This window comes from Alteromonas sp. KUL17 (genome assembly GCF_006538305.1).
Classification (GTDB): domain Bacteria; phylum Pseudomonadota; class Gammaproteobacteria; order Enterobacterales; family Alteromonadaceae; genus Alteromonas; species Alteromonas macleodii.
The window spans coordinates 230,686-288,356 of the sequence record NZ_BJKJ01000002.1; the positions used below are offsets into that span (position 1 = coordinate 230,686).

Annotated in this window: 51 protein-coding genes and 1 pseudogene (2 of these 52 only partly in view); 26 read left to right on the top strand and 26 right to left on the bottom strand. The window is 42.2% G+C overall.

The window, feature by feature from the left end; all coding sequences use genetic code 11:
- Both KUL49_RS02760 and KUL49_RS02765 read left to right on the top strand, forming a co-directional pair.
- On the top strand, positions 1-1,153 hold the 3' portion of the coding sequence (locus KUL49_RS02760) for a hypothetical protein (protein ID WP_131136234.1). Its footprint begins 845 nt before the window's first position; the window shows 1,153 of its 1,998 coding nt (coding positions 846-1,998); its start codon lies beyond the left edge, outside the window; its stop codon occupies positions 1,151-1,153.
- Positions 1,154-1,302: 149 nt separating this feature from the next.
- Positions 1,303-2,022 (top strand): WecB/TagA/CpsF family glycosyltransferase, encoded by a 720-nt coding sequence (locus tag KUL49_RS02765; protein ID WP_165477866.1) that lies wholly within the window; start codon positions 1,303-1,305, stop codon positions 2,020-2,022.
- 11 nt (positions 2,023-2,033) lie between these two features.
- On the opposite strand, the gene KUL49_RS02770 is transcribed toward KUL49_RS02765, so the two are convergent.
- The 10 genes from KUL49_RS02770 to KUL49_RS02815 form a co-directional block, all read right to left on the bottom strand.
- Entirely contained in the window at positions 2,034-3,209 is a 1,176-nt protein-coding gene (locus tag KUL49_RS02770; protein WP_131136236.1) for a glycosyltransferase family 2 protein, read from the bottom strand.
- Positions 3,210-4,421, bottom strand: a complete 1,212-nt coding sequence (locus tag KUL49_RS02775; protein ID WP_131136237.1) for a glycosyltransferase family 4 protein — start codon at positions 4,419-4,421, stop codon at positions 3,210-3,212.
- On the bottom strand, positions 4,418-5,263 hold the full coding sequence (locus tag KUL49_RS02780; protein WP_131136238.1) for a glycosyltransferase: 846 nt from the start codon (positions 5,261-5,263) through the stop codon (positions 4,418-4,420). The genes KUL49_RS02775 and KUL49_RS02780 overlap by 4 nt, the downstream gene beginning before the upstream one ends.
- A gap of 398 nt (positions 5,264-5,661) precedes the next feature.
- Positions 5,662-6,273: a hypothetical protein gene (locus KUL49_RS02785; protein WP_131136239.1), complete on the bottom strand. Its 612-nt coding sequence runs from the start codon at positions 6,271-6,273 to the stop codon at positions 5,662-5,664.
- Positions 6,274-6,415: 142 nt separating this feature from the next.
- A complete protein-coding gene (locus KUL49_RS02790; RefSeq protein ID WP_131136240.1) occupies positions 6,416-7,420 on the bottom strand; it encodes a polysaccharide pyruvyl transferase family protein in 1,005 nt (334 codons plus the stop codon).
- A gap of 112 nt (positions 7,421-7,532) precedes the next feature.
- The gene (locus tag KUL49_RS02795; protein ID WP_131136241.1) at positions 7,533-8,501 is read right to left on the bottom strand and encodes a glycosyltransferase; all 969 of its coding nucleotides are present in this window, start codon (positions 8,499-8,501) and stop codon (positions 7,533-7,535) included.
- Between the two features lie 72 nt (positions 8,502-8,573).
- The gene (locus KUL49_RS02800; protein WP_165477867.1) at positions 8,574-9,233 is read right to left on the bottom strand and encodes a polysaccharide biosynthesis C-terminal domain-containing protein; all 660 of its coding nucleotides are present in this window, start codon (positions 9,231-9,233) and stop codon (positions 8,574-8,576) included.
- A 53-nt stretch (positions 9,234-9,286) separates the two neighbouring features.
- Positions 9,287-9,949 (bottom strand): hypothetical protein, encoded by a 663-nt coding sequence (locus KUL49_RS02805; RefSeq protein WP_131136243.1) that lies wholly within the window; start codon positions 9,947-9,949, stop codon positions 9,287-9,289.
- Between the two features lie 278 nt (positions 9,950-10,227).
- Positions 10,228-11,148 (bottom strand): capsular polysaccharide synthesis protein, encoded by a 921-nt coding sequence (locus KUL49_RS02810; protein ID WP_131136244.1) that lies wholly within the window; start codon positions 11,146-11,148, stop codon positions 10,228-10,230.
- 88 nt (positions 11,149-11,236) lie between these two features.
- Positions 11,237-12,247 (bottom strand): O-antigen ligase, encoded by a 1,011-nt coding sequence (locus KUL49_RS02815; RefSeq protein ID WP_165477868.1) that lies wholly within the window; start codon positions 12,245-12,247, stop codon positions 11,237-11,239.
- A 588-nt stretch (positions 12,248-12,835) separates the two neighbouring features.
- On the opposite strand from KUL49_RS02815, the gene KUL49_RS02820 reads away from it, so the two are divergent.
- From KUL49_RS02820 to KUL49_RS02840, 5 genes are all read left to right on the top strand, one after another.
- Positions 12,836-13,447, top strand: coding sequence for a transglutaminase-like cysteine peptidase (locus KUL49_RS02820; RefSeq protein WP_373995650.1), 612 nt, complete (start codon positions 12,836-12,838; stop codon positions 13,445-13,447).
- A complete protein-coding gene (locus tag KUL49_RS02825) occupies positions 13,447-15,384 on the top strand; it encodes an EAL domain-containing protein (protein WP_131136247.1) in 1,938 nt (645 codons plus the stop codon). The genes KUL49_RS02820 and KUL49_RS02825 overlap by 1 nt, the downstream gene beginning before the upstream one ends.
- 132 nt (positions 15,385-15,516) lie before the next feature.
- Positions 15,517-16,086: a hypothetical protein gene (locus tag KUL49_RS02830; protein WP_131136248.1), complete on the top strand. Its 570-nt coding sequence runs from the start codon at positions 15,517-15,519 to the stop codon at positions 16,084-16,086.
- A 44-nt stretch (positions 16,087-16,130) separates the two neighbouring features.
- Complete coding sequence (locus tag KUL49_RS02835; protein WP_131136307.1) at positions 16,131-17,537, top strand: O-antigen ligase; 1,407 nt, start codon at positions 16,131-16,133, stop codon at positions 17,535-17,537.
- A gap of 33 nt (positions 17,538-17,570) precedes the next feature.
- Positions 17,571-17,981 (top strand): 3-phosphoshikimate 1-carboxyvinyltransferase, encoded by a 411-nt coding sequence (locus KUL49_RS02840; RefSeq protein WP_131136249.1) that lies wholly within the window; start codon positions 17,571-17,573, stop codon positions 17,979-17,981.
- An 11-nt stretch (positions 17,982-17,992) separates the two neighbouring features.
- Here the strand turns inward: KUL49_RS02840 and KUL49_RS02845 are convergent, their stop codons facing one another.
- From KUL49_RS02845 to KUL49_RS02865, 5 genes are all read right to left on the bottom strand, one after another.
- Positions 17,993-18,754, bottom strand: a complete 762-nt coding sequence (locus KUL49_RS02845) for a VpsP family polysaccharide biosynthesis protein (protein ID WP_131136250.1) — start codon at positions 18,752-18,754, stop codon at positions 17,993-17,995.
- Complete coding sequence (locus tag KUL49_RS02850) at positions 18,744-19,475, bottom strand: tyrosine-protein phosphatase (RefSeq protein WP_131136251.1); 732 nt, start codon at positions 19,473-19,475, stop codon at positions 18,744-18,746. The genes KUL49_RS02845 and KUL49_RS02850 overlap by 11 nt, the downstream gene beginning before the upstream one ends.
- 8 nt (positions 19,476-19,483) lie before the next feature.
- A complete protein-coding gene (locus tag KUL49_RS02855) occupies positions 19,484-21,676 on the bottom strand; it encodes a polysaccharide biosynthesis tyrosine autokinase (RefSeq protein ID WP_131136252.1) in 2,193 nt (730 codons plus the stop codon).
- 27 nt (positions 21,677-21,703) lie between these two features.
- Entirely contained in the window at positions 21,704-22,165 is a 462-nt protein-coding gene (locus KUL49_RS02860) for a polysaccharide biosynthesis/export family protein (RefSeq protein ID WP_131136253.1), read from the bottom strand.
- A gap of 83 nt (positions 22,166-22,248) precedes the next feature.
- Entirely contained in the window at positions 22,249-23,454 is a 1,206-nt protein-coding gene (locus KUL49_RS02865; RefSeq protein ID WP_131136254.1) for an outer membrane beta-barrel protein, read from the bottom strand.
- Positions 23,455-24,058: 604 nt separating this feature from the next.
- Between KUL49_RS02865 and KUL49_RS02870 the strand changes: the two genes are divergently transcribed.
- Entirely contained in the window at positions 24,059-25,513 is a 1,455-nt protein-coding gene (locus tag KUL49_RS02870; protein WP_131136255.1) for an undecaprenyl-phosphate glucose phosphotransferase, read from the top strand.
- Here the strand turns inward: KUL49_RS02870 and KUL49_RS20750 are convergent.
- Positions 25,494-25,640, bottom strand: coding sequence for a hypothetical protein (locus tag KUL49_RS20750; RefSeq protein ID WP_165477870.1), 147 nt, complete (start codon positions 25,638-25,640; stop codon positions 25,494-25,496). The genes KUL49_RS02870 and KUL49_RS20750 overlap by 20 nt on opposite strands.
- Before the next feature lie 280 nt (positions 25,641-25,920).
- Here KUL49_RS20750 and KUL49_RS02875 point away from each other — a divergent pair, with 280 nt between their 5' ends.
- Positions 25,921-26,292 carry a glutathione S-transferase N-terminal domain-containing protein gene (locus KUL49_RS02875; protein ID WP_131136256.1) on the top strand — a complete coding sequence of 124 codons (372 nt, stop codon included), beginning with the start codon at positions 25,921-25,923 and terminating at the stop codon, positions 26,290-26,292.
- 151 nt (positions 26,293-26,443) lie between these two features.
- Here KUL49_RS02875 and rplT read toward each other — a convergent pair whose 3' ends face one another.
- The 4 genes from rplT to thrS form a co-directional block, all read right to left on the bottom strand.
- Positions 26,444-26,800 (bottom strand): 50S ribosomal protein L20, encoded by a 357-nt coding sequence (rplT, locus tag KUL49_RS02880; RefSeq protein ID WP_012518092.1) that lies wholly within the window; start codon positions 26,798-26,800, stop codon positions 26,444-26,446.
- Positions 26,801-26,818: 18 nt separating this feature from the next.
- Complete coding sequence (gene rpmI / locus KUL49_RS02885) at positions 26,819-27,016, bottom strand: 50S ribosomal protein L35 (protein WP_012518091.1); 198 nt, start codon at positions 27,014-27,016, stop codon at positions 26,819-26,821.
- 118 nt (positions 27,017-27,134) lie between these two features.
- Entirely contained in the window at positions 27,135-27,674 is a 540-nt protein-coding gene (infC, locus tag KUL49_RS02890; protein ID WP_071814473.1) for a translation initiation factor IF-3, read from the bottom strand.
- Positions 27,675-27,785: 111 nt separating this feature from the next.
- On the bottom strand, positions 27,786-29,702 hold the full coding sequence (gene thrS, locus KUL49_RS02895) for a threonine--tRNA ligase (RefSeq protein ID WP_014976220.1): 1,917 nt from the start codon (positions 29,700-29,702) through the stop codon (positions 27,786-27,788).
- A 436-nt stretch (positions 29,703-30,138) separates the two neighbouring features.
- Between thrS and KUL49_RS02900 the strand changes: the two genes are divergently transcribed.
- The 3 genes from KUL49_RS02900 (at position 30,139) to KUL49_RS02910 (ending at position 33,075) form a co-directional block, all read left to right on the top strand.
- Entirely contained in the window at positions 30,139-31,023 is an 885-nt protein-coding gene (locus KUL49_RS02900) for a fructosamine kinase family protein (protein ID WP_131136257.1), read from the top strand.
- A gap of 124 nt (positions 31,024-31,147) precedes the next feature.
- On the top strand, positions 31,148-31,897 hold the full coding sequence (locus KUL49_RS02905) for a pteridine reductase (protein WP_131136258.1): 750 nt from the start codon (positions 31,148-31,150) through the stop codon (positions 31,895-31,897).
- A complete protein-coding gene (locus KUL49_RS02910) occupies positions 31,894-33,075 on the top strand; it encodes a DUF3080 family protein (protein ID WP_131136259.1) in 1,182 nt (393 codons plus the stop codon). Before KUL49_RS02905 ends, KUL49_RS02910 begins: the two co-directional genes overlap by 4 nt.
- A 153-nt stretch (positions 33,076-33,228) precedes the next feature.
- On the opposite strand, the gene KUL49_RS02915 is transcribed toward KUL49_RS02910, so the two are convergent.
- Together KUL49_RS02915 and KUL49_RS02920 are read right to left on the bottom strand one after the other, a co-directional pair.
- Positions 33,229-34,479 carry a mechanosensitive ion channel family protein gene (locus tag KUL49_RS02915; protein WP_131136260.1) on the bottom strand — a complete coding sequence of 417 codons (1,251 nt, stop codon included), beginning with the start codon at positions 34,477-34,479 and terminating at the stop codon, positions 33,229-33,231.
- A 47-nt stretch (positions 34,480-34,526) separates the two neighbouring features.
- On the bottom strand, positions 34,527-35,153 hold the full coding sequence (locus tag KUL49_RS02920; protein WP_014976215.1) for a CPBP family intramembrane glutamic endopeptidase: 627 nt from the start codon (positions 35,151-35,153) through the stop codon (positions 34,527-34,529).
- Positions 35,154-35,579: 426 nt separating this feature from the next.
- On the opposite strand from KUL49_RS02920, the gene KUL49_RS02925 reads away from it, so the two are divergent.
- From KUL49_RS02925 to KUL49_RS02980, 13 genes and pseudogenes are all read left to right on the top strand, one after another.
- Entirely contained in the window at positions 35,580-36,158 is a 579-nt protein-coding gene (locus KUL49_RS02925; protein WP_242633709.1) for a MurR/RpiR family transcriptional regulator, read from the top strand.
- Positions 36,159-36,286: 128 nt separating this feature from the next.
- Positions 36,287-36,412 (top strand): hypothetical protein, encoded by a 126-nt coding sequence (locus KUL49_RS21040; RefSeq protein ID WP_258312620.1) that lies wholly within the window; start codon positions 36,287-36,289, stop codon positions 36,410-36,412.
- 200 nt (positions 36,413-36,612) lie between these two features.
- A complete protein-coding gene (locus KUL49_RS02930) occupies positions 36,613-37,176 on the top strand; it encodes a DUF924 family protein (RefSeq protein WP_131136261.1) in 564 nt (187 codons plus the stop codon).
- 183 nt (positions 37,177-37,359) lie between these two features.
- Positions 37,360-38,634, top strand: coding sequence for an amidase (locus tag KUL49_RS02935; protein WP_131136262.1), 1,275 nt, complete (start codon positions 37,360-37,362; stop codon positions 38,632-38,634).
- Between the two features lie 160 nt (positions 38,635-38,794).
- Positions 38,795-40,371, top strand: a pseudogene (locus KUL49_RS02940) (gamma-glutamyltransferase family protein).
- 72 nt (positions 40,372-40,443) lie between these two features.
- Positions 40,444-41,262 (top strand): sulfite exporter TauE/SafE family protein, encoded by an 819-nt coding sequence (locus KUL49_RS02945; protein ID WP_014949089.1) that lies wholly within the window; start codon positions 40,444-40,446, stop codon positions 41,260-41,262.
- A 10-nt stretch (positions 41,263-41,272) separates the two neighbouring features.
- Complete coding sequence (locus tag KUL49_RS02950; RefSeq protein WP_131136263.1) at positions 41,273-42,541, top strand: alanine--glyoxylate aminotransferase family protein; 1,269 nt, start codon at positions 41,273-41,275, stop codon at positions 42,539-42,541.
- Positions 42,534-43,778, top strand: coding sequence for an allantoate amidohydrolase (locus tag KUL49_RS02955; protein ID WP_014978988.1), 1,245 nt, complete (start codon positions 42,534-42,536; stop codon positions 43,776-43,778). Before KUL49_RS02950 ends, KUL49_RS02955 begins: the two co-directional genes overlap by 8 nt.
- A gap of 36 nt (positions 43,779-43,814) precedes the next feature.
- Complete coding sequence (locus KUL49_RS02960) at positions 43,815-44,180, top strand: AraC family ligand binding domain-containing protein (protein WP_014976207.1); 366 nt, start codon at positions 43,815-43,817, stop codon at positions 44,178-44,180.
- A 216-nt stretch (positions 44,181-44,396) separates the two neighbouring features.
- On the top strand, positions 44,397-45,875 hold the full coding sequence (locus tag KUL49_RS02965; RefSeq protein ID WP_131136264.1) for an adenosine deaminase: 1,479 nt from the start codon (positions 44,397-44,399) through the stop codon (positions 45,873-45,875).
- A gap of 2 nt (positions 45,876-45,877) precedes the next feature.
- Positions 45,878-47,455: a uracil-xanthine permease family protein gene (locus KUL49_RS02970; protein ID WP_131136265.1), complete on the top strand. Its 1,578-nt coding sequence runs from the start codon at positions 45,878-45,880 to the stop codon at positions 47,453-47,455.
- Positions 47,456-47,696: 241 nt separating this feature from the next.
- Positions 47,697-50,084: a TonB-dependent siderophore receptor gene (locus KUL49_RS02975; protein ID WP_131136266.1), complete on the top strand. Its 2,388-nt coding sequence runs from the start codon at positions 47,697-47,699 to the stop codon at positions 50,082-50,084.
- Positions 50,085-50,215: 131 nt separating this feature from the next.
- Positions 50,216-51,352, top strand: a complete 1,137-nt coding sequence (locus KUL49_RS02980; protein WP_131136267.1) for a purine nucleoside permease — start codon at positions 50,216-50,218, stop codon at positions 51,350-51,352.
- 14 nt (positions 51,353-51,366) lie between these two features.
- Here the strand turns inward: KUL49_RS02980 and KUL49_RS02985 are convergent, their stop codons facing one another.
- From KUL49_RS02985 to KUL49_RS02995, 3 genes are all read right to left on the bottom strand, one after another.
- On the bottom strand, positions 51,367-53,370 hold the full coding sequence (locus tag KUL49_RS02985) for an ATP-binding protein (protein ID WP_039227188.1): 2,004 nt from the start codon (positions 53,368-53,370) through the stop codon (positions 51,367-51,369).
- Positions 53,371-53,529: 159 nt separating this feature from the next.
- Entirely contained in the window at positions 53,530-54,450 is a 921-nt protein-coding gene (locus tag KUL49_RS02990) for a diguanylate cyclase (RefSeq protein WP_131136268.1), read from the bottom strand.
- Positions 54,451-54,672: 222 nt separating this feature from the next.
- Complete coding sequence (locus tag KUL49_RS02995) at positions 54,673-56,778, bottom strand: EAL domain-containing protein (RefSeq protein ID WP_131136269.1); 2,106 nt, start codon at positions 56,776-56,778, stop codon at positions 54,673-54,675.
- 184 nt (positions 56,779-56,962) lie between these two features.
- Between KUL49_RS02995 and KUL49_RS03000 the strand changes: the two genes are divergently transcribed.
- Positions 56,963-57,325: an Hpt domain-containing protein gene (locus KUL49_RS03000; protein ID WP_014949078.1), complete on the top strand. Its 363-nt coding sequence runs from the start codon at positions 56,963-56,965 to the stop codon at positions 57,323-57,325.
- Positions 57,326-57,656: 331 nt separating this feature from the next.
- Here KUL49_RS03000 and KUL49_RS03005 read toward each other — a convergent pair whose 3' ends face one another.
- Positions 57,657-57,671 carry the end of an adenosine deaminase gene (locus KUL49_RS03005; protein ID WP_014976199.1) on the bottom strand. The gene runs 984 nt beyond the window's last position, so only the last 15 of its 999 coding nucleotides appear in the window; the start codon falls outside the window, past its right edge — the gene reads right to left on this strand; its stop codon occupies positions 57,657-57,659.

Here is a 57,671-nt window from a genome sequence, read left to right on the forward strand (position 1 = left end):
ATCACTTCCTTACAGACACTGGCGTAGATCTATGACAAAACCCATTGGTATGCCAAAAACTGTTACCGACAAAATTTGGTTCAGTGATTATTGGGGAATATATGCTTACGATGTGAATACTAATCAGTTTTATGAAAAATCTTACGATGCGAGTAATTTTGTTGGTACTGATATCCATATTACCAACGATAAGTTGTACATAACCGCAATGGACAATGGCTTGGTATCTATGCCATTAAATCAACTAAATAATTTTACGCCTGTTTTTCCACGTAAAGCGACTGACTGGCAGTTAGCCGGACACGCGTGGTCTGTTGATAGCAATCGAGAAATAGTTTTCGCAACGCTTTCACCTTGGAACGTACCAGAAGATTATGTTATTTCGATAAACAAAGCTGATAATTCTGTTAATACGAGTAAAGTTGACAACTCAACATCACGCAATAGCGTTGGAAGCTTCTGGGGTCAGAGTTATGCAAGAAAGCTTGTAGTTTCTGATGATATCTATGCCTATAAAGATGGTTCAACAGGCGGTTTATTCAAACTAACCTCAGCTAATAGCCCCAGTACCAACGGTACTGAAGGCAACGCTGGTCAACTTCTATACTCTACCGAGAAAAACCGTGTATATCGTGCGTTCACAAAGTTTAAAAATAGGCTAGTAAGCTATCACATAGATAATACAAAACGGCTACTTTTTCATGACTTGGTTTCAGGAGAAGTAATAAAAACCGTTGAAGCCCCAGACGGCTTGTGGGCATTTAGTTTAGAAGTTATCAACGACTCTTTATATCTGCTAGGTTCACGTGGGGGAGCGATTATTTATAAATTTGATGACAATGACGACACGTTCTATGAAATAGTAAAGGCACCATCGGCATCAGCATTTATGGTAATAAGAGAAGCGCCCGACCATTCGATAACACTAGCAGGGGCAATTGACTGGAGTAGAAAGCCAAACGGGAAAGTTTTACTACGACATGATAACGAAAATGAATGGATTGATATTACTTGTATAATGCCGAACCAAAGTGGGGCGGTCGATATTGAGTTCACAGAAGATGGTGAGTACGTGTACATTCTTCAGCAGGTTAGCTCAGTAATTAGAATAGAGGTTTCAAAGCTACAGAGTTATCAAGGGTGCGCGAACTAGCTTATTTTAAAAGTTGAGTTTTAATAGAAAAGTAGTCTTTGAGCTTAATGACGAAAAACACTTTCCACCACGTAAAGTAGTTCGATTATACTAAAAGATAATAGTAAGATATTCAGTACATGAATATCTGTGTAATGAGATGCTATCTAATGAAATGTATTGCCGAAAAAATTAGCCCTACACAAGCAGAAGAGCAAGCCTTAAAAGCAGTAGCTCTCGAACTAGAAAACGATAGTGTTAGCGTGATTTCGTTTATTAATGCCCACGCTTACACCATGGCAAATAGTGATAACAAGTTTAAAAACTGCTTGTTAGGTGCAAACCTTTTGTTTAGAGATGGTATTGGTGCAAAAATACTATTAAAAAAATACGGCAAGCCCGTTGGCTATAACGCTAACGGTACCGATTTAATACCGTTAATCTTAGACCGTTTCAAAGGGAAAACGGTATGTTTTATCGGAACAGAGTCTCCCTACATAGAGCAAGCTGCATCAATCTATAAATCAAACGGTCACAATGTTGAAGCTTTTATAGATGGCTTTCAAAGTAACGAAAGAATGTTTGAGTTTGTAGAGGCATATCAACCCGAAATATTAATACTGGGTATGGGTATGCCAAAACAAGAGTACTTTTCAGCTTTTCTACAACGCAACTATGAAAAGCCATTGGTTGTAGTGAACGGCGGCGCCATATTTGACTTCATCGCAAATCGTTTTACGCGTGCCCCCTCTATTTTTAGAAAACTTAATTTGGAATGGCTTTATCGTTTAATGAATGAGCCAATTAGACTATTTAATAGATATGCTATAGGTATACCGAAGTTTTTCTGGATATTACGAAAAAACATGAAACAAGAAAGATTAGGTTGATTTCAACCTAATCATTCATTGTCCCGCTTCGTTCTCACCCAGTTTTTTTCACGATTTGAAATAAAAGTGCGATAAACACTAAATTTGCTCAGAACAAAAGGTATCATGCCTTTTAATTGCGCTGGTGGTAATATTTTTTTTCCATATTTAAACCATACACAAACAATTGCTAAAGCAAAAAAAGAGATACACAGCCCTATGACTGCAGACCAATAAAAACCGTCGAAAATTGCAGCGATAAACGAGACAACTAATGTAAGAATTGTGAGTATTATCCACATAATAGTTGGGGGGATTGCAGCGTCTAATGCCTGAAAAAACAACCTGAAGTTTAACTGTTTCAAGCCTTGCAGCATCATACTTGGCATTTTCTTTACAACAGACAAATGGCCATGCTCCCAACGCTTTCGTTGGTTTTCGAGCCCTTCATTGTTCTCAGGAAATTCACTCGTCACTAAAGCACGGGGAACAAACGTCACTTTTTCCCCCCCTTGGACTATGTGCAAACCTAGTTCAAGGTCTTCAACAATACTAGAAGACGCTAAAGAGTATTTATTTAAGATTGACTTTGGAAAAGCCATACCAGAACCTTGAAGATGGCAGCTGATTCCTAGCCTTTTTTGGCCTAATGGTCTCACCCAATTCTTTATCAGCCAGGTAAACTCACTGATATTAAGCTTTATGTTGCCTTTATTCGGTGATCTCATTAAATAAAGGGCCTGCGCTACGCAATTTTTCATTTGTGACGCAGTTAGTAACGCGTATAAACTCCCTTCACCAAACAAGCAATCAGCATCCATTACAACAACGGTAGCAAACTCAACATCATTTTCGGTTAAGTAATCGACCCCGTATTGCAATGCATGCCCCTTACCCACTAATTCTAAATTAGTACGTTCGATGCAGATAGCTCCAGCATCTCGACTAACAGCAGCCGTACTGTCTGAACAATTATCTGCGACAACCAATATCAAGTCGCCCTCTTTAACCTCTTCTCTTGCAGACATTATTGTCTTTGCAATACCTAACTCCTCATTATGTGCCGGAATTAGGACCACGCATGGCAAAGTATTGTCACTGTTGTTTACTTCAACCGAGTTACTGTTTCGAAGACCTAAGAATAGCTGTAAAGAAAGAAAGGCTGATACAAAAGCCACGATAAAGAAAATAATATCTAGCAGAATCATTTATTCTTTTGCTCCAACCAGCACAGCTAACTTTTCAGCTTCTGTCGTTATATTATGCTCTTTCTTAACCGCTTCGAAAGCTCTTTTTCGAATCGCATCTAACTCAATTTGGTTCAATTTGGTAAATGCTACTAATGCTTCTTCGAGTGAATTAACGGAACCAGGAAACACCAAAAAGCCTGTAACCTTATCTACTACAAGCTCTGGTATACCTGCAATTGCAGTACTAATGACAGGCACACCTGTAGCCATAGCCTCCATAATAGCCACAGGTAAACCTTCGGCAAAACTAGGTAGCAGCATTGCGTCACTTTTACTAAGTAACTCTTTAATTTCGATGCTATCAACCCAACCCGTTATGGTTACATTACTCTGCAGATTGTGCTGCTTAATGAAAGACTCTATGGCTACTCGCATTTCGCCATCACCAGCTAAAGTAAGGTGTGCTTTAAAGCCAGCGTTAATAAAGCGAGAAAATGCCTCTAATAATAGTAATTGCCCTTTTTGCTCACATAAGCGACCAATACATAAAAAACGATATTCATCCCCTTCTCTTTTCGAGTTTAAAGTTTGCTCATTAAAGAAGTTATCCTCAAGACCGCAGTGAACAATCCCTACTTTTTGCCAGTCTTCATAATCAGCCCAGCGGAAAAGCTGCGATTTACAATAATTAGTTATCGCTATTACTCTGCTCGCGTATTTTATTTTTTGGTTTAGGTTTAGCGTTAAAGGTTTGTCAAACTCTTCAGGTCCATGAACGGTAAAGCTATAAGGTACGCCACTAATAATGCTTGTGTACATCGCTACTTCCGCCGGATTAGTACCAAAGTGCGCGTGTATGTGATCTACGTCACTTTCTTTGCAGACTTTCGCAACGTTGCAGCTTTCCACCAAATAAATTAGATGAATCAGCAAGCTCTGCTTCGATGCAGAATGCATTTTGAATAACACCTTTAAAGCTTTAAGAAAGCTCTTTGGATTTTCTCTAATTGCACTAAAAACGTGCTTTAATAATTCAAATTTGGGCTGTTTTAGCACGTAGTGCGTTTTTTCATATTCTGTGAAATCAACTTTGCTCATGTCGTTCGGATCATCAGAACGCATAGCAACCCTTAAAACTTCTATACCATTCTCTTCATGCGACAATATTTCTCGTCTAATAAAGGTATGGCTTACTTTAGGGTACTGATTAATAAGATAAAGAATCTTCATTTAAGTAAAGTCCTTTTAACGACTTGAGCGACCTTTCTAAAATGACCACCCATAAATATTTTAAAAAGTTCGGAAATCCTGATATCGATCTGAGGGTAACCACTATACATAGTAGCTAACAGATGCGACTCTTCTGAGCGAGTTAATGGCTGAAGCTTATTCATCAATCGATTAAATGCAAAACGAATCTTTTGAGCAGGTTTGCCGGTTATTCTCTCGCCTGCGTGGTTCTGGATTTGAATATAGGAACGAGAGTTTATATTCAAAATATCACCATATTGATTAGATAACCTTAGCCAAGTATCCCAATCTTGTAGTGCTGGCATCTGTTCATCGAAGCCACCTACCGCTTTCAAATAAGAAGTTTTAGTGAACACTTGGTTACCAACTACATTACCTTTTCTCAACTTTTGGTAAGTAGCTACTTTGGTATCATAACACGCTACTGGACCACTTTTTCTATGTTCTACAACACTATCAAACAGCGCAGAAAATACTTTCTTATTTACTGTATATTCTTGCCATTTTTTAATAAATGTTTCTATTCGCCATGGTTCAAAGTAATCATCGTCATCTAATCCAGATATGAATTCTCCTTTAGCGATTGAAATTGCTCTATTACGACCGTAACACGCTCCTTTTGACTTGCCGGTTGTATTGAGTATTGCGGTTAATATACCTTGCTGATGCATTTCCGTTAGGTATTCTTGACTGCCGTCTGTTGAGCCATCATCGGCAACGATAAGCTCGATTGGCGAATGGGTTTGATTCAAAACTGAATTAATCGCCCGCTCTAACAGCTTTCTGCGATTGTAGGTGGTGATATAAACAGTAACTAACAATCTAAATCCTTTTCAAATCAGTCTAACTAATAAATACTTTATTGGCACTATGGTAACAGAAAAACGTAATTAAATTACAAGATACTAGAGTGGTAATTTTAAGAAATCATCTACTGAGAACCGTAGCGTTGAATTACCCTTTCGCGTTTACTATGCGCCTTTTAATTTATGAAGCAATAATTAAACCATTAAGCAACCGATAGGAGTGGAAGTACGCTTGAGAGCAGTTTGATTTAATAATCATTTAGAGCTTATGCAATGTGTGCGCTTAGGTCTTTGATTACTTGAAGTTGTCATAAAGAAGTCCTCTTTATGTCAACGTATTTCAGGACGGGACAGTGGGCATAAAAAAGCCGCTATACTAGCGGCTCTAATTATTCTTCGAGAAAAAAGAATTGTTATTTGCGATTTCTCTTTGAAGCAAACATCAACGTTAATGACATTAGCATTAGTGTCAGAACGCCAGGACCGTTTACAGAAGCCACAAAATTAGAATCAGACGTTGCGATGCTATAAGATGACTGTGCATTTTCAACACCTTCATCTTTGTCATTGATGAACACAAGCTGACTGAATGTTCCTGTTAGAAACTTTCCGATTTCAACAGTAAAAGTCTCTATCGTGTTAGGAACTGAGTAAGTATTATAGTCTTGAACTCCGAAAGTCTGCGTACCAGCAAACTGGAAGTAACGATTTTCGCCATTTTGATAATCATCTACATTGTCAAAAATAACATCATTATCAAACCCAAAGCCGTGTAACTCACCTATTTGACTAGAAGAGAAAGTAACCTGAAGAATAGTATCTGCGGTTATGTTGTACACACCTTCAAATGCAACCCAGTTGTTACCAAACATTGATAATGTCTTGCCACCATTTTCGGCACCAACTGTACCAGAATCAAACTGGTTACCGTAATTTGCAAAAGTATCGCTAAAATCTAATTCTATAACCGCAGCATTTGCTGTAAGCGATAGAACGCTAAATATTGCTAAAACAAGCTTTTTCATTACTACAACCTTTACTAAACAAGCTAAAACTAACTAACTACTCGTACCATATACAAATAACATGCCAAACATTTAACCCAATAATTTCATATAGTTACAACATGAAAAACGTGAGTTGTAAATATTCCTGACACTAACAAGCTTATTTTTGAACTAATTCAGCGTAAGTCTTGGCAAATCTAAGTACGTCTTTATCGAATGAGGTTTTAACAGGGTCCTTTCCAACGTAGGAACCAGTAACAACATAGGTTTCGAAACCATAAGTCTGAGCAAACTGCGTTGTTTTATTGTTGTAAGCATAAATGATCTGCTTCTTTTCGAACAAAGCTGCCAAAACCATAGCATGAAATCTTGTAGATACTACAACATCAGCTTGGGCAATGGCTTTAACTATGTCTTCTCCCACATTCTTTATAATATTAACGCTTCCGTTTGTTTGCTTTATTAGAGATGCTATTTTATCTATCGGCTCTAAGTCGACTCGGTCTTCGAAGCTTAACAGGTTAACTGATTTACCCTGATCAATATATGACTGTGCTAATTGTGCGATTTCTCCAGCATAACTTTCTGCATCTATCAGGTTATTGTTGTCTTTACCGACCGAGGTTACAGAGATAGCAACAGAAGAGTCGCTTTCTTCCATAAAGCGCTCTTTATCAAACCCCATGACAATATCTGGCATTAGTTTCAAGTAACGAGTTCTTACCTTTTCTAGCATGTCAAATGAGACGTTATCTCTTACAAACCACTTATCAACCACGCTGCCAAGAGCGGATAATAAATCCAGGTATTCCTTTTCATCGTCATACGGCCCAAGGTTAGCACCTATTATAAAATTTCTTCCGCCCGTAATTTTGTTCCATTTAAACCATTCGATTTTTTGTCTAATAGCATCCTTTTGCTGCGGTGAAGCTCCCATCAGAACGCTACCGCCGATTACGGCAAAGTCGGCTTTGAGTTTCCACCTTAGCTTCATCAGACGCCCTGGTTTGATGAAGAATATTTCCTTATTGACAAAATTAGGCACCTCTCCGTGCCCTATGAAAAAATATCTTTTGTAATCCGTTTTATTGATAATCTCGGCAAACATCAGATCGTCGCCAAGGTTTTTGCAATTATATCCGTATATTATTAAGTCGTTTTTCATTTAAATTTTTCCGAGTTGACATTTTTCATATTTATAATGGTCACGTGCGTAATGAAGCATTTGCATTCGAAGGTATTCGCCTCAAATGCATAGCTTATATACACCATTACAGCTATGAGCGCTTAATTACGCCAAACGACGCAGTACGAATCACTTTTCTCGTAAAGGCTTTTAAAAATACCTTAAAACCGCGCAGGGTTTTTATTTTAAGAATTGCTTGAAAGTACTCCTTAAGGCCATTCTTAATAGATATTTCATACATTTGGTTGCAGAAACGAACTAAATACGTATCGTGTGATAGCATCATTTCGTACTCTACATCACCTCGATAATTGAAGCGTGTAAATGAGGAGGAGAGATCAATATTACTTTTAAGCGCGATATAATGACTCCAAAAATGAAGTTTCAAATCGCCTGATAAGTTGGCACCATGACTTCGTTTTACCGCCAAAGGGTCAGTAATAACGTACACACATCCATGCTGTGAATACCTCAGTATAAAATCAAAATCTTCTGAGTGATTGAGCCTATGATTGAAACCACCAATTTTCATAGCTAACTCTCGATTAAATATTACAGTCGATGCCGTACCCACAAAGTTTCGTCTGATAAACGCTAGCTGAAAATCTTCTTTTGAAAAGTTTGTTTGGGTGCACACATTGTAGTCTGTATACCCTGCTAAAGCTCTACATGTGTCATTTTCATCATCTAAATAATAATCTGTGAAAATAAATGCTTCATGATTTTTAAGTTCATCGTATAGGGCCAATTGCTTTTCTATTTTAGTAGGCTTCCAAATGTCATCTACATCTAAAAAAGCCACAAGGTCTCCTGAGCTTTTAAGAAGCCCCAAGTTCCTCGCAACAGAAACTCCAGAATTTTGCTGTCTAAAAGCTCTTATCGGAACTGATGATGATTTGCTAATTGAAATGGCAATATCAAAGCTTTTGTCTTTTGAACCATCATCAATAATTATTATCTCACTAACTTGGTGCGTTTGCTGAAGTATCGATTCAATCGCATCTTGAAGAAAACTTTCACCATTATAAACTGGGATTATGGCACTAACAGAGACGCTCATTAATATTCCACCCCTAAAAAAAACACTATTTTCATACCCAACTTAAAGCTCCGTAACCCAACTGGTTTAAGTTTAACTTTGTTGTTTAATAATTTTTGACTTTAAGTAAAGAGCTGCTGATATTGCGACAACAGCTTGCATGGTTGCGAAAGAAATGACTGTAAAGTTCTCATTTGTAAAACCTAAATTAGTTGCCCCCAAGTACAGGATGCCTAGTACAACTGTTAAAACAAGCATTGGAACAAATAGGTTAACACAATAGGTCAATAAGCTTATTTTCAAGACTCTACTGATAATTATGGGTTGAAGTACTCCCCTTGATAGACCCAAACTTATAGCCATCGAATAAGCTGCCCCCATGATCCCAAAAAGACTTACGAAAGGGTAAATGATAGAAAGCAGTGTTACTATCTCTAAAATACATAAAAGCATAATTGTTTTATTTTTATCTTTAGATATCAAAAATGATGTACAAGGGCCCTGAATCGTTGCGATACAAAAACCGACAGCTATCAGGTTAACAACTTCTGGAGTAAATTGCGGAACGTCGCCCAACCACAATGCTAAAAACCAGTCACCAATGAAAACAATGTTTAAAAAGATCAGGGCTGACAAAGTTGTCGCACAGTTAATGCTAATTAAAAACTTTTTATTAACAGAATCATTGTCGCCGATAGCGATACTGCTGAAATATGGTGTCAATATATAATTCAAAGAGACCGATATTTGCACGTAAATTTCCATCAACCGACCAGCTATTCTCAGTGGAACTATTGCTATTACACCTAAGATAAAACCACAGACGATAACCAATGCATTTTGTCGAACGTAATCGTTAACGCTAAGAAAAAAAGTTTGTAACCTCTCTCAGCAACATAATTAAATGATGATATTGAGCATGTACTGAGATCTAGATCTTCAAAAAAACCTGATTTTACGGATATCAAAAAGAGTAGCAGTAGCTCTAATAGCGAAGTCAATGCAAAAATATATGCGACGATAACGACTGAAGAATTGAATTGTAAAAAGCCAATTATCAATACACTTCGAAGGATGTTAATAAAAAGGCGTACGCTATTTAATCGGCCAACCTTAAAACTTCCAGTAAGGTAAGCATGAAATGCACCGGTTAGATAGAGAAAAAGAAAATTACAGCCCATGAGGAATAAAACTAGAGTAAACGCTTCTGTCCCTTGAAATTGAAGTGTTTCTTGACCACCTATTAGCGCCACTGCAATAAGCACAGCGAGAAAAGCTGCAAAAATGAGGGCCATAGCAACGATAGCTGTCGAGAAGTAAGAGACATTTTTGCTATCGCCCTTTTTCAATATAGGTACGAGTTTAGAAATTATAGAGCCGAGTCCAAACTCGAAAAGTTTAACATGAGCTAAAATAGCAAATAGAAGAGACCATGTTCCAAAATCAGCTTCACCAAAATGCAATAACATTTCGCGAAATACCACCAGGCCAAGTAGAATCTGCGCAACAATATTTACAATATTGTATAACGCGCCCGACACTAAGACTTTTAACATTCAAACCTACTCATTAATATTGATAATATATTAAGACTTATAATTTTTAAAAAAACAACCTGCATTTTTCATAGACCAAACTAAAAAAATTAATGCTTAAAGAACTTGGCGAGAAAAATGCCACCGTCATAAAAGACTCTGCTAATTTTGAACTATTAAAATTTGAAAAGACAGGAATTACCATTCTAAAATCAAATATAGAGTTTAAAGATCTTACTCGAGTAACTCTCATCGCCATCGGTACAAAAACTACACTTATCTCTCCAGTTAAGTTTAAAGAATTTGGTGTCTAAAGTTATTTTATCAAATTCTACTGAATCAAATTTTTTGTCAAAATTGTTCTGTAAAAAGTAAATATCAGGATTGTTTTGGGCTACAGAATCTATATCAATTGATACACTCGAAATATTCTCGTATGCGATATCAACTAGATAGTCCATTAAAAAATAGTCGACTAAACTATCATATTTACTGTAGTAACGTTTAAACGCATCTGACAAGAACATGAACAAAGGGTGTGCTTTTTCAGCTCCGATACAAGAGATTGACCACCTACCATTAGACACAAAACGAGTCTGTGCACCGTGTTTTAAGGTAAAGAAGCGTGAGTTCAACTCGGTTTCTAGGTCAGAAGTGATAAACATAGTAGCGTCTAACCATAAACCTCCATAGGTTTTAAGCAGTTCCACTCGCAATACATCAGAAAACTGCTGTATCGGTATAATACCTTCTTTAAATTTCTTTTCGATTACAGGGTGAATTTTCACGAAGTCTCTGTAGTTATTTTTATCCACAAAAATAACTTTTCTTTCACAACAATTCATTTCAATTGATTTTAGACAGTGTAAACAAACATCGGGTAAATTATCTTTACCGTCCCACCAAAAGTACCAAATAGCCGGACGTTCAACAATTTCATTTTGCTGCGAGTTACTATAGCTATCAAAATCGAAATCTAATGAAGAAATTAGTTTATTTTTAATCGCTGTGTGCTTTTTAACTTCCAATACCGATTGCGCATTAGAATTTTTACTTACTCTATTACTAATAAATTGCCAGAAAAACACCGGGAGCCCAAAATGCTGTATTCTCCTTAAGATATTCCTAATCACTTTTCATTATCCGTTTCACAAATAAACAAGACCAACTTGTTTAATTCTAACAGTTGTCATCTAAAAAAATTACAACTTATTTATCCAATCAATATGGACTAGTAATCTTTTTTTTGACGCGCTTCTCCAATATCGCACAAGTAGCACCCAAAAGTAGCCACAAATACCAACAGTAAGAAAGGTAAAATAAAATATTGTCCGAGTAACAAACAACCATATATGAAGCTATTAAAGCTAAAAGCACACTGTTTCCTTTGGGGTCTTTCGCAAAGCTTTTTAAATGCTTAAGCAAAATTCCAACTAATAGCACAAGGTAAAAAAAGAGCCCCACGAATCCCATATCAAATGCTATCTGAACATATGCATTATGCGCGTCAAAACCATGGCTTTCTTCCATCGTGAAGAAATCTAAAAAGTAGTAAGCGAACGTATTATAACCGTGTCCAAAGAAAATCTTATTCTGTATGAACTCCCAAGAAGAGAGCCATACCACCTTTCTCCATGCATAAGAGTTAAGCTTCTCGCCACCCGAATCAGTCAATTGAGAATCAGATGCAAGGTCAGCTATTCGGTCCTGAACGAATGGCAAAAACAATGCCAAAACACCAATACAACACATTAGAACAACGTATTTACGTTCGTACAGAACACCGTAGATAAAAAATATAGCGAAGAATGCAACCCAAGCGCTTCGTGTTTGAGTAGCTATCAGGCAAATTGCACTTAAAGGTATAAGTGCAATACATAACCGGATAAACCTTTTCGAGAAAAAGACCGTGTTTGACTTAATGCTATAGAATGACACAGCTGCAATAAGCACTAAGTAAAATGCATAAATATTTGGATGGCTAAAGGTACCGTGAAGCCTGAAACCATGCCTAGTTGTACTGGTTTCTGGGAAGATAAATTGAACAATGGATACCGCAAACGGTATGGAACTCGAGTAAATGATCAATTTTATTATCGATTCAAGATCTTCCCTGGACCGTACGAATGTGTAGGCTAAAGAAAAAATTCCAAAATAGGTAAGAACAGAAACGTACGAGCGAAATGAAGTTACTGGTGTAGGTGAAATAACAATAGAAATTAACCCTACCACGAGGAAACCAGCCCAAAGTTTTAAAACGCTTGCCGGTATAGAACCTCTGTTTTGCAGCAGTCCACCAAAAAAAATACAATTACCGCAAGATTAAGCAGCGCACCGAAGCTTATACCGCCAAAATCCGTCATTTTTAATATAGGGTCAAGTGATGCTCTTGTAAGCAATAGCAAGTAGATGACGGGTGAAAATATGTAAAGTGGGCTTTTACGAATGATCATTAGTGAGCACTGTTTTTAATAGTTCCATAGCAGCGTTGATTAACAACTCCATCTTAGCGGGTGCAAAATACAAGTTATGCGAGCGGGATGCAAAATTATTTAGCAAGTTTCGAGCCGTAAGCAAGTTCTAAGCAGTTGAAGTGCTTCATTGTGGCAGTTTTTGTGTATTTTCAATGCACTTCATTTTTATTATCAGTATTATTAACTACAAGTACGTAAAATATAATAAAGCTTTGCACACTATTGAGGCACTTTTATTAAAGCAAGTTTTTATCAGATAAACGCGTTTTCTCGTATAAAAGGGCTACATGTATCCCTCGCGTTTGTATGCGCGCTATTTGCCTTATATTTTTTGCTTGCACCAGTATTGGTTGCACAACAAAGCACAGTATTCACTGAAGAAGTTTATTCAAGGATAAGCTCTGCTTACGGTCCTGAAGCTAGCGAAGACGTCGCTAAATGGCGACAACTTCTAACTGAGTTACAAAGCGAAGATCTAGACGAAAAGCTTTACGAAATAAACCGTTTTTTCAATCGTTTTGATTTTGTCGATGACCTTGTTCACTGGCAACAAAAAGATTATTGGGCAACGCCAATTGAATTTATTTCCACGGGTGCGGGCGATTGTGAAGATTACACTATAGCCAAATACTTCTCTTTAATTGAACTTGGCGTTCCTGAACAACAGTTGCGATTAATGTATGTAACCGCCTTAGAATTACGCCAACCCCACATGGTTTTGGCGTATTATGAAACCCCAACCTCTATTCCACTTGTTTTGGATAATATAAATAGGCGTATATTGCCCGCTAATAAAAGAAGAGATTTGTCACCCATTTATAGCTTTAACGGTAACGGCTTGTGGGCTGCAAAAGCTATGGGAACGGGCCGTAAGCTGAGGGGAAGCGGCCCGATGAAGATGTGGGACGATATGGTAGAGCGGCTTGACCGCGTTATGTACGGAGATAAAGAAGAATAATGAGACTATCTACCCAACTAAGTACAAGCTTACTCGTTTTTTTGATAGTAGTTTTTGCTGGTTCTTTCATAATAAACGTTAAGTTAACCAGAGAATATGTAAACGAGCAGCTTGCCACCCACGCGCAAGATACCGCGACTTCGTTGGGGCTATCTATCACCCCATATTTAAGTGAAGACAACGGTATTGCGGTAGCCGAAACCATGGTAAACGCTATTTTCGATAGAGGGTTTTACCAATATATAACCATTACCGATATGGAAGGGAATTTACTGATTGAAAGGCGTAACCCTAACACTATTGATACGGTGCCAGACTGGTTTACTAATATTGTGGAAGTTACACCACCGGTAGAAAAAACCGAATTAAATAACGGTTGGACGATGGCGGGTGAGCTTGCGGTTCAAAGTCACCCAGGGCTTGCCAATGAAACTTTGTGGGAAAGCGTAAAGCAAAGTGCGTTTATGTTTTTTGCAGCCTTTGTTTTTGCCTATATTGCCCTTCTCTTTATCATCACTGCCATTACAAAACCGCTTCGTATTGTGGTAAATAAAATTGAAGATATACAAAACCAAAAGTTCTCTCACATTAACTACAAGCCTTTTACGAAAGAACTTTCCTTTATAACTCAGGCGGTAAACAGGCTTTCTTCGTCTGTTGAAGTAATGTTTAAAGAATTAACTCAAAAGGCCGAGCAGTTTAGAATTCAAGCTTTTGAAGACAGTCTTACCGGTGTGCAAAATAGAAACGCTTTCACCCGCCATATGAACGCGCTACTAAGTAAAACTGCCACCTCGGATGAAGGCTATGTAATTTTAGTACGTCTTGCACAACTAAACGCTATTAACATGACATTAGGCGCACAAGATGGCGATAAATATGTTACTGGTGTAGCTGACGAGCTTAAAAACTTCTCATCTAGCATTCAAGAAACATCTTTTTTGTTTAGGGTATCGGGCGCTGATTTTGTTTTGGTTACAGAGGCTATAACAAAGCAAGAATGTGAAGCGCACCTGCAGGTACTTAATACCACTTTGTCTCACTACAACCCGCTTAAAGATGGCAGTAAGGCAGTATGGATAGGTGCAGCGCAATTTAATGACCAGCAATCTTTTTCTGAAATTATGGAAAACGCTGATAGCGCGCTTATGGCCGCTACAAAGCAACCCAATGGCTGGCAATTTGCGTCTGAGCTTTCTCATATTCACAGCAATACGGCGTGGAAAGAGCGTTTAAACCAAATATTACGCCAGCAGTACGCCGATATACTAATTCAACCTGTAATGAACGTTGACAAAAACACGCCCGCTTATTTCGAGGCGTTTGCACGATTTAAAGATAAAGATACTGACAACCCGATACCAATGTCTCAATTAATTCCGGCGTCAGAGCGCTTGAACTTAATTCCTGAGGTAGATAAGTTGGTGGTAAGTTTAGTGCTTAATAAGCTAGCAAAAGACAAACGTAATGTTGCAATTAACATTGCGAACGCATCGCTAGCCAACGCTTCATTTAGACAGTGGTTATTAGGTGTACTGAACCAAAATGAAGCGCTGTGCACTTATTTGATCTTTGAATTAGAAGATTCTGCATTAATACACCATAAAAACGATGCGGTATCATTTTGCAAGTCGCTGGTTAATTTAGGCTGCAAGATTACCATTGAACATTTTGGAGACAATCTTGCATCATTAGTTGGGTTGAGGGCTATTCAGCCTCATTTTGTAAAAATTTCCGGCAAACTTACGAAAGATATTCACTCAGACAAAGACAGTCAGCTGTTTGTAAGTAGTTTATTGAGTATCGCTCGTGGGTTAAGTATTAACATCATTGCTGAACTTGTTGAGAATGAAGCGGAATGTGTCGCTTTGTCAAAGTTAGATGTTTCGTATCAACAAGGTTTTTATTTTGCGAAACCTTCGCTGTGGCAGTTTTGATACACGCGTAAAATGAGCATAAATGAATAGATGTACAACAAAAGCGAGATCTTGTACGTTCACTTGTTGTACAATATGGCCATATGGCGTTAGCAAGAAGCTAACCCGACGTCTTTAATCTAAGGATAAGTTATGCGTAGCAACGTTTTTTTATCTGTGCTTTTAAGCGCTTTAATCGCTTTTTCGACAGTTTCTTTTGCACAAGAAGGTAGTGTACCAGGCCTACAAGTTAGAAACCTTTTGATTACTGAAATTGAAGAAGGTGCCGCGGTTGAGCAAGCAGCAAGTGAAGTAAGCCAGACCGTGCTTGATGAAGCACTATTTTTTGATGTATCAGCTGTGGCCTATTTAGGCGAAAATCAGAATGCTTTCGAATCATTAGTGGGCCTTTTGAATGATAACGCCACCGGCTTTGAACTTGCTATAGCAGGTTTTACAGCACTGCCAGAACAAGCTTCGCAGGTTGTTACTATTGCTATTTTGATGTTTCCAGAAGATGCTAATGAGGTTTATAACATTGCCCTTCAGATGCAGGTTATCAGCGAAGAAGACGCGCTATTAGCGGTTATCAATGCGGGTGTAGACCCTAGCACTTTAACTGCCACTGCTGCAGGTGCGGCTGGAAATACGTTTTCTCCGCTAGGTGTAGGTACAGGTGCTGCTGGCGCTGGCGGCGGCGATACTACTATTTCAGCGAACTAAAGCACATTACATTTAAATTTTGCGCTAGTACGTTGTAAGTGCCTATTTTTAATACCCAGAAAACCGAAAAGTTTCTTTTCGGTTTTCTTTTGTTTACCTTGTTCTGGCTGCCTTTATCACTAGGTGCCAATCGCCCGTGGGCATGGGCACTAATGCAAATGTCGGTTTTCCTTCATGGCGGCATTTTATTACTTACTCACAAATCTTTACTTTCAAAGCTATACGAACAACACAAACTGCTGGTAATTGTTTGGTTAGTATTTTTAACCTGGCAGCTTATCAATATAGTTCCCCTGCCCTTTTCTTTGGTTGAAGCTCTGCGCCCCGAACGCGTTCATTTTCTACTTAATGAAAATGTCGAGGACATGGAGAGTATAAGTTCGCAATGGCTACCTCTTAGCTTCGATGTGGGCCAAAGCGACGTAATATTTTTTAAATCTCTCGCCTATTGTTTTTTATTTTTTATAACGCTGACGTTAGTTAATACAGGTAAGCGACTTAGATATATACTAATAGTGATAAGTGCTGCTGGCGTGTTTCAGGCTATATATGGCTCATTAGAAGTATTGTCTGGTCTGCAATATAGCTTGGTGTTTAAGTTACCTGTTTCGCATATCGCCACTGGAAGTTTTGTGTATAAGAACCACTACGCTAATTTTCTTTTGCTTTGTTTAAGTGCTGCCATTGGTTATATGATAGCTAGCTTGCGTGTCCGAAGTGGTTCTAGCCCTAGAGAGCGTTTACGTAGAATCGTGCGTTTTTGGCTAAGTAATAAAGTGCTGTTTCGTATTGGCATTATTATTATGGTTATTGCGTTAGTTATGTCTCGCTCTAGAATGGGTAATAGCGCCTTTTTCATAACTATGACTATTACCGCCACACTAGGCTTAATTTACTTTAAGCCGCGCCAAAAAAGCTATGTCGTGCTATTTATCAGTATGCTGATCATCGATATTCTTATTGTAAGTAGTTTATTTGGGCTTAAGCAGGTTCAGCAACGCATAGAGCAAACCAACTTAACCCAAGAAAGCCGCGATGAAGTTGTTACTGATGCCCTACCCCTTCTCTCTCAATATGGAGTTATAGGTACAGGTGGTGGCACCTTTTATACGGTATACCCTCAGGTTCAAAGTGAATCTATTCAGCACTTTTACGATCATGCTCACAACGAATACCTTCAGTTTGCTATTGAGTTTGGCATAGTAGGCGCAGCCGCTATAGCTTTGCTCGTTTTGCTGTGCGCTAAAAGCGCCTTAAGCGCAATGCGACACCGCAGACATCCACTGCCTAGGGGAACAGCCTTTGCCACTGTTATGGCGGTTATAGGGATGGCATTACACAGTACGGTAGACTTTCCTCTACAAGCGCCAGCAAATACCGCTATATTTAATATTCTGTTAGCGCTAGGTGCGTTAAGCCGCGATATACACATGGGAAAGCAAGATAAATAACCGACATTGGTTTTATAACACAAGGGGATTTGTGTGGTATTAAAGATAAAGCGACCGATAAAAGAAGAGCCTAACGTTCAACATATGCTGGAACGTATGCCTAAAAATGTTGCCGATTCGTTTACTGACGACCAATTGTTTCACTTGAACACAGCCCTAGCTGGTCGGCGATGGGGTAGCCACAAAATTGATGTAAGAGGCACTATAGGTTTACTACGAAGCCGATATTACTTCGTTTTATTGGCAGGCCGAGATAAGCGCGACCTATCGCGTACCGAGAGCCGCATAGGTAAGCTAGTGATGGCAGCGGTTATTGCTTTATTCTTATGCGTATCTTTAATGCTAGGCTTAGTGCTGCTGTATATTTTAAAGAGCTGGTTGGGTATAAACCTTTTTGAAGGGTTTTCGTTAGGCCTTTGGGATTGGTTAAAAGGGAATACTTAAAAGTTCAGATCCTAGTTTTGTGCACAGTTTAATAAGCCTGTACTTACAGCAAACGTAGATGGTCCAAGCCAACGGCACGCGGGTTCATTAAGATTATTTTCACCAATAAGCCTCAAAATTGATTTTCTACTCAATGGGTTCTTTATACCTAAGTCTAAGTGGTGTCTTAGTCGTTTCAAAATTTTAGCGTAATGCACTGACCTGTTAACATACATTGTGATACCGAATTCTGCTATAAACCTATGCACTATAGCGTCTTGTGGCCCAACACTAACCGCGGTATCTAAATATTGATAAAACTGACTATCTAGCTCGCCAAGCTTCCATTTTACAGATGCTAAGCCTATCCAGCCCCCACTCCAATTAGGCCTTAGTTTTAAGCTTTTTTTATAGCTTAGCATCGCTCTGTGCAGTTCATCAGGTTCTCTATTCGCTTTAGCTACAGTTTCTAAATCATTCTCTAAATTCGTACTGAAATGTAACCATTCGAAAAGCTGCCCTTGCAATTGATAATAAAGTGCATTGTTAGGTGCTTTATCAATCACTTCTCCCATCTTTGTAAGAGCTATTTCAACGTCTATTTTAGAAACTGAAGAAGGAGTACTACTCCAACTGTCCAAACTATTTTTAACGCCATAATAGGTATTGCTAACGAAAAACTGATTTGCACTTCCCAAAAAGCTAAATAAAGCTATGGAAGCAACTAGAAACGTAACCGCATGATGCCATTTAAGCTTTTCCTTCCAATGCGCGAACTTATTGTCAACTTGCATGCTTTCTCTCCAGTGCTATTATTACACTAGGAGTTTCTACAAAAGCTTTTTTTGCATACGTATAATCATAACTCGCGACTACTTCATAGGCAGCTTGCATATCATTGGGTCGTCTGACTAAATCGTGAGTGTCTGACGCTACTACATGAAATGCCCTTTCCTCTAATAACCTAAATGCAAACTCTTCTACTTTATCACCAAAGCGACCGACGAAAGCTCCCGCGGTTGCTTGAAACAAACACCCTTGCCTTTGTAGCCAATTAAATTTCTGATTTTCGGCAATTAATTCTCTATTACGTTCTGGGTGAGCAATCAGTGGTTGAATATTATTGCGCAATAGCCATTTTATAAGTACATCAAGACCTTGTGGAATATGGCTGTGTGGCATTTCAAGAAGGAGTACGTTTTTGCCGTCGTATTTACCTAGAAAAGGTAATTCACCATTTTTGTACCATATAGGTATAAGCTCGTTAACGCGAACTTCAGCTGCAAATGAAAGCGAAAGGGGAATTAACTCACGTTTAACGTGCTCTTTGAAAGAGTTGAAAGCGGCTTCTATTGAGCTTTGAGAATTATCAAAGTAGCCCCTATGTATGTGCGGGGTACATACCATATGGCTAATACCGCAGGTTACAGCCTGCTGAGCCATTTCAAGAGCAATGTCTAAAGTCCTGGCACCATCGTCGATGCCAGGAAGTATATGACTATGAAGATCTATCAATAATTTTCTTAGCTGCTTTTCTGACTGGTATATCCGTATTGGTCATAAAAGCCTGCGTACCTTTGTGCTACATCTGATTTGCGCAAGTTTACTTGATTCAGTACCACTCCATCAAGACGGTGGCCCACTTGCAGGAATCTAGATAAGCCATTATTGATTACCTTGTCACTTGTACTGTCAGCCCTAACAACGTAGATAACCGAGTCACAGGAGTTTGCTACGATCATAGAATCGCTCACTGCCTGCGTAGGTGCCGTATCTACAACCACATATTTATACTCAGACTTAAGCTTGGTAATAAGCTCTTCAAACCCTTTGTCTGCTAATAGCTCCTGCGGGTTTGAAGGTATAGTCCCAGCCGAGAGAATATCAATATTTGATTCTTCATCTCGAACCAAACACTCCTCAAAACTATGCGATTTCAATACTAGATTCGCTACACCAGGTTGATAGCTAGGAATATTAAATTGTTTACCTATACTCGGGCGACGTAAATCAGCATCAATTAAGATAGTCTTATCTAGCTGCCCCAAAGCAAAAGCTAAGTTAATAGATACTGTGGTCTTACCCTCTTTGGGAACACTTGACGTAACCAGAATTGCTTGGTTTTCTTTTTCAATGTTCAATAGAGAAAGGCTTGTTCGCAATGTTCTAACCGCTTCGGCAAATTGATGTTTTTTACCATCGAAAAACGTACGAATAGGTAAATCCGTCTTTTTCTTATGGGCAAGCCAAGGGATTAACCCAAGCATACGCTGCCCTATCTTCTTCTCTACATCGTCTACAGAGCGAATACCACTATTAAGCGTTTCCATAACAATGGCAAGCGCGATACCAAAACTTAAACTCAGCACAAAAGCAGCAGCAATAAATAGCTTTTTATTGGGTTTAGAAGGCGTATAGCTAGGTAGCGCAGTATCAAGTACGCGCGCATTGGCTGATTCTAAGCCACCAAGCTCATCAGTTTCTTTTAATCGAGTAAAAAATGAATCGTAAAGCTGCTGGTTAATATCTACTTCTCGCTCTAAAGCCTTACGTTTGTTATCCAGTTCGGCCAGTGACCTGAACGCTGCTTTAGACGTTTCGACTTCTCTTTGTAATTGAGCAACTTTTTGTTTCGATGATTCGTACTGGGTCGTGATACTGCTGATTAAATCTGTTATTTGGGTATTTAGCGTATCTCTAATTGCTGTCAATTCAGCATTGGCCGCAATCATTTTAGGATGCTTCGGGCCATAGACCTTACTTAGCTCACTTACTCTCGTCAGTGCTTTACCTTCGTCTCTTCTAACGTCCCTTACAGCAGGGTGATTCAAGACTTCAGGTATTCTGGCAACATCTTCAATCGCTTTACTATCTTTAATCTGGTTAAAAATAACACTGTTTAACTTAAGCTCTACTTCCGCTTCAGAAAGCTGGATATTGAGTCTTTCAAGTTCGTCGGACGCAAGCCCTACTACGCCATCGATATTAACAACTTGGTTAGTTTCATAGAACCTGACGAGATTGCGCTCTGCAACATCTAGCTTAGTTTTCAAACCGTCAATACTGTCAGTAAGAAATGATGTAGCCTTAGCTGTCATATCTAGCTTAGCTTGAAGGTAGTGTTCTATATAAACTTCGGCAATAGTGTTAGCAATAAGCGCAGATAAAGAAGGCTTTTCAGTAGTTACGGATATTCTTACTAACTGAGTACCTTTTAATAAAGACACGTCTGTAGCACTCATAAGTAGGTGAGTGGCTTTTCGCTTTAACTTAGCAACTTTTTGCTCTTCAGTTAGTTCCACTTTCTCTTTTTGAGGTAGAAATGGAAACATCTCGGCTAAGTCGGAAACGAAAGGTGTCTCATTTTCCTCGGGCATAAAATCAGCGTTGTCATACAGAGACAGACTTTCGACCGTTTTCTCAGCAATTTGACGCGACTTCAACACTTCAAACTGAGTTGCCATGTAGTCTTTGCTTTTAGTATCTATCCCATATACTTCTTCGATAGATACTACGTTGGCTTTTTCAGCTTCTATTAACAGGGTTGTAGAAGATGTATAAAGGGGCGTCATCTTCATAACTAGGATCGTGACTAATACTGTAAAAGCAATAGCCAACAGTAATATTCTTAAGCTGTACCGTTTAATAATCCCCAGATAGTGCCCTAAGTCAATGAGCTCGTTATTATCTGTATCTTCCGTAATTTTTACTGCCATTTAGTTAGCTCACAAAATAGTTATATTTTAAAAGAAGCGCTGGTTTACAGTTACGATATCACCTGGTTGGATCATATCTGTAACCGAGACACTAAATTCAAACTGTTGTCCATCGCTTTCGCGTACTATCGTTATTTTATCCCTATTAGCACGCTCTGTATAACCACCTGCCAGTGCAGCAGCTTTATTAACAGATAGGCCGGGCTGGTATGGATACCCGCCGGGGCGCTTTACTTCACCATCTATAAAGAATGGGCGATACTCAACTATTGAAACGGAAACGGATGGGTTTACTAAATAATCTCCTAAGAGGCCTTCGTAAATTAAGCTCTCCACTTCCGCAGCGGTCATACCTACAAGCTTTAATTCTCCAAGAAATGGGTAATTTATAGTGCCGACATCGGGCAAGCGAATTTCCATTGAAAGGTCATCCTGACCAAAAACGCTAATGTTTATTCGGTCGCCAGAACCAAGCTGGTATTGGCTCATGCTTAAATTCCCTTCTTGAGCCCAAGCAAAAACACTCCAAAATATGGCTAGAGTAAGGAAAGATATTTTTTTTATATTGCTTATCACAATGTAACCTCAGCTGACACACCGACCACACTTTGGTCGAAATTGATTGCTTCTCTATTACTGTCTCTGTCTTCAATTCTGTAAAACAGTGAAAAGCTTAACCACCTTCTAGCTTCATAATTCAAAGACGCCGCGTAAATAGACAATTTGTCATCTCGATTGGTAAAGTCTTCATCATCAACAATATATTCATTGTTTTCTCTTGCGTACCGCAAGCTACTACTTAAGCGTTCAAGCCATTGGTGTGTCCAAGATAATCTGTAGTTTCTACCGCGGATTAAACTACCCTCACCATTCGTTTCATTAGTATCTGCGGAGGTAGAGAAGTTTACGGTTGAGTATGTGAGTGGCTGCCATTCAATACCTACTTCCCAGTCAGTTCCATAAAAATTATCCCGGTTGCTTGCTGCAAATTCTTTTTCTTTATATCCAATTTTTGCATAGCCAGAAGTTGCAGCTGTGTTCTCCCACGCAATACCAACTAAAAGACGGTTCTCGTTACTTTCTAATGAGTTCTCAAGCAAATTATTGTCATAGCGTATAAATGAACGTGTGAAATCAAAAACTAGTTCGGTTGAAGGAGCAATCTGATAATTGAATTCTGCCCCAACTCTATTCGTTGCTCTGTCTCTAATGAGGTACGCAAATTCACCGCGATCGTAATCGAGAGTCGTTCTATCAGCCTTTACTACAACTTCACCGACAGAAGTCACGCTCCCATATATGTACTCAGCTCCATAGAACATACTTTTATAAGTATCAGGTGAAGTTAAGCCACTTCCCCCGCCTAATGAAAAGCCTGTACCTCGGTCCTCATGTCCATCTTCATACCGTAAAAGCGCGTTGATTGCGTGCCGACTGTTTAACTCGTAATCAGTTAATGCTTCGATGAAGTGATCCGTGTAGTCGTCAGCGCTACTTGAAAAGTAGGTACCGCGTTCTAATCGATAACCGAATTGTACAGGGTTTCCATCAACCTCTGTGGCAGCAATAATTTCAGGAGATAAAATTGAGCGCCAACTGTATATTTTCGCTTGCCCGTCGGCTGCACGAGCAACATTGTCTACGTAGCTCATAGAAGTGTTAAGAGAAGGTATAATGTCGAATCGTCCTGTTTCAATCCTTCCTTGCTCTTGAGCTGCTACACAACTGGCAACGCACATGGCCACCCCAGATAGCAATAGCTTATTCTGATTTTTCATTTCCTTTCCCTACTCTCATTTTGCTAGTCAAAATAGCTGAAATTGACTTAGATGTTTCTAAATATCGTTATAAGGGTCGGCAAGGACCTCGCAAAATACATCGTGAACGCAAGCGTACGGCCAAGAAAACCTTCTGAACTTTAAAAGGTATGCATATACGATATAAGAGATTAATTAAGCTTCAATACAGCAGAAGCTAAATTCATGCCATAAAGAACGAATACTTTAACAACAAATTATTTCAACTTTATTGACTCAAAGTTGAGTTTCAAGGTTGCGTTTTCCAGTACTCGATAGTTGCCACAATGATACCAATATTAAAAAAACCATAAAGCTTATTTTGTAATAAAATTACAATGGGGATACAATATCATTAGTATATTACGATTTGAGGGACGGAAGTCACATGCGGAGGGTATAGCCTCAAATCAGAAGCCAAGCGTTTTTTAAACCATACTTTTTCCTTTATGGGCACATTCTTTGCTTAAATTACTTTGCTAGGTGTTAATTTGCAACTTTTTAGATTCCGCCAGAAGTGCTTTTTTTTGGAGTTATAGCCAGTGAACCTAGTATCTTTCATCATATCGATTTAGAGACTCTTCCAATGGACAATCAAGTAGAATCTAATAAAGCTTTAAAGTCACACCCTGTTGATTCTAGCGCCAGTGACGGCCTTGTGGTACGAAATAAGAGCGGATTTTCAACGATTTATCGATTAATTGATTTGTCGTTGGTTACGCTACTATATTATTCTTGTGCTGCCTATTTTGAGTCTACTATAGACCCAACTAGCTTAATTCTCTTATTCGTAAACGTTATCTGTTTTCAAATATCCGCTGAAGGTGTTGAACTTTATCGTTCTTGGCGCGGTCATCGCACACCTGAAATGCTAAGAGCTGCTGCGATAACGTGGGCTCTGAGTATTCTAGGCACATTAACGATAGGGTACTTTTTTGTTCAGAATATTAATACCCCTCCTTTCATAGTCTTGGCATGGTTTGCGACATCGTTTGTAGGCCTGATTGCTTGGCGGTTCGTAATGCGTAAATTTCTATTCCATATAAGAAAAAGTGGGATGAACTCTAGGCGCTCGATTGTTATTGGTGCAACGCACCTTGGTGCAAATGTCGCTCTTCAGATACAGCAGAACGAACACCTTGGTATCCGCTTCAACGGTTTGTTCGATGATAGAGACGCGAGTCGTCTTCCTCACGAAATGCAAAATTCTGTATTGGGAAACATTGAACAGGCCATAGAAATGGCTAAACGAAATGAAGTTGATTATATATACATTGCACTGCCGATGAGCGCAGAGAATAGAATTCGCTCAATTTTAGAGCAATGCAGTGACACCACAGCAAACGTTTATGTCGTGCCAAACTTCTTCATGTATAACCTGTTGAATGCTCGTTGGCAAACTGTTGGCAACGTACAAGCACTCAGTGTTTACGATACGCCATTTCAAGGGGCCAATGATATATTAAAACGTTTTGAAGATATTGTTTTAAGCTTGTTGATATTGATGATGATATCTATGCCAATGCTTTGTATTGCAGCAGCAGTAAAGCTTACTTCAAAAGGACCCGTAATTTTCAAACAAAAGCGTTACGGATTAGATGGTAAACAAATTACGGTTTACAAATTCCGATCTATGACTACGCAAGATAATGGTGCAGTTGTAAAACAAGCTACTAAAAACGACGCGCGTTTAACAAAAATTGGTGGTTTCTTAAGAAGAACCTCTTTAGACGAACTTCCACAATTTATAAATGTTCTACAAGGCCGTATGTCTATCGTCGGACCACGCCCCCATGCAGTTGCCCACAATGAACAATATCGCAAGATAATCACAGGTTACATGTTACGCCACAAGGTTAAACCTGGCATTACGGGTTGGGCCCAAGTTAATGGTTTACGTGGCGAAACTGAAACAGTTAACAAGATGGTTCAGCGTGTAGAATACGACCTAGATTACATTCATAGGTGGTCAGTGTGGTTTGATATCAAAATTGTGTTTATGACTGTATTCAATGGCTTTATTAATAAGAACGCCTATTGATAACGTAAACTAACATTTCCCAAAAGCGGCTGTCTGCCGCTTTTTTTATGCCCGTAACTAACACTACACCGTCAAACCACTTAATTGCGGTTTGCAGCAGCGCCAGTGTCACTATCGATGACGACATACAGCTAGTTACCGGCCTGTCTTTAATGCAATTGAAACCACAGTAACTGTTTTTCCACCCGAGATAAGAAAACCTCTAAATGAGCCTGGAGGGCGTTGCTGTTTAGAAAAAGGCGCTATCGCTTAAATTAATCGTTAACTTATCCGTATCGGTCGTTGTGATTTACTTTATTGCTATGCCCTTGCACTTGCCGCTTAATCGCAATTTCTTCCATATAAGATCTTATATAGAATTTTTGCTATACTGCGCCGCTTTATATCTAACCTAAAAAGACACAAAATTGCGCTTATTTATTTCTCTAATTCGCAACGCACTTGGCGGTGTTATCGCCTTGCTTGATTTAATTACTCGTGGCAGAAAACTTAAGCGATTGCCACGAGAGCAACAGCAAGTCGAAAAAGCCGTACAAGAATTAACACTTTATCAATTTTTTGCTTGCCCTTTTTGTATTAAAGCACGCCGCGCTATATACAAAATGAATTTGCCTATTAGTAAACGCAACGTATCGAACGGGTTCCCGTATCGTGATGAATTGGCGCAAGGCGGTGGAAAAGTGCAAGCCCCTTGCCTACGCATACAAACCCCTGAAAAAGATATTTGGTTGTACGAGTCGCCGGAAATTAGTAAATATTTGCAGCAACGCTTTCAGTAAGTTGTTTATATTCGCCGACTGAAGGAATACAAGATTAGCGACAAGGTAAATTTGCTTTAAAGAGAGTGTTTTATCTAAACCCCAAAAACGAAAAAAGGCGAGCATCCTGCTCGCCTTTTTCCGAAAGAACTTAAACTTAATTAGTTAATAATTAAGCTAATGCGCCTTTAGCCGCTTCGACTAGTGCGCTGAAAGCTGCTTTGTCATGTACTGCGATGTCGGCAAGGATCTTACGATCGATTTCAACAGACGCTTTCTTCAAACCGTTAATGAAACGGCTGTATGACATACCATTTTGACGAGCAGCAGCGTTAATACGTGCAATCCATAGTTGACGGAATTGACGCTTGCGCTGACGACGGTCACGGTAAGCATATTGACCAGCTTTAGTTACAGCTTGTACCGCTACGCGATATACACGTGAACGTGCGCCGTAATAACCTTTTGCCTGCTTGAGGACTTTTTTGTGACGAGCACGTGCGATAGTGCCGCGTTTTACTCTAGCCATTAATCAGTCTCCTAAGTCTTATACGTAAGGCAACATGCGCTGAACCAATTTGGTATCAGAGTCATGAACCAGTTTTTTGCCACGAAGGTGACGTTTACGTTTAGAGCTCTTCTTAGTCAGAATGTGACGTAAGTGAGACTGTTTGCTTTTAAAGCGGCCAGAACCCGTTTTCTTAAAACGTTTGGCGGCACCGCTTACAGTTTTCATTTTAGGCATTGCTAAAACTCCGCATTGTTTAATATCGGCATTTTTCGTGTTGCAGTCACTTCATACCGGTTAATGTTTAGCAGCAAGGTGTTTAAGGGTGCAGATTCCTTAAAACTTTAGACCATTACTACTTCTTATTTGGGGCTAGCACCATGATCATCTGACGGCCTTCCACACGGCGTGGGAAAGACTCGCATGTAGCGATATCTTCTAAATCGGTTTTAACGCGGTTTAGTAGATCGATACCGATGTCTTGGTGCGCCATTTCACGACCGCGGAAGCGGATCGTAACTTTGGCTTTATCACCACCTTCAAGAAAGCGACGCAGGTTGCGCAGTTTGACCTGGTAATCGCCTTCATCAGTGCCAGGGCGAAATTTAATCTCCTTGACCTGAATTTGCTTCTGTTTTTTCTTCTGCTCTTTTTGAGCTTTACTTTTTTCGAAGAGGAATTTGCCATAGTCCATAACTTTACAGACTGGCGGCTCGGCATTCGGACTGATTTCTACTAGATCTAGGCCCGCTTCTTCTGCGTTACGAGTAGCTTCTGCTAGAGAAACCACACCAACCTGTTCACCGTCTTTGCCAATTAATCTTACTTCTCTGGCTTTAATCTCATCGTTAATGCGGGCTTTGTCGCCCTGAGCCTTGTTGTTAGCGCCTTTAATGTGCTATTCCTCCAAACATTTAATTCTTTTGTCTGCTTTTGGGAGGTCGGTTGACCCAAAGTAAAACCAAAAGCAGACACCTTAATTGTGCATTATACACAATTTACTCAACTACTTAATCGTCTTTTCAACAACTTCTTGTTGAGCCATGGCAATAAAGTCTTCCAGGCGCATTTTGCCTAGGTCGTCACCGCGACGAGAGCGTACTGCTACTTCGCCCGCTTCCATTTCTTTATCGCCCACAACTAGCATATACGGAATACGCTTCAAAGTGTGCTCGCGGATTTTAAAGCCGATCTTCTCATTTCGCAAGTCAGACTTTGCTCTAAAACCTAATTCTTGCAGTTTTTTTACACAATCTGAGGCATATTCAGCTTGTTTGTCGGTAATATTCATTACCACAACCTGCTGAGGTGCCAACCAGAGTGGGAAGAAACCTGCAAATTCTTCGGTCAAAATTCCAATGAAGCGTTCTAGTGAACCTAAAATAGCGCGGTGAATCATAACCGGCACTTTGCGTTCGCCATCTTCTGCTACATAAGTAGAGCCCAAGCGACCTGGCATTGAGAAATCTAGCTGTACGGTTCCGCACTGCCATGCACGGTCTAAGCAATCGTGCAGTGTAAACTCAATTTTCGGCCCGTAGAACGCACCTTCTCCAGGCTGATAATCGAACTCGATGTCATTGGCTTTAAGTGCATCTGCAAGCGCAGCTTCTGATTTGTCCCAAATCTCGTCAGCACCTACGCGCTTTTCTGGGCGAGTAGACAACTTAACTTTGATGTTTTCGAAACCAAACGCAGCGTATGTCTCGTACACCATCTTAATACAGCCACTCACCTCTTCTAAGATCTGTTCTTCAGTACAGAAAATGTGAGCATCGTCTTGCGTAAAGCCACGAACACGCATTAGACCGTGTAGTGCGCCCGATGGTTCGTTACGGTGACAGCAGCCAAACTCAGCCATACGAAGAGGCAGGTCGCGGTACGATTTCAAACCTTGGTTGAAAATCTGTACGTGGCCTGGGCAGTTCATTGGCTTAACGGCATATTCACGCTTTTCAGATTCAGTCGTAAACATGTTTTCAGCGTACTTGTCCCAGTGACCTGATTTTTCCCAAAGCGAGCGGTCCATCATTAATGGGCCTTTAACTTCGTCATAATCGTATTCACGAAGCTTCTTACGCACGTAGCTTTCTAGCTCGGTGTAAATTGACCAACCGTCGTTGTGCCAAAACACCATACCCGGCGCTTCTTCTTGCCAATGGAAAAGGTTAAGTGCTTTACCAATTTTACGGTGGTCGCGCTTTTCAGCTTCTTCTAAGCGCTGTAGGTAAGATTTAAGCTGCTTCTTATCTGCCCACGCAGTACCGTAAATACGCTGAAGCATTTTGTTGTCGCTATCGCCACGCCAGTAAGCACCTGCCACTTTCATCAGTTTGAAGTGATGGCAGAACTTCATGTTTGGCACGTGAGGGCCACGACACATATCTGTGTATTCTTCGTGGTGATACAGTGCTGGGCGGTCGTCCTTGCTGATGTTCTCATCAAGAATTTCCATTTTGTAGCTTTCACCGCGCGCTTCAAATGCATCGCGTGCTTCTTGCCAGCTCACTTTGTTCTTAACCACGTCGTAATTAGTTTTAGCCAGTTCAAGCATACGCTTTTCTAGTTTGGCTAAATCTTCCTGGGTTAGGCTTTCTTCCATATCAACATCGTAATAGAAACCGTTGTCGATAACTGGGCCGATAGCCATTTTGGTGTTAGGCCAAAGTTGTTTGATAGCGTGACCTAACAAGTGCGCGCAACTGTGACGAAGAATTTCTAAACCTTCATCGTCTTTTGCAGTAATAATTTGAAGTTGTGCGTCCGCGTCAATCATATCAACGGCGTCAACTAACTCACCGTTTACTTTTCCTGCAATGGTTGCTTTGGCTAAACCAGGGCCAATATCATTTGCAACATCTAGTACAGAAACAGCGTTATCGAAAGCGCGTTGGCTTCCATCAGGAAGGGTAATTACAGGCATTTTAATTCCTTTACAGTGGTGACGCCTACTCTGCGCCACATGCATATTTTTGAAAATTTAATCGTGCTTTATAGCACTCGAAACTTGCTTTATTTGAAGCAGCATAAAAATACAGCGCATTGGTACTGCAAAACTGCATACACGTCGAACTTACTGAGTTTTCTCAGTATTAAAGCAAGTTGTGGATTATAACCAGTGTAGGGGCAACTTCAATATCGAAAAGCCTTTATTGGCTAATTTGTGAAGGTTTGATTTCGTTTAGGAAGATTTTGAGTAGGAATTTATGCATTTCACCGTTTTTATCCCATACTTTAGTGTAAGGCGATAAAGGTTGCTGGATTGGCTCTTCGCTGGTGTTCTAGTGTGTCATAGGAAAGTAGTCACTCAACACTCCAATCGCCTTGAAAAAAGCATTAAAACAAGCAGAGCGTGCAATATGTGGCATTTTATCAGCGAGCATATTTCAGATGAAACCCAGCAGTTTTTTAGCTGCCAAAAAGCCGAACGAATAAGTGGCGGAGATACACACGAAAGTTACATCATAAAAGATACGACCCATCGCTACTTTGTTAAAACCCGCAAATATGATGATACTCAGCAATTATCTCATGAAGCCGAAGGACTAGCGGCCATCGCTAACACGCAAACCATTGCTACCCCGCGAGTCATTTGCCATGGAATTACAGCCAATGAAACGCCCAATATGGAATATTTGGTACTTTCTCACGTTCGATTTATTGAACCTACTGAAAATGACTATTTCATTTTAGGGCAGCAACTCGCTGCACTTCATGCGGTTAACGCCTACACCAGCTATGGATGGCCGCATGACAATTACATTGGTGCCAGTGTACAAACCAATGGAAGAATGGCGTCTTGGGCTGACTTTTTTGCAGAAAAACGGATTGGTAGCATGCTAGAACGCTTGGCATCAATTGGTACATGGAAAAGCGGAGATGGCAATATAGACGATATTGTTACTCGAGTAAGACATCTCTTGAGCTTACATCAACCCCACCCTTCACTACTTCATGGCGATTTGTGGGCGGGCAATGCAGGCTTTAATAAAAAAGGACCGGTGTTATTTGACCCCGCTGTGTATGTTGGCGATGCGGAAACCGACCTTGCCATGGCCGAATTGTTTGGTGGCTTTCCCCAATCATTCTTTGAGGGTTACCATCAACACACCCCAATTGAAAAAAATTACCGATTAAGAAAACCAATTTACCAGCTTTACCATATTTTAAATCACGGGTTATTATTCGGCGCGCATTACATTACGCAAGCCAAACAAATAATAGATGACATTTACAAGCGTTGATGTAACAAACAAATTCGCTTGCATTTGTTTGTTACATCAGCCGTTTTACCTGCGGATTAAGAAAGAAAGCACCGCAAACTGTAAATAGATATAAGTCGATTTAAAATAGAGAGTAGCTTTTATTATGACAAACTCAGGCCCTGTAGCACTCATTACCGGGGCAGCAAAGCGAATTGGCGCCGCCATGGCGTGTCAGCTTCATAGCGAAGGCTATCGCGTTATTATCCATTATGGGCATTCTAAAGACGAGGCACTTGCACTGGCTGAAAAGCTAAATAGTCAGCGGGAGGACTCTGCTACCTGTCTTCAAGCCAACCTTTGTAATTCAGACGAAGTAAGTGCACTTGGGCAGCGAGCATTAGGCATTTGGGGTCAGATAAACGTTTTAGTAAATAATGCTTCTAGTTTTTACCCCACTCCGGTGGGCGAAATTTCAGAAGACGACTGGGTATCTCTGATAGGCAGTAACGTGAAGGGGCCATTGTTTTTGTCACAAACATTGGCACCCGCATTAGCGGTAAGTAAAGGCTGCATTATCAATATGGTCGACATGCATATCGACCGCCCACTCCCCAAACACAGTGTTTACCTCATTGCTAAATCCGGTCTTGCCTCATTAACCCAATCGTTAGCTATAGACTTAGCCCCCAACGTTCGCGTAAATGGTATTGCGCCAGGGGCAATTTTGTGGCCAGAACGGGAAATGGACGAGGACGAAAAAGACAAACTGATATCGAGTATTCCACTGGGTGAACTAGGTACACCAAATGACATTGCTAAAACATTGTCGTTCTTGGCATCAGCCCCTTACATCACTGGACAAATCATTTATGTCGATGGCGGGCGCGGACTTCATACTGGTGCCTCCGCGTGAATATTTCCCTAGTAAAACCATGGCACCCAAAAGTTTCGCAACTAAGAAACGCTTGCCGCGCTGGTGTCATCAGCGTTTCCATGTTTGCTTTGCTAGGCTGTTTTGGCGGAAGTACCGTAAAGCAGAGCATTGACGATTACGCCGCACGACTCTCGCGTGTACTCGATACGCCCCTCCCCGATTCGTTTAACGATAAGATTACTACCCCGCTTCCCAAACTTGCAGACTCTGCCACGCTTAAACACGCTATTGAGGGCGTGAATATAAACCTGCGTGAGTTTTATGCGCTGCAAGATTGTGAGTTAGGCACAGTGGTTGCCGAACGCAATACGTCGCTAGGAAAAAGTCAGCTGCCATCACAGCGGCTTGTTTATGAGAGCAATCTGCTTAATGTACTCAAAAGCTGTGAAGCAGCGCTCGCGAAAGAAAACGAGTCTAACCAGAGAAACGCGGCACTGGCAGCAACCATCGCATCGTGGCGTGAACAAAAGACACAAGACTACAGTAAAACGTGGGCAAACCTAGTCCAAGGGAGCCAAGAGTTGCGTCTGGCGCTTAACACACCTGAACGTCTTTTCTCAGTTGAAAATAATAAAGACGCACTTTCTAGCGTAAACGCGCTTTATTACATCAACAGCTTAAGTAACAAAGAATTGCTCTTGAGCGATATGTATTCTTCCAATACAGCATCGAGCGATACAGAAACAGAGGCTACGAATGAAAATAATAGTGAGCGTATTATTGAGAGCAGCGAGCTTGAACAACAGTTAAAAATTATACGCTCAGCCAGGTTACCCGCTACACTTTGGCATACACAACAAACCTTAACGCAAAACCTCTCATTGCTTACGAACATGCTTGAAACCGAGCTTGATGCTGTAAGCTGCCCAGAAGGCCGCGCCAGCGACAAAGCAAAAATATTGCGTAATGTATTCTATCTTTTCTTTATTGAGGAAATACAACCTGTTGGAAGTTTGGTAAATCAATACCATTACAAACTAGCGCCATTATGGGAAGACTGGCTTGCGCAGCCGTCGCTGCACGAGGAATTCAAACGCTACATCAGGCAACAGTCACAAGACGGATTCAACCAATACAGCAGCGCCATGAAAGCGCATGTCAACTTATGGCAAGGATTCCTTGGTAGATGTAATCTATCGCCCGTCGCGCCAGTTTAATAGCGCGACGAGCAAATCCACCAGCCCAGCTTTTGCTTAACAACTCCTCACCTCTGGCTAGCTATGCTGCAGCACGTTCAATATGTTCGGTTCCCTTCTAGATTTGAAAAGAGGGCAAATGACACATTCCAATAATCCTTCACATAACAAATGTTAAAGAATATTTTCTCCTGCTTCCGGATCTCTCGAATTCCGAGCCTGCTCTCGTATCTCATGGGCTTCGGAAGACACATCATCATTAATTTTCGATTCCTGTGGGCGCGTATTTCCAGCCCCTTTAGCACTTGACCTTTCGTTTCGATTTTCTGTGGCTCCACTATTCTTTTCGCTATCCAAGCTTTTTACGTTCTTTTGGCCTGTTGTTATTTCACTTAACTCATTTGCTTCATTTTCAGAAGGGCGAGCGCTTGAAGCGTCTTTCTCGGAAGCCTGGTAAATATGCATACCCTCAGGGAAAATGCGCTCTCTCGCATCATCAGGCATACTGATATTCGCCTCTAAGAAGGCCTGAGTGATTTTACGCATCAGCACCGATGCCATTTTTAGTACACTCGTTTTCTCTACATCCACCCAAAAATAAACCTTGATGTTGTAGGTCGAGGGGCCTAGTTCGTCGATAAGAATTTGCGGTTCAGGGTCGATTAACACGTTGTCTTGTGCTGACGTAATTTCTTGCGCCATCTGCTGTGCGTGTTGTATATCAGCATCGTAACCCACACCAATAACAAACTGCCCACGCATTAGCGGGTTGGCCGTAAGGTTTTTGATTACCCCTTTGTAAATAGTCGCGTTAGGTATTTGAATATGGTTGCCGTCAAAATCCACCAGCGTGGTCGCACGTGCCGTTACTTTCTGAATGATGCCGGTGAAATCGTTGATTTGTACGATATCCCCTATTCTAAAAGGGCGTTGAATAGTAAGCAGTAGGCTTGAAATAAAGTTCTCGGCGATGTCGCGAAAGGCGAAACCAAGAATAAGCCCTACCACACCTGTACCACTCACCACCGCGATTGCAAAACCAGTGAGCCCAGCTAAGAACAAAAATAGATAAATACCGAGTAAAATTAAGACTAAACTGACACTTCTTTGAATGACTGAGCGCAGCAGTGGAGATGTGGTCGTACGGGTTAACGGTTTAACTAAAACCTTGGCAATATATGGCGCTAAAAGGATAAACGCCGCCATGATAACTAAGCCTAGCGCCAACCCCGGTAATCGATAAACAAAGTTCTCCCAAAGCTGAGAGAGTAGCGACTGTGCACTTGATAAACTGCTTATTGCGCCACCTTCGTCACTTTGTTGAAGCAAAGTTTGTATGAAAGGTTCGCTGTCGGTTTGTGGGAAAGAAAGCCCCGCTCGCTTATTTAAAATAGAGAGTTGTAATATTTGTTGCGCACTGAACATCACCTCACTCCTTGGCGTTCATGTGTTTCGATTTTTAATACAAATAACTACGACGCGATAACTAAATAAGATCCCAGCCCGATGGTAAATAAAAAACTGCCCCATATAGCGTGTTCTATAACCACCACGGGCGTCGAGTTAGTTTGCATATACCTATAACCGAAAATGCCACCGCCAATCCAAGAAATGACTACAGCAATCCAGTTACCGTACACTAAGTGGGCTAAACCAAATAAAAAAGTACTTAAGGCCCACCTTGCATATTTCGAAGGCAGTATTCGCTTGTAACGGTGGAAAAAGTACGTTCGAAAAATGATCTCTTGCGGGATGACCGACACTAACGGATAAATCAATAATGTAGCTACCCACATCCATGGCTGGTTCATAGGCCAATGTAGGAACAATTCCGGTTTAAAAAAGTAAACTACCAGCGCCAGTAAGCTCGCCCAAGGCAAAAATAACCTTAGCGTACTTTTTAAATGCGTTCGATAGTCTTCCCAATGCCACAATTTAATGCGTTTAAATTGCTTATCTGCTAACAAGATAGCTAAGCAACAAAGTCCCATAACACCTAAAATAGGCATGAGATAATTTGCAAAATGCTTTATCCAGTAGAGAACGGCAAAGGGAATCACCACAAAGAGCAAGATCAATTCAGACCACAGCTTTGCCACAACTCACCTCTTTCTCTCGATCATGCTAGGTTCGCTAATCGATTCCCCAAACGTCTTTACTAACTAGAATCGATGCTAAACCAACAAGATAATTACCAACCGATGACACTTTTGTGAATTTTTACGGTTTATGTCTATGAAAGTGTAGTGCCAATTTGCAAAGCATGAGTGATCAATTAAGTGCTACTTTAGCCTTATTCTTTAATGCGCATTCGTAACTCTTTATATAGATAAGATTTTTTAAGAGCAGTGGAAACTTGTAAGCGTTTTTTAGTAATGAGCAACAACGCTTATTATAGTGATCTACTTCAATAATCGGCTTCGAAAAACCTATTTTAAAGTACGTGAACGCGTTGAACTCTGGTAGTGTTTGTATATCGCACAAAAGTCGTGAAATAATTGCACAAGATGTATAAGGCGATACCAATGACAAAAAATAGCCCTAGCGACGTTTTACAGCAAATTGAAAACCACTATGCCTCTTTGTCCCCTTCGGGCAAGGCTATTGCGCATTATATTCAGCAGAATCCTATCGCAGTATTAAGTCAATCTACGTCTTTAATTGCAGAAAAAACGGGGACGTCAAAGGCCACAGTCAGTCGCTTCTTTCGCCAGCTGGGTTTTGACTCGCATCAGCAAGCTAAAGAGGCGCTTGTTCAACTACGTGAGCAAGGCGTGCCTGTTGTAAGCCCTTCAAGTGGCGTACTTCAGCATGAGAATGATAGTAAGAATTTGGCCAATACATTTGAAAGCACTTCCTCAGAGGCGTTGACAGATATTGCTAAATTGCTGGCATCAGCAGGCCAGGTCACCTTGATTGGTTTTAGAAACGCCTACCCCATTGCACTTCATTTTAGGCAGCAGCTCAAACAAATTCGTGCGTCGGTCCGTGTGCTTCCCCAGCCCGGTCAAACACTTAGTGAAGATATTATCGACCTAACCGAAAATGATCTTGTCGTACTTTTGGTTTTCGTCGTAGAACCCGACAATTCAAATTTGTTTTAAATAGCATTAAACACTGTAAAACCGTATTAATTACCGATCCAACGGGCCAAGGATATCGTCACGATGTCGACCACCTGCTCATTACCCACATTGGCAGTGACTCGCCTTTTGATAGTTACGCGGCTCCAATGAGTCTGGTTGCATCACTGTGTAACCTCACCTACGAATTATTAGGAAGCCAGGCCGCAGACCGCGTCGACGCTATTACTGACATCTACATTCAAATGGATGAGCTAGAAAGTCCAAAGCGTTAATCCTTCCCACAGAACACTTTTTAAGCAATACTATAAAGAGAGCAGATAGCAGAGAATTGTTATTTTGCAAGCGTAAAGGGAACTAAAGCGCTTAAAAATGGGTATAAGTATTAATTCACAACGCTTATTTTGGGTTTTAATGCATAAAAACGTACCTATTAATTTAATTTCACTGCTAAAAGCGTGTGGTTGGAGTTGATATGGATAAAACGCAAGTAGTCATGGAAGAAGCTAACGGTGTGCTAGACTTTTGGTTTGGAGAACTCTCCCCAGAGCAATGGTTTAAGGAAGATGCAGCACTAGATAAAACGATCACTTCGCGATTTTCAAAATTGCGTGCAGCAGCCATAAAGGGCGAGTTGTGGCCTTGGCGAGCGACGGCTACCGGTCGTCTTGCCGAAATAATTCTTCTCGATCAATTCTCGCGAAATATTCATCGCAATGACAAAGATGCATTCAGTGCAGACAGCATTGCTTTGGTTCTTGCGCAAGAAGCGGTCAGTGTTGAAGCCGATAAGGTACTTACACCGCAGCAGCGCGCGTTTCTGTATATGCCGTTTATGCATAGTGAATCACTCGCAATCCACGACGTCGCATTGGAACTATTTTCACAAGAAGGCCTTGAAAGAGAATTCACCTTTGAAAAGCGCCATCAACAGATAATTGAAATGTTTGGCCGCTACCCCCACCGCAACCGAGCTTTAGGGCGCGAGTCGACACCAGAAGAAATTGCATTCCTAAAGCAAAACCCTCAAGGCTTTTAGCAACTTATTTAGTGTTCTTTAACGATTTACTCAGCGCTTTACCAATTATGTAACTCACAGAAAATAATGTACGTACTAAAATGCCCAGTGAAGTAACGTTCGTTTCTCTTGACTTTTTAATGAAACAGTTGTTTCATTAATCTAAAGACGAATAAAGAAACAATAACGAATAAGTAACGCGCTGTGAGCTCTCCTTTTGTACTGAAGCCCTGTGATGTCAAGTTCACACAGGCAATTAAAAACCTAGAAATCGCATTCAGTCTTGACGGTAGTGTTAAAGATGACGCATTTTCGGCGTCAGGAAAAGCGCTGAATCAGGCAAAAAGTCAAAGTAAATTGCCGCTTAGCGGATTAGGTCTGGCAGTAAAAGATTTGTTTCACATTGAAGGATTGCCAACCGCAGCAGGAAATCCTGATTGGTTAGCCACACACGCGATTCCGAAAAACACAAATCGTTGCGTAGCAAAGATGCTTCAAGCGGGTGCCGCGTTCAAAGGCAAAACCATCACTGATGAACTTGCCTACAGTTTACACGGGCAGAATAAGCACCACGAAACACTGGTAAATCCAGTGGCACCAGCTCATATACCTGGTGGTTCTTCGTCAGGTTCAGCGGTGGCCGTTAGCGCGCACCTTGCCGACATAGGGCTTGGCACCGACACCGGCGGCTCTATTCGCGTACCGTCTAGCTATCAAGGGTTATGGGGGCTTCGCACCACGCACGGCGTTGTGGCCTGCGACAATATGGTGGCACTTGCCCCGTCGTTTGATACCGTGGGCTGGATGACACGCGACCTAAACACGCTGACTAAAGTTGCCAATGTCTGCATAGATAGCGCAACACAAAGTGAAATATCAGGTTCGCCTCGATTTGGCATAGCAGCGCATTTATTTGAGCAGGCCGCTCACAAATCGCTGTGCAAAACATGGCTTGCAGCGCTGGCTGATAACAACGACTGTATTGTATTGTCAGAGACACAGCTAGATTTAAAAACCTTACAAACTGCCGCTACCTTTCGTACCTTACAGGGCAATGAAATATGGCAGCAACACGGCGAATGGATTGAATACACTCAACCCGATATCGCCAAAGATATAATGTTGCGCTTGAATTGGTGTAAAACCATAACAACGCAAGAAGTAGAGCAAGCTAAAGCGCAACAATCTGTGGTAATCAATCATTTAAACACGCTGTTTGAAGAAATAGATGTATTGATTATTCCCACGACACCCGGTGTAGCACCTCGATGTGATGCCGATGAAACAACGCTGGCAAATGATAGAAACGCTCTGCTCGCACTCACGGCGATAGCTGGGCTTGCGGGATTACCCCAACTTCATTTGCCGTTGTTTACCCTACACAACGCCCCATGCGGATTATCGCTAGTGGGCAAAAAAGGCAACGATCTTGCACTTCTCGCGTTAGCAAAAAACGCTAACCACTCGCTAAACGTGTAAAGCGCGCCTGTTTTTTTAAGTTGCACTTAAAAAAAACATTAGCGCCCTATCGCATTCAAGTTGAAACTAGAAAGCGGAAGTAAGACCTAAGCGCCCGTCATTTTGCCTGATTTGGGCTTAACCTGACTGCGCGGTTGCCGAGTTTTTGAAGGAATTAAAAATGAGTGAAAAACCAAATATAGCGTTTACTGCCCCTCACTTTGCGGCATCGCAAGTGGGCTTAAACATATTAGAAAAAGGCGGCACCGCTATTGAAGCTATGGTAGCTGCTGCAGCATCTATCGCGGTTGAATACCCGCACATGAATGGCATGGGTGGTGATGGATTTTGGCTAATCAGTGAACCTGGTAAAAAGCCGATTGGTATTGATGCATCTGGCGTAGCAGCAAAGGGCGCGACACCTTCTTTCTACGAGGGTAGCGATGCCATACCGAGTCGAGGCGGAAAGTCAGCATTAACCATGGCAGGCGCAGTTGCTGGTTGGCAAGCCGCGCTTGAATTAAGTCACAAATGGCAAAGCGGTTTACCGTTAAGTACATTGTTCGATACGGCGATCAGTCAAGCTAACTGGGGGATTGAAGTTACCCAAAGCTTGGTGGATGCCAGCAACAAAACCTTTGACGAGCTAAGTGCGGATGAAAATTTCGCTCAGTTTTTGATTAAGGGGAAAGCCCTTAAAAAGGTAAAATTTTAAAGCTAACAAAGCTCTCTGAAACTTTGAAGCATTTAGCAGAAAAAGGGTTAGATGATTTTTATCACGGTGAGTTAGCTTCACAGCTGGCTGAAGACTTAGAAGCCGCCGGCTCCCCTATTCGTCTTGAAGATTTTAACAATTACAAAGCGACAATTGTTGAGCCATTGTCAGTGTCCACCAGCAAAGGCAAGCTTTATAACTTGCCGGCGCCCACACAAGGTGTGGCGTCGCTCATTATTTTAGCCTTGTACGACAAAGTTCAGCATTTAGGCAGCACCGATGCTGATATGGTGCATTTACTTATTGAATGCACGAAACAAGCTTTCATTGCGCGTAACGCGAACGTAACCGACCCATCTCGTACGCCTGTTAGTCTTCAAAGCCTGTTAAGTGACGATGTGCTTGATGAAATGGTGAAGAACATCTCATTAGATAAAGCACTTCCTTGGCCCCATGAAGCCAAGCACGGCGATACTATTTGGATGGGTTGCTGCGATTCTGAAGGCCGAATGGTGAGCTACATACAGTCACTTTACTGGGAGTTCGGCTCGGGCGTAGTGAGCCCGCAAACAGGCATTGTTTGGAACAACCGTGGCACTTCGTTTTCACTCGACCCAAACAGTAACCAATATTTGACCCCAGGCTTGAAACCATTTCACACACTTAACCCCGCTTTCGCTGAGCTTGTTGACGGTCGACGCATGAGCTACGGCACCATGGGTGGTGAAGGTCAGCCTCAAACCCAAGCGGCGCTGTTTGCTCGTCATGTGTACCACGGCCAACCTATCGCCAAAGCTATTTCCCTAGGCCGTTGGTTACTTGGTAGAACCTGGGGCGATCAGAGTCACAACTTAAAAGCAGAGCGTGACTTAGTTGAGTATGTGGGGGAAAGCTTACTGGCACGGGGCCACGATATGGTGACGGTAGATCCTTGCAACGAACTCATGGGTCATGCTGGTGCAATCATTCGCGACACAGAAGGTACGGTTAGCGGCGCAAGCGACCCAAGAAGTGACGGCAAAGCCTACTTTGGACATCGCTAGTTTATTCTTAGTGGCTAAGACGCAACACTGACAAATAGTTAAACCAACAAACGTTAAAGAGAAAGAAATCACATGCAGTTTTTAATGGATAACCTAACGGTTATATTATCGCTTGCGGGAACAGGCGTTTTCGCAGGCATATTAGCAGGTATGCTTGGCGTAGGTGGCGGTATTGTCATCGTGCCGGTACTGTTCTTCTTGTTCCAAGCCCTTGGTGTGTCCCCTGAGAGCGCTATGGTTATAGCCACGGCAACGTCTCTGGCAACCATCGTTCCTACTTCAGTAAGCTCTATTCGTGCTCATCACAGTAAAGGCAATGTAGACTTTGCATTGCTAAAAGCGTGGGCAGTATTCATTCTAATTGGCGTGCTTGCCGGAAGCTATGCGGTGACGGCTGTTAACCCGACGTTCCTTACCTTACTGTTTGGCATTATTGCAACCTTGTCTGCCATTAATATGCTCATTGGCAAGAAAGACGCGCTATTTAAAGGGCTACCGGGCCGCGCGGGTCAGTCGATTATGGCAACCTGCATTGGGCTATTCAGTTCTATGGTAGGCATTGGTGGCGGTACGTTAACCGTGCCGACTCTCACATTTTGTAACTACCCAGCACACAAAGCGGTGGGTACCGCTGCTGCAGTCGGTTTAATTATTTCGCTTCCAGCGGCGCTCACGCTGCTATTTGTTGGTACCACTCCTGTTGATGCGCCCTTCGCTACGTACGGATATGTAAACTTGCTGGGGTTTGTCTGCATTGTTCCGCTTACCGTGTTATTTGCGCCTGTCGGTGCAAGCATAGCCAATAAGCTAGACGCTGGCTTACTTAAGAAAATCTTCGCCGTTGTTCTCATCATCACTGGCTTGCGCATGCTAGCGCAAGTGCTTATCTAGGAGTGCCCACATGTCTAAAGAAGCTTCTAACAGAACGTTTGCTCCACTATCGCCGCCGCCTCGCTTGCTAATGGGCCCGGGCCCAATTAACTGCTATCCCCGTGTGTTAAGCGCCATGTCTACCCAGTTAGTAGGTCAATATGACCCTGTAATGACTGGCTACATGAACGAGGTGATGCAACTTTACCGCGATGTTTTCAATACGAAAAACCAGCAAACCTTCTTGGTTGACGGTACGTCGCGCGCTGGAATTGAAGCTGTATTGGTATCGGCAATTGAGCCAGGCGATAAAGTCCTCGTACCTATCTTCGGGCGTTTTGGGCATTTGCTTGCTGAAATTGCAGAGCGCGCCGACGCTGAAGTTCACACCATTGAAGTGCCGTGGGGCGAAGTGTTTACGCCTGAACAGATTGAAAAGGCGATAAAAGACGTAAAACCAAAACTGCTTGCCATTGTTCAAGGGGATACGTCCACCACCATGCTGCAACCGCTTGCAGAAATTGGCGCGATTTGTGAAGCAAACGATGTGTTGTTTTACTGCGATGCAACAGCGTCAGTAGGTGGGAACCCGCTAGACGTTGATGCATGGAAATTAGATGCGGTGTCAGTTGGCCTGCAAAAGTGCTTAGGAGGCCCATCAGGCAGTGCTCCTATTACACTAAGCGACAAGTTTGTTAAAAACGTGCGTACCCGTCACCACGTTGAAGCCGGCATTCGCGATGCTCACCATGAAGCCGCGCGTGGCCCTAAAATTCGTTCTAACTACTTCGACTTGCCCATGATCATGGATTATTGGGGCGAGGAGCGACTAAATCACCACACCGAAGCGGCCAGTATGCTCTATTGCGCCCGTGAATGCGCGCGCCTGCATTTAGAAGAAGGCCAGGAGAACGTGATTGCTCGTCACAAAGTAGCGGGCGACGCGATGCTAGCCGGTATTCAGGCCATGGGACTTGAGCCCTTCGGCGATCTGAAACACAAAATGTACAACGTTGTAGGTGTTCATATTCCCGAGAGTGTTCATGGCGAAGAGGTACGCGAAACCTTACTTCTGCGTTTTAACATTGAAATAGGCACTAGTTTTGGTCCGCTAAAAGGAAAAATTTGGCGCATTGGCACTATGGGCTATAACGCCAGAGAAGATGCCGTGTTACATACCCTCCAGTCCCTTGAAACTGTGCTTCGTATGCAAGGGTTTGCGCTACCTGCTGGTAAAGGTGTAGATGCTGCGCTTAGCGTTTATGCTAAGGCTAAAGCGGCGGGAGTCACCAATGGGTGAATTCGCAGAATTTGCTGAATTGGCTACGCAAGTCATGGCAAGGTGCGAAACATTAGGCACCTTAAGCCAGGACCCAGCCTGTTTAGACCGGCGCTATTTGACCGAACAACACAAGCTTGCAAATCAACTAGCCTCAGGGTGGATGATTGAAGCCGGAATGACCACCTGGCAAGACGCCGTTGGTAATATATGGGGGCGCTATACATCAAGCGTGCCCAACGCACCGCGATTAATTCTAGGTAGCCACCTCGACACTGTGCCTAACGGCGGAAAGTACGACGGCATGCTCGGCGTGGTCGCCGCTATTTCACTGGTCGCTATGTTTGACGGCACGCAAACCAAGTTCCCTTTTCATATCGATATTGTGGGTTTTTGTGATGAAGAAGGCACGCGATTTGGCACCACCCTTTTAGGAAGCCGCGCGCTCACCGGTAAGTGGCAAGAGCAATGGCGTCATTTAAAAGATGAAAATGGCGTGAACTTAGAGCAAGCCATGGCAAACTTCGGCCTTAATTTCGACGCAGTAAACAGTGCCGCTATTTCCCGTACCGACATTTTGGGCTACATAGAGCTTCACATTGAACAAGGCCCTGTTTTAGAGCAAGAAAATCTGCCTGTTGGCGTTGTCAGTGCTATTGCAGGTGCAAAACGTTTTAATTTTTCAGTAGAAGGCATGGCGGGTCACGCTGGCACTGTGCCGATGTCTATGCGACGAGATGCGCTGTGCGCAAGTGCAGAGATGCTATTGGCTGTCGAGAGCATTAGCTTGCAGCGTCCGGGCGTTGTGGCCACGGTAGGTAAAATTGAAAATGCGCCAAACGGCGTTAACGTCATTTCTGGTCGCACACGTTTTTCTCTCGATATCAGAAGCGAAGATGATGAATTGCGAGATTCTGTCTTGGCAGAAATATTGCAAAAGTTTGATGCCATTGCGCATGCAAGACAAATAACGCTAACACAGGAGCAAACCCACAGCGCGCCCGCGGTACATTGCGATAGCCAGCTGAAAGAAGCACTCGTTCGGGGGGTAGAAGAAAGCGGGATTAAGCCAAGAGTCCTTGCCTCGGGTGCAGGTCATGACGCTATGGCCATTGCAGATATTTGCCCTGTGGCCATGTTGTTCACACGTTGTAAGGGCGGAATAAGTCACCACCCTGCAGAATCTATTACCATTGATGACGTGGCCGCAAGTTTGTCAGTACTTTATAAAACCATTAGCAAGCTCAAGCATACGTAGTGGTCAAATCAGTAAAGTTTCAATGAAGGGTTAATAATGAAAATAACAAGGATTTACAACGATGAAGCAGGCAAAAGTCATTTTGGCGAAGTGGAGATTGCGCTAAAAGACGGCGGTCCCATCGGCATGCTTTCAGAAAAATTTGGAGCCGATAAGATCATTTTTCGCGAAACGCCTGCAGATTATGATTTTAAGTGGCATCCAGCGCCGGCGCGACAACTCCTTTTCATAATTAAAGGGCGTGCTGAATTTACGGTGTCTAACGGTGAACGCCACGTGTTTGGAGCAGGTGACGTACTATTGCTAGAAGACACAGAAGGCGAAGGCCATTGTTCCCGCGCAATGTACAATGAAGTACGCCACTCAATTTTTGTGACGTTAGATGAAGGCGTAGTCCTATAAAACGACCGTTCGCACTGCTCTGAAAAAATGCGCTAATTTAGCGCATTTTTTTGTTTAGGCACCAAAATGGGGCTTACGAATTGCCTAATTATTTGTTCCTGACCCAAATCTACATAAAAAACACTTTAAAACAACAACTTAAAAACACATCACCAAGCAGACCAACTGGTCAATATCTTGCAACCATAGAGCAACTATTGCTAAGAAAAATTGCTCATGTCATTTGTTGTACGAACCCTGTTCATTTTGTCTTTATCCTTTGTTGGTCTTTATTCCGCCGCAAGCCCCTTTCCTACTGAAGAAGACGCAAACAGTTGGTTTAAGCAATATACTCAGTCATTGACCGATTCACAGACCTATCAACTACTTAAACAGTTTCCAAAAGGCGGTGACTTGCACCATCACTTATCAGGCTCGGCGTACGGCAAATGGTGGTATGAGCTAGCAACTAATCAAGCACTAAACGGCGGCTATCAGTACTTCACTAAGATAAATCATAGCGAGTGTGACTCGGCGCCGTTGTTTCATACTATTTCTAACACTACCCACTCTAAACTAACGAAATGTAAGCAAAAGCAATATAAAGCGCTGAATGCCCTAAGTAACAAAGAACAAGAAGCGTTTATCCATAGTGTTGAACTTGATAAGCCAGAAGAAGGTCGAGAGGAGTTTTTTGAGTTTCACTGGCAGCGTTTAAGCGAGCTTACTCAAAACCCCTATATTACAGCGCAGGTTCTGCTTAGAAACATGCAGCTGTATCAACAAGAAAATGTGCGCTATTTAGAAACGCAAATGAACGTTAGGTTTATGAATCGCGCAGATGGGAACCGCTTTCCCCCTGCTGAAGCGCTCAAAGTTATTACAGACATGCTCGATAGCGAACCAGCGAAAGCTACTGGTGTCACCGTTCGTTTTCAATATGCCTTGGTTCGTTTTACTGACAACATTGAAGCTCAACTAGACTGGATCTTCAAATTCGTAGACGCCAATAGAAAATGGTATGTAGGGATAAATTTGGTTGGCAGGGAGGACGATCCCCGAGGTCAACCCACGCGCTTTTTAGCGCCCATAACGAGACTTAGAGCTCAATATCCAGCCATTCGCCTCTCCTTTCATGCAGGTGAATCTGAGCATGCAGATACCAATATTCGCGACACCTTATTGTTAGGCGCAGAGCGAATAGGCCATGGCATTAATCTGCTAAAAGATCCTTCAACGTATTTGCTCATGCGCCATAACCGCTATTTGATTGAAACCAATTTAATTTCAAACCTAAAGTTAGAATACATCGATGATTTGAGCGCTCATCCCTTTCCTCAACTTTTAAGAACCGGTGTACCCACTGCACTTTCAACCGACGACCGAGGGATGTGGGATGCCACACTCACAGATGAATATTACCTGGCGTTTACCCAGTTCAATCTAAGCTGGAGTGAGCTAGTTATATTAAGTCAATACAGTATCAAGTACAGCTTTTTACAAGACGAGAAAAAAGAGCAACTACTTACTGAGCTAAACCGAGATCTAACACAGTTTTTAGCCTTAATAGCGGAAAACGCTAACCAAATACCTTCTGCAAACAGCAAAGTACAACCTCTTAACAGCAACGTGGAACGCTACAGTGATTTCATCTGCGAGTTTGCCGCCTCGGTCTGCACCAATGAAGGAAATAACAAGGAAATAACAAGGAAATAACCATGTCTTCAAATCACAGCGAACTACTTTACGATTTACATGATAGTCCGGCATTTCTTCCTTCACTTACCGCGGCATTTCAGCATTTACTTGCAAGCTTTGTCGGTGTCATTACCCCGACTCTTATTGTTACATCAACACTGGGCCTTACTGAATACACGCCTTATCTTATCAGTATGGCCTTGTTTGTAAGCGGCTTAGGCACGGCAATTCAAACAAAGCGTATAGGCCCGGTAGGCAGTGGATTGGTAGCCATCCAAGGTACCAGTTTTGCGTTTATTAGCGCGTTGATACTGGCAGGAAATCAGGTCAAGGCGGATGGAGGAACACCCGAAGATGTCTTGTCTTTGTTGTTTGGATTAACTATGGCGGGTGCCATGGTCGAAGTGGTGTTTAGTCTATTTGTACATAAACTCAAACGTATCATTACACCATTAACTACAGGAATTGTGATAACCGCTATTGGGCTAAGCTTGATAAACGTAGGCATGACTGATCTTGCGGGCGGCTTTCACGCTGCTGACTTCGCCAGCACAGAAAACTTAGCCGTTGGACTTGGCGTGTTGCTCATCATTGTTTTCTTGAACGCCTCAACAAATCATTGGCTGCGTTTAAGCGCCATCTTTATTGGTATGGCAATTGGCGCAACCTATGTTGGCATTACAAAAGGATTAGATTTCAGCGGCCTTGCTACGCTTTCTGTAGTAGCGATCCCCACCCCTTTTGCCTTTGGCATTGCATTTGATATCACTCTCTTTTTACCTATCGCGCTCATCTATTTGTTTAGTGCAATAGAAACGGCCGGCGACTTAACCGCAAATAGCCTTTTCTGTAAGCAGCCTGTGAGCGGTCCGATTTATCTTGCAAGAGTGAAAGGCGGGATTTTGGGCGACGGCGTTAATTCGTTACTTGCTGGCATGTTCAACACCTTTCCAAATACTACATTTGGCCAGAATAACGGGGTTATCCAATTAACCGGCATCGCCAGCCGTAAGGTCGGCTTTTTTGTTGCAGCGCTATTCGTTGTTATTGGGTTCTTCCCCATTGTAGGTGGTGTGCTGCAGGCTATTCCCAAGCCAGTTCTTGGTGGTGCTACTCTGGTTATGTTTGCCATGGTGGCCGTGGGTGGCTTAAAGCTATTAGCCAGCTACGCACTTGATAGGCGCAGTAGTTTGGTGACAGCGTGTGCGCTAGGTATGGCGATTGGTGTAATGATGGTACCAGAAGCCCTTTCTGAATTGCCTTCATGGCTTGAAAATATCTTACTTTCCCCAGTAACCTCGGCCGGCCTTACCGCCGTCATCCTTGATTTAACCTTACCTGGAAAAAAGCCCCTTGCTTCCCCACACGCTAGTGCACAAAAAATTGAAAGCAGCACTAGCGTTGCTCTGGACAACCCTGCTTACGAGCCTATTCACAACCCAAAGCCAGAAGGTAACCGTAGGGCGCCGAAAGCACTCAATGAAAAAGCCGTTGTAAACCATGAGGTTGTTAAGCACTCAGCTCACTCGACACACATTTTAAGTATAGACGGACAACCGGGCGTAACCTCTGCTCTTTTTAGTGCAAAAGCTCGCTAAAAATCACCTTATAAGTGCATGCATTTATGCGATTGAGTTTATTTACATAAAAATAACAATATAAGAACAACATTATATATTTTTATCCCTATAATTCAGCAACTTAAGAGAAGGTTAAAAGTTGACCAACTGGACAAGTAGTTGGCACTCATCCTGCTAACTCTCTTGCCAATAACAAAACGCATATAAAAATGCGTGAAAAGAGCCCTAAAAAGGGGCAACTAAAAATAACGAGGAAACCATGAAAAACACTACATTCAATTTATCTCCTCTAGCAAAAGCTTTTGCAATGACTACTGCGGTCGCGCTATCGTCGCAAGCTTTTGCTCAAGAAGAGACAGAGGTAAAAGAAAAAGACGTTGAAAAAATCCAGGTAACAGGATCCCTTGGGAGCCTTCCTGGTCAAGACGTTGAGTCAGTTTTTGGCTTTGGCAAATCTATTCTCGAAACGCCTCGCTCAGCGTCCACGATTTCTCAAGAGCAAATGGAGCGCTTCAACGTTTCAGACATTGATGAACTCGTCGCGTTCGCACCAGGTACATTCACACAGTCGTTCTTCGGTGTTGCGGGCTCACTAGATGTGCGCGGCACACCTGGGGAAGTGTATTTTCGAGGTGTACGCCGTTTAGATAACCCCGGAAACTACCCTACACCCATTGGTGCGTCGAGCAGTGTTGATATTGTACGTGGCCCAGCTTCGCCAATTTACGGCCCAGCTAAAATCGGTGGCTACTTAAACTTTAACCCGAAATCAGCGAAAGTAGGCAGAGGACAGTATTTAGACAGCCCAACGGGACAGTTTTCTTACACCACTGGCTCTTGGGATAAGAATGTTCTCACTGCCGAAGTAGGAGGACCAGGCAAACTTGCAGGAAAGGAGCTTGGTTACTATATCTACGCTGAACAAGAAAACTCAGACTCTTATTACCGCAACAGCGAAACTGACCAAACTGTGCTCCAAGCCGCTTTCGATATGGACTTGACTGAAAACCTAAGTGTTGAGTTTGGCGGTATGTATCACAAGTACGATGGTAACCAAAATGCAGGATGGAACCGTGTTACGCAAGATTTGATCGACAACGGCACCTATATTACCGGAAACGCTAAGCCACTTGATGCGGACGGCGACGGAAGCATTAGTCATTTTGAATATTTTGCAGCAAACCTGTTTGTAGAAGTAGATCCACTGACTGAAGATGGTTCAAGTTTCAGCGATGATATGGCCTTGGTAGATGTAGCCACCGCACAACTTGGCCGCGATCAAACGCTCATTGCTGCCGATGACGTTTTGGAAAATGAAGTAACCACGCTTTATTTTGATATGATTTACTACGCGGATGAATGGGAAATCAAAAACCAGTTTTTCTATGAAAGTTATGAAAACTTGAACGAAAATGCTTACGGCTTCTCACAATTTCATGATGCTTATGTAATAGAAGATAAAGTTATTTTTGCAACTGAATACGAAAGCGACAGTCTATTCGCACAATTTCAGTTCTCCCCATCAATTCGATACACAGATTTTGAAAGCGGCGATGATTTCATAAACGAATTTTTTGACCGCCGTGACTTAACAGGTCCTTCAACGGCGTTAGATAGACGCCTTCTCGCAACTAGAGCTGGATTTGGTTACTCAAATTATGACGTGGGCAACTATCTGAACCTAGGTGTTGCAGCTATGACAGACCTAACTTGGGAAAATGGTTGGAATGTCGTACTAGGATTGCGTTATGACTCAGTAGACGTAGAGAGTACAACACCAGGTGGAATTACTCTATTTGGTGGCGACGAAGATGTAACAGCTGAGGACAAAGAAGATGGCATTTCATGGAATGCTAGCGTTTCATATAAGACAGACTTTGGCTTAATTCCTTATATTACTGTAGCAGAGCAAGCTACGATTGTTGCAGGTCAAGGAGCAAATATAGACGTTGAAAATATTCCTGGCGGATTCTTCGATACGTCGGAGCTTTTCGAGTACGGTGTCAAAGGCTCATTTTTGGATGACAGCTTATACGTTGCGTTATCTATTTACGAACAAGAACGTACTGACATCAACGCTCAATCAACTGTAACAAACAACACTACCCTGAATGAAGGCACAGAGTTTGAGCTTCGTTGGGTAGTAAATGAACAACTTGTATTAACAGCAGTTTACACCAACATTGAAGTTACTAATTTGACAGTACTTGACGGTGGTGGTTTCCAGTTTGGTTTCTTTGGTGCTGAAGACTTTGCAAATATCGACGATCCTTCAATCTTCTTTGGGGGCACGCCAAACGGTAATACGGCATATGGCAACCTTTCTGCCATCAAAGCGGGTATTCCAGAAAACACCTATGGCTTAACTGCAACTTATGACTTCTTAAACGGGTATGCTGCAAGTGTTAGTGTCGTGAATGCTGATGAAGTATCTTCTGGTTTCTCGGGTTCAGTGACTCTACCTTCGTACACGCTAGTGAATGCAGGTGTATCTTACCAAGCCGAAGATTGGAGTGTTAATCTAACCGTTAAAAACTTAACTGACGAAGATTATTTCCGCTCGAACTTCCCTGATCTATTTGGTAGTCAAATTGTATTACCTGAACTTCCGCGTCACTGGAATGCTAAATTTACTTACTCATTCTAAGTTCGCATAGTCTTTGAGCGTGGTCGTGCTTCATGTGTAGATTGAACGTTCGACACACGCTCTCAGGCCTGTAAGTTTTTTCGATAAGAAGCCCAGTTTGATAATGCTGGGCTCTTTTTTAGGAGTACTAAATGCATCTTTCTTTTTATCCACTGCTTAAACAAAAACGGTCTGCCTTTTTCAACGCTTTGCTTATTTTGGCTATGTTTTTGGGTTGCTGTAGCAATAGTTATTCTGGCAATCTAAAGGCCAATGACGCTAAGCCACCGATGAAAGTGAAGGTTGTTGTAGTAAGTATGTTCGAAATTGGCAACGACGAAGGCGACGCGCCTGGTGAATTTCAATTGTGGAAGGCTCGCCAGAAACTCACAACCCAATACCCTTTGCCTCATGGCTTTCACGATATTTACGCCAATCCTGATACAGGTGTAATCGGTATGGTTACGGGAATGGGCATTGCGCGCGCTTCAGCAGCAATAATGGCACTAGGTCTTGATCCTCGCTTTGATTTATCCCAAGCCTATTGGTTGGTTGCAGGGATCGCGGGAGTCGACCCAGCGGATAACACCATTGGAAGTGCAATTTGGACCGATTATGTAGTCGATGGCGACCTAGCACATCAAATTGACGCTAGAGAAATTCCGTCTCAGTGGAGTACGGGTTATTTCCCCCTCTTCACTCATGCGCCCTTTGAAAACGCTGACGCTGTAGACGTAAACAACAGCCCAAATGGCGAGGTGTACGCGCTGAACTTACCATTAGCAAAGTGGGCCTATTCGTTGACAAAAGACACCAAGCTTTTAAACAACGAAGCGATGGATGCATTGAGAGACAAGTACACCAACTCAGCTAATGCGAGGGCACTTCCAAATGTATCTATGGGTGCGCATTTATCTGCTTCTACTTTTTGGCATGGCGAAAAACTAAATGCGTGGGCAAACGATTGGGTGGCATACTGGACGCAGGGCAAAGGAAATTTTGTTACCTCGGGCATGGAAGACTCAGCAACACTTCAAAGCTTGAGTTACTTGGACAATGCAGGGTTAGTCAACAAAGACCGCTTGCTTATCCTTAGAACCGCAAGCAATTTTACCATGCAGCCACCATCGTTGAGCGCAGCGGAGAACTTAAAGTTAGAGAGTTCTGGCGATGGATATGCAGCAATGGGAGCTGCTATAGAAGCCGCCTATAATGTCGGCTCGCAGGTTACAGACTATATTGTAACGCATTGGGAAACCGTAAAAGATACGTCCCCTTCAGCGGAATAAACGCACTTTAACCTCTACGCTGTCACTGATTTAGCATTTAGTGCATGGCGCACCTGAAGGGTAACGTCATTTTGTACCACGGGCTTGGCAAGAAAATCGGCCATGCCCGCATTGCTACAATTAGTTTTATCTTCAGGTGTAGTATTTGCCGTTACAGCCACAATACGACCGTGTTTGGGCAATAAGTTTTCTTGGACAATAATCTTAGTCGCACTTACCCCATCGAGCACTGGCATAGCGCAATCCATAAAAATAATGTCGTATTTTTTAGCTCGGGCCATTTGAACGGCCACTTCGCCATTTTCGGCTTCATCTGGAAGGTAATTAAACTTCTCTAGCATGGATGCAAGCACGAAACGGTTTATATCGTTGTCATCAACAACCAAAACGTTAAGAGGAACGCTAAGCAGGTCTGAAGAGAGGACAACGTCACTCTGCTTTTCTTTATCTAAAACTGCCATTTCTACAGGTATAGCAATATCGAAACAGGAGCCTTTCCCTGCGCTTGAACGCACTTCAAGCTCGCCATCCATTTTGCCAACAAGTTGATTGACGATAGACAACCCCAAACCGTTTCCATTCAACTCTTCAGAGGCACTGGCGGTGTCGTTTTGAAATGGTCTAAAAATACGTGATAATATTTCATCACTCATGCCCACACCAGTGTCTTCAATTGACGCAAGTAAGATAGGCACATCGCCTTGGTGCTTTAACGTAACTTGCACCGAAATATACCCTTTCGGCGTAAATTTAACCGCGTTCGATAGTAAATTTGTAATGACTTGACTGATTCGGGCGGCATCTCCGTGAACATAAGTGTTTTCGTCAAAAGACAGCACCGCGTAAAGCCTTACGCCTTTCTCTGCACATTTTGTTTTAAATACATCTAGGATATCCTCAATTAACGAACGCGCACAAAAATCGCTATATTTTAGTGAGAATTCGCCGTTAATGATGGAGGTGTAATCCAAGACATCGTTTATAAGAGACAATAAGCGGTCTGCGCTATGAAGCGCCACATCCGCTTTGCGCATTCGCACATTTTCTTTATTTTCGAACTTGAGCGCCTGCAGCATGCCGGTAATGCCATTAAGCGGCGTCTTTAATTCGTGGCTTATACGGGATAACAACATGCCACGTTCTTTAGACGCAGCTTCGGCTTCTCTTCTTCTCTCATCCAATTCGAGTCTAAGTTGCACCGACTTGTTTACGTTTTGGCAAGTCCCAAACAAACGAATACACTTTCCGTGCTTCATCTCAGCCATGCCGTGGGTTTCTATCCAAACTGAATTACCTTTGGCGGAGACAAGTTCAAGCGTTGCACTCCACGGTTCACCCGTAGCGACCGTGTGGGAGACAATGCGGTTTATCTCATCTCTATCAAACCCCTCTTTGTAGAAGTTGATAGCTGTTTCTAATGTGGGTACAAAGTCTTCTGAGACTTCGTGAATAAGCCGAGTTTGTGAAGACCAGCTAAGTGCATTAGTGGTCAAATCAACTTCCCATGTGCCTATGTTCGCTACACTTTGTAACTTTTCGTACAACGTGTTTTGATTGGTCTCTGCTTTTTCGAGATGAAACTTATCCAACATCACGCTCAGGCAATCGTCTAACAGCGACAGCTTGTCGAGGTTTACCGACTGTTCCGGGCACGCATTAATAAAGACTAAGCAGACTTGGCTTCCATCTAGGGTATGAACACGGCCTCGAATGTATTTTTCGGCATTAAAATAAGTAGAAAACCATTGTTTAAATGCAGTAGAACACTTAGCGCTGTTTACAGGGAAACAGTTGTCTACAGGCACACAGGTAGAGAAAGAAGGGACCGACTTAAAGTTGGGTGCATACGCCGACGAAGCTTTAACCAATATATTAACTGTCTCTTCGTCCAGCTGTAAAAGTAAACCTTGAAACACGCCAAACGAATCGCAGCCTCGCTGTACCAAACTGGTTAGCGATGCCTTCAACTGGTGTTCCAGTTTCACATTCAAACTCGATTGTTCGTCAAAATAAACCATGGTTCGCTACCCAAGCGTAAAGACCACAAGATTCTTGCCGCCTTGCTCAATTCATGTACAGCGGCCCCGCATTTATAATGATAGCTTGGGATTTGAATACGGGATATTAAACAATAGGCTAGAAATTCTATTTTTATGATGGGAAATTGGGCTGTGGCCTCAGCCCTTGGCTTGGTTTCGCCCTAATTCTTTTGCTTCAAACAGTGAAATGTCAGCGTCTTCTATAAGCGCAGCCATATCGTCTTCAACCACATCCGTAGCTTTCCAAACTGCAAAGCCTGCACTTATTGATACGCGATTTTCTATCCCTTTACCATGCGGAATTCTTGCATTGGCGACAGCCTCAACAAGCTGCTGTGCCACTAACTTTGTGCCCTGATGGTCGATATAGGGGAGGACGACTAAAAACTCTTCGCCGCCAAAGCGAATAACGGCATCTTTCGGCCGTTTAACTGTGTCCGATACAATTTGCGCCACTTTTTGAAGACAAATATCGCCTTCGAGATGCCCGTACGTATCGTTGAAAAGCTTAAAATAATCGATGTCGATCATTATTGCTCCAACCGTAGCTTTGTCTCTCGCAACTTGCTTAATGAGTAACGGAATTTCGTTGGTTAAGTACATACGATTGTACAAACCCGTTAGCTGATCGTGAAATGTCATCATTTCAAGGAATTCAGTGCGAAGCTTATTTTGCAGATGTGTTTTGATGCGATGCGTTAACGTAGAAGCGTTAACCGGTTTCATGACAAAGTCTGACGCCCCTACTTCCCAGCACGCATTTTCACTCTCAATATCCATTGTAGATGTAACGAAAATGACGGGGATATGATTCGTTTCAGGCGAGGCTTTTAAAGCGGTACAAACATCTAACCCACTAATGTCTGGCATGTTCATGTCAAGCAGGACTAGGTCAGGAAGGTTTGCCTCGCAGTAGGATATGGCTTCTTCTCCTGACTCGGCTGTAGCACAGGTAAACACCGACTCTAGGATGGATTCAAGCAGCATACGACTCATCGGCTCATCGTCCACAATAAGTACGTTACACTCTGCGTAGGGTTTTATTTCTTTTCGATTCATCGGGTACTTTTATTATTACTACACCAAGGTGACCATTCTCGCTTGCGTTGTTTCTACTTTTACAATATCAAAGTAATAACAACGTTTTAGGCAAGTCTAACACCTTACATCCAAATTTGTATCGAAAAGTCAGCTAGTTTGCTTCCAAGTAGGTATGGTTTGAACGACAAGGTTATAAAGAAGAGACTATCGATTAGCACTCTACCCAGCGTCCAGTGAACTTTACGCAACTTGGCAATCATCGATGAACTTTGTAAAGAAATCCGCCATCGCCATAGGGCGACACATAAAATACCCCTGCCCTAAGTGACACCCAAGTGCTTTGAGCGCAGCAAAGTGGGATTGGGTCTCTATACCTTCGGCAACAATGGTTAACTCTAAGCTTAATGCTAAATGCACTATTGCCGTTACGATGTCATGTGCCTGCTGTTCTTTATCCATATCAATAACGAAAGAGCGATCTATCTTAAGCACGTTCAAAGGGAACTGACGCAAATAAGAGAGACTTGAATAGCCCGTACCAAAATCATCCAACGCAATAGTAACGCCCAATGAAGCCAAGTCGTTCAGGATATCTCGGGTTTGCTCAAAGTCGTGCATTAGGGCTGATTCTGTTACCTCCAATTCTATAGACGACGCGGCGATACCCGCTTCGTTGATAATTTCAGCAACTTCTTTTGCGAAGCCTGGGTTTGAAAGCTGTTTAGCAGCTACGTTTACCGCCACTTTGAAGTCTTGCCCCAATTCGTTGCATCTAGCGACAAACTCACAGCTTTTTTGCAACACTTGCTTACCTAACTGATGTATTAACCCAGTCTCTTCTGCCAGCGGGATAAATTCATCGGGTCCAATAACTTTTCCATTTTCGTCGAACATTCTGACTAAGCTTTCCGCACTTAATACTGCGCTATCGTCAAAGTTATATTTTGGCTGTAGGTAAATAGCTAGACTGTCGTTCTCGATAGCATTTCTAAGCTTTATCTCCATCTCCACACGATGATGCATGGCATGCTGCAGGTCTTTTGAAAAGAAACTGAAAGTGTCTTTGCCTTTTGATTTAGAGCGGTACATGGCTGAGTCTGCATGGCGCATCATCTCTTCCGCATTAACAGCATCTTGGGGATAAAGGCTAATTCCAATGCTTAAGCTAAGTTGATGGGCCTTACCGTCTATATCAATGGGCTCTCTGCCCGCCTGCAAACACGCCATAGCAATACTGTCTGCACTGTAGCCCGAACCAATTTCAGTAAGTAAGCAGGCAAACTCATCGCCACCCACGCGGGCGAGCGTAGCGCTTTCTCCAACAACCTTTGCAAGGCGCTTTGCAATAGACGCAATAATATAGTCGCCGACTTGATGCCCCAGGCTGTCATTGAGGTACTTGAAATTGTCGATATCGATTAACAGTAACGCTATGCTTTGCTTAGAGGTAAAACAACGAGTGATAGCCTGAACAACTCTATCGTGCAGCAGAACTCGGTTTGGCAAGCCCGTGAGCTGATCATGATTGGTTAAATGTGTCATCTTGACTGCCATTTCAATGGCTTCTGACACATCTTGGAAAACGATAACCGCGCCAGAAAGCTGGCCATCCTCATCAATAATCGGTGACGCTGTATCTTCTACCCTGAATACTTGATTGTGTCGGCTTACCAGCGTGGCGTTATAAGACATAGCTACCGGACGCATCACTTCTAGTGCGTAAAGAGCGGGGTTTAAAAGACGCTCATTTGTCGAGGCATCTCTTAAATTCATAACCTCATCGATAGGTTTGCCAAGGGCTTCCGTTTCACTATAACCGGTTAACCTTTGCGCTACCGGGTTAATAAACGTTACATCCCCTGCTGCGTTAATTGAAATAACGCCGTCAGCTATTGATTTGAGAGTAATAGCAAGCTGCTTTTTCTCTGCTTCTAATTCGTGATTAACACGAGCAAGCTTCGTTTTTTGGTCCTGAATAGTGAGATGATTTCTCACTCGCATCTGGCACAACCCAATATCAATGGGCTTGGATATAAAGTCTATGGCACCTAACGACAATGCCACATGTTCATTTTCTGGATCGCTATGGGAAGTGACAAAGATTACTGGAATAGCTGCCGTTTCTGGACACGCTTTTAACTGCTTGCAGACCTCAAAGCCAGATAGCTCAGGCATGCTTATATCTAGAACAACCAAATCAGGAAGTTGTGCTTCTATCACCGAAAACGCATTCGCGCTTTGCGAGACCGTAACAACCTTTGCTAGAGATTCTACTGCACTTTCTAATAACAAGAGTGTTGTTGGTTCATCGTCAATGATGACTACTTTCTGTGTCTCATTATCCATGAGAAATTCCACACCATGTAAAAAATATCAGAATAAGTATCGCCCGAGATACGTAAAAAAAATTAGTCTTTAGTCTAGGTTTTGCCGGTTTATGAACCGTTGTATGCTAAGCGGCTGAACTTGCTGTTTTTTGTTTAGAACATTTATTGTACACTGGCTTAACGCTTCAATTACGGTGGCACATATGGACACATCTAACTCAAACGATACGCCCACTCGAGAACAATTATGGAACCGCGATGCCGCAATAAGCAGGCTGGGTGGAAATGAGGGGTTATTGAACCGTATTGTTGAAATGTTCCTCGCGCAAATAGAACAAAAACAACAAGCACTTAAAAGTGCAGCGACCGCATTGGATGTTGAAGCTGTTAGATTCAACAGTCATGCTATGAAAGGTGTGTCGGGCGATGTAGGTGCCGATGCCATTCGGGAAAAGGCATCATCTATTGAAAACAAAGCCAAGCAAGACGATTTAAGCGAAATCGTTCAAGACATCACGGAATTAGACAATTTGATTAAGCAAACTATTGCAGTCATGCAATCGTAAAATCACATTAGCTTCTCGCATTAATCGCCAGAAGCTAACGCGACTATCTTCCACTCCTCGCCTTGCTAGGGCCTGTTGACCTTTGTTGTACATTTTTGCAGCGGTCTGTGTGCCATCTAGACAAGGCGAATGTTTGACGGTTTAGTAGTTCTAAATCGAGAACATTCAACGCAGTATAGATGGCACAAAGGCGCTGCCCGAAGGGGTCGTTATGGAAGCCTTTTACTCTTTGTCACAGTCCTTTAACTTAGCCCGCTAGGCTTGCAGGACTGTTTCGCGATTAAAAGGCTTCCATTTAGACCAAAATTCGTACACCAAAAGTCAACAGGCCCTAGGCTGAAAGAAC

What these genes read in the sequence shown, in the direction of transcription:
- KUL49_RS02975 (WP_131136266.1), top strand. Translation starts at nt 47,697, where the DNA reads ATGAAAAACACTACATTCAATTTATCTCCTCTAGCAAAAGCTTTTGCA.
- KUL49_RS02785 (WP_131136239.1), bottom strand. Translation starts at nt 6,273, where the DNA reads ATGAAAAAGCTTGTTTTAGCAATATTTAGCGTTCTATCGCTTACAGCA.
- KUL49_RS02960 (WP_014976207.1), top strand. Translation starts at nt 43,815, where the DNA reads ATGAAAATAACAAGGATTTACAACGATGAAGCAGGCAAAAGTCATTTT.
- rpmI (WP_012518091.1), bottom strand. Translation starts at nt 27,016, where the DNA reads ATGCCTAAAATGAAAACTGTAAGCGGTGCCGCCAAACGTTTTAAGAAA.
- KUL49_RS20750 (WP_165477870.1), bottom strand. Translation starts at nt 25,640, where the DNA reads ATGTCGTCATCGATAGTGACACTGGCGCTGCTGCAAACCGCAATTAAG.
- KUL49_RS02905 (WP_131136258.1), top strand. Translation starts at nt 31,148, where the DNA reads ATGACAAACTCAGGCCCTGTAGCACTCATTACCGGGGCAGCAAAGCGA.
- KUL49_RS02860 (WP_131136253.1), bottom strand. Translation starts at nt 22,165, where the DNA reads ATGAGCCAATACCAGCTTGGTTCTGGCGACCGAATAAACATTAGCGTT.
- KUL49_RS02790 (WP_131136240.1), bottom strand. Translation starts at nt 7,420, where the DNA reads ATGAAAAACGACTTAATAATATACGGATATAATTGCAAAAACCTTGGC.
- KUL49_RS02930 (WP_131136261.1), top strand. Translation starts at nt 36,613, where the DNA reads ATGGATAAAACGCAAGTAGTCATGGAAGAAGCTAACGGTGTGCTAGAC.
- KUL49_RS03000 (WP_014949078.1), top strand. Translation starts at nt 56,963, where the DNA reads ATGGACACATCTAACTCAAACGATACGCCCACTCGAGAACAATTATGG.
- KUL49_RS02985 (WP_039227188.1), bottom strand. Translation starts at nt 53,370, where the DNA reads ATGGTTTATTTTGACGAACAATCGAGTTTGAATGTGAAACTGGAACAC.
- KUL49_RS02845 (WP_131136250.1), bottom strand. Translation starts at nt 18,754, where the DNA reads ATGCAAGTTGACAATAAGTTCGCGCATTGGAAGGAAAAGCTTAAATGG.
- KUL49_RS02865 (WP_131136254.1), bottom strand. Translation starts at nt 23,454, where the DNA reads ATGAAAAATCAGAATAAGCTATTGCTATCTGGGGTGGCCATGTGCGTT.
- rplT (WP_012518092.1), bottom strand. Translation starts at nt 26,800, where the DNA reads ATGGCTAGAGTAAAACGCGGCACTATCGCACGTGCTCGTCACAAAAAA.
- KUL49_RS02765 (WP_165477866.1), top strand. Translation starts at nt 1,303, where the DNA reads ATGAAATGTATTGCCGAAAAAATTAGCCCTACACAAGCAGAAGAGCAA.
- KUL49_RS02955 (WP_014978988.1), top strand. Translation starts at nt 42,534, where the DNA reads ATGGGTGAATTCGCAGAATTTGCTGAATTGGCTACGCAAGTCATGGCA.
- KUL49_RS02980 (WP_131136267.1), top strand. Translation starts at nt 50,216, where the DNA reads ATGCATCTTTCTTTTTATCCACTGCTTAAACAAAAACGGTCTGCCTTT.
- KUL49_RS02915 (WP_131136260.1), bottom strand. Translation starts at nt 34,479, where the DNA reads ATGTTCAGTGCGCAACAAATATTACAACTCTCTATTTTAAATAAGCGA.
- KUL49_RS02990 (WP_131136268.1), bottom strand. Translation starts at nt 54,450, where the DNA reads ATGAATCGAAAAGAAATAAAACCCTACGCAGAGTGTAACGTACTTATT.
- KUL49_RS02805 (WP_131136243.1), bottom strand. Translation starts at nt 9,949, where the DNA reads ATGTTATTGCATTTTGGTGAAGCTGATTTTGGAACATGGTCTCTTCTA.
- KUL49_RS02775 (WP_131136237.1), bottom strand. Translation starts at nt 4,421, where the DNA reads ATGAAGATTCTTTATCTTATTAATCAGTACCCTAAAGTAAGCCATACC.
- KUL49_RS02855 (WP_131136252.1), bottom strand. Translation starts at nt 21,676, where the DNA reads ATGGCAGTAAAAATTACGGAAGATACAGATAATAACGAGCTCATTGAC.
- KUL49_RS02795 (WP_131136241.1), bottom strand. Translation starts at nt 8,501, where the DNA reads ATGAGCGTCTCTGTTAGTGCCATAATCCCAGTTTATAATGGTGAAAGT.
- KUL49_RS02870 (WP_131136255.1), top strand. Translation starts at nt 24,059, where the DNA reads ATGGACAATCAAGTAGAATCTAATAAAGCTTTAAAGTCACACCCTGTT.
- KUL49_RS02900 (WP_131136257.1), top strand. Translation starts at nt 30,139, where the DNA reads ATGTGGCATTTTATCAGCGAGCATATTTCAGATGAAACCCAGCAGTTT.
- KUL49_RS02830 (WP_131136248.1), top strand. Translation starts at nt 15,517, where the DNA reads ATGCGTAGCAACGTTTTTTTATCTGTGCTTTTAAGCGCTTTAATCGCT.
- thrS (WP_014976220.1), bottom strand. Translation starts at nt 29,702, where the DNA reads ATGCCTGTAATTACCCTTCCTGATGGAAGCCAACGCGCTTTCGATAAC.
- KUL49_RS21040 (WP_258312620.1), top strand. Translation starts at nt 36,287, where the DNA reads ATGAGTCTGGTTGCATCACTGTGTAACCTCACCTACGAATTATTAGGA.
- KUL49_RS02950 (WP_131136263.1), top strand. Translation starts at nt 41,273, where the DNA reads ATGTCTAAAGAAGCTTCTAACAGAACGTTTGCTCCACTATCGCCGCCG.
- KUL49_RS02770 (WP_131136236.1), bottom strand. Translation starts at nt 3,209, where the DNA reads ATGATTCTGCTAGATATTATTTTCTTTATCGTGGCTTTTGTATCAGCC.
- KUL49_RS02995 (WP_131136269.1), bottom strand. Translation starts at nt 56,778, where the DNA reads ATGGATAATGAGACACAGAAAGTAGTCATCATTGACGATGAACCAACA.
- KUL49_RS02970 (WP_131136265.1), top strand. Translation starts at nt 45,878, where the DNA reads ATGTCTTCAAATCACAGCGAACTACTTTACGATTTACATGATAGTCCG.
- KUL49_RS02965 (WP_131136264.1), top strand. Translation starts at nt 44,397, where the DNA reads ATGTCATTTGTTGTACGAACCCTGTTCATTTTGTCTTTATCCTTTGTT.
- KUL49_RS02825 (WP_131136247.1), top strand. Translation starts at nt 13,447, where the DNA reads ATGAGACTATCTACCCAACTAAGTACAAGCTTACTCGTTTTTTTGATA.
- KUL49_RS02925 (WP_242633709.1), top strand. Translation starts at nt 35,580, where the DNA reads ATGACAAAAAATAGCCCTAGCGACGTTTTACAGCAAATTGAAAACCAC.
- KUL49_RS02945 (WP_014949089.1), top strand. Translation starts at nt 40,444, where the DNA reads ATGCAGTTTTTAATGGATAACCTAACGGTTATATTATCGCTTGCGGGA.